Raw genomic sequence first — 57671 nt, 5'->3', positions numbered from 1 at the left:
CACGTAAAGAGGATATCGCGCTGATTTATGGTGCCGGGCCGATGGGGCTGACAACGCTACAGGCTTTAAAAAATGTTTACCAAGTCAAGCAAGTGATTGTGGTTGACCGAATTGATGAACGATTAGCGATGGCTGAAAAGAATGGTGCAGACTGGGTAATCAATAACAGTACGCTGTCATTGCCGTCGTTACTTGAAGAGAAGGGAATCAAGCCGACGCTGATCGTTGATGCCGCCTGCCATCCTTCAATTTTACAGGAGGCCATTACGCTGGCTTCACCCGCGGCACGGATTGTGCTCATGGGGTTTTCTAGCGAGCCATCCACCGTTGTTCAGCAGGGGATTACCGGGAAAGAGATCTCTATTTATACCTCAAGACTTAATGCCAATAAATTTCCTGTGGTACTGGAGTGGCTGGAAAAGGGACTCATTGACCCAGACAAATTAATTACTCACCGCTTTAATTACGCCCAGGTCATTGAGGCCATAGAGTTATTCGAGAAAGATCAAAAATCGTGCTGCAAGGTGTTATTAACCTTCAACTAATAACAATAATTAATATGCGATTAAGTTGTACGCATCCTAACGTTTAGAGATGAACGCTATGACTCAAATAAAACATGAAAGAACGACTTCTGACCTCGTAAGAGCCGCTCTGTCCGGATGGCTCGGTACTGCCCTGGAGTTTATGGATTTCCAGCTTTATTCATTGGGTGCGGCACTCGTGTTTCACGAGATATTTTTCCCTGAGCAATCGGCAGCCATGGCGTTGATTCTGGCGATGGGTACTTATGGCGCCGGATATATCGCGCGCATAGCAGGTGCTTTTATCTTTGGGAAAATGGGTGACAGGGTAGGCAGAAAGAAAGTCCTGTTTATAACTATCACAATGATGGGCATTTGTACGACGCTGATTGGTGTGCTGCCAACTTATGCGCAAATCGGTATTTTTGCACCAATATTATTGGTCACTCTGCGTATTATTCAGGGACTGGGAGCGGGCGCGGAGATTTCTGGCGCAGGAACGATGCTGGCCGAGTATGCGCCTAAAGGCAAACGCGGAATTATCTCTTCGCTGGTGGCGATGGGGACAAACTGTGGCACCTTAAGCGCGACGGCAATATGGGCATTTATGTTCTTTATCCTGGATCGTGAAGAACTGGTGGCATGGGGCTGGCGTATTCCGTTCCTCGCAAGCGTCGTCGTCATGATCTTTGCTATCTGGCTGAGACTCAATCTTAAAGAAAGCCCGGTATTCGAAAAGGTTAATGATGCAGAACTCACCCCTACCAAAGCCGTATCAGCTGAGAACACCGTAGGGGCAATGTTCCGCAGTAAATCATTTTGGCTGGCGACGGGACTGCGTTTCGGTCAGGCGGGAAATTCAGGGTTGATTCAGACCTTCCTTGCAGGGTATCTCGTACAAACGCTGTTATTTGATAAAGCCATTCCCACCGATGCGCTGATGATAAGTTCGGTTCTGGGATTTTTGACAATACCATTGTTGGGTTGGCTGTCCGATAAATATGGTCGGAGGATCCCGTACATGCTGCTGAGTCTATCTGCGATGATTCTGGCCTATCCTATGTTGGCGATCATTGTCGATAAAAGTTATAGCGTGAGTATGATTATGGCCTCCATCATCATTATTCATAATTTTGCAGTGCTGGGATTGTTTGCCCTTGAAAACATCACGATGGCAGAGATGTTTGGTTCGAAGAACCGGTTTACGCGAATGGCGATTTCAAAAGAGTTAGGGGGACTGGTTGCTGTTGGATTCGGTCCGCTTCTGGCGGGGATCTTCTGCAACATGACAGGATCATGGATGCCGATTGTGATTATGATTATTTGCTATTCGCTCATCGGCTTTATTTCTGCGCTACTCATGCCAGAAGTTCGCGACCGTGATTTAAGCATTCTGCATGATGCTGCTGATGTCACTCAGGCGGAGAAACAGCGAGCAGCCGGGCAGATGATCTGACAATAAAAGCACACTGCTTACGCGGTGTGCTTTTCTCAAAACCCTAATCCTGTCACACAACTTAAAAATCATGTCATACCAATCGCCAATAAGTTAACTCAAATCAAAAACACGCCAAATGAACTCGTTAATCTAGTATGGCAATCAACGTTCTCTACAGTGAGTCAAAAAGATGCAAAATAAGCTATTAACCGCTAAGGCAACTCTCCCGACCTTTGATCGCAGCAAACTCGTGCCGCGCATTGTCCATCTTGGCTTTGGTGCTTTTCACCGCGCCCATCAGGCTATCTATGCAGATATCCTTGCCACGGAGCACGGCAGTGATTGGGGTTACACCGAAGTTAACCTGATTGGCGGCGAGCAGCAGATTGCTGATCTGAAGAACCAGGACAATTTATACACCGTGGCAGAAATGTCTGCCGACGCGTGGACTGCGCGCGTAGTTGGCGTGGTCAAAGAAGCCCTGCACGCGCAGGTCGACGGTCTGGAAACCGTACTTGCGAAAATGTGTGAACCGCAGGTGGCGATTGTCTCTCTGACGATCACCGAAAAAGGCTACTGCCACTCTCCGGCGACCGGGCAATTGATGCTCGATCATCCATTTATCGCCGCAGATATCGAAAACCCACATCAGCCTAAGTCTGCGCCGGGCGTCATTGTTGAAGCACTGGCGCGTCGTAAAGCCGCGGGACTGCCAGCATTTAGCGTGATGTCTTGCGACAACATGCCGGAAAACGGCCACGTGATGCGCAATGTCGTTACCACCTATGCCCGCGCGGTGGATGCAGACCTGGCGGCGTGGATTGAACAAAACGTGACGTTCCCGTCTACGATGGTTGACCGTATCGTTCCGGCGGTCACTGCCGATACGCTGGATAAAATTGAACAACTGACCGGTGTACGCGATCCGGCTGGTGTGGCTTGTGAACCGTTCCGCCAGTGGGTGATTGAAGATAACTTCGTTGCGGGCCGCCCGGAGTGGGAAAAAGCAGGAGCGGAACTGGTTTCTGACGTTATTCCGTTCGAAGAGATGAAACTGCGCATGCTTAACGGCAGCCACTCCTTCCTGGCGTACCTGGGTTACCTGGCGGGCTATCAGCATATCAATGACTGCATGGGCGATGAGAATTATCGCCGCGCGGCACACGACCTGATGCTGAAAGAGCAGGCCCCGACGCTGAAAGTTCAGGGTGTGGATCTGTCTCGCTATGCCGATCTGCTGATTGAACGTTATACCAACCCGGCGCTGCGTCACCGTACCTGGCAAATCGCGATGGACGGCAGCCAGAAGTTGCCACAGCGTATGCTGGATTCCGTCCGTTGGCACCTGGTGCATAACAGCAGCTTTGCGCTGCTGGCGCTGGGTGTTGCTGGCTGGATGCGCTATGTTGGCGGCGTGGACGAGCAGGGCAACGCTATTGAAGTGTGCGATCCGCTGCTATCGGTGATTCAGGCGACCGTTGCGCAAAGCGAAGAGGGTGAAGCTCGCGTCAAAGCGTTGCTGGGTATCGAGGCTATTTTCGGTAAAGAACTGCCGCATGAAGCGAAATTTGTTGAGCAGGTAACGAAGGCATATCTGTCACTGCTGGCGAAAGGTGCGAAGGCGACGGTTGCGGAATTTGCCAACGCCTGATGCGGTAATTTGCCCGGTGGCGTGATGCTTACCGGGCCTACGGATAGGCACTTTCTTCATAGGCCGGATAAGCGCAGCGCCATCCGGCAAAATGCAGGCACAATATTTCAATTGGGGAATATAACGCAGGCAGGAACATCATTTCCGGGCGGCCTCAGAACAAGGCCACCCGAATTACACCACTAATTAGTGCATGCCGAGACGAATAAGCTCAATCGGCTCGAACTGTCCGTCACAACCATCAATCTCAACTGTTTTGCTGCGGCGCACCTGGGCAGGTGTCATACCGTCTGCTTTAATCGCCTTGATGGTGCCGGTTTTCCCGGTACCATTAATCATTACACGGCTGCCAGTAGTAATTGCATTGCGGTTACGATCGTAAGTCATCATGGTGTTCTCCTTTCTTTCATATCGAAGCCGGTTACAAAATGGGATGTGGCAACGACGGGTTCTATAAATACGCCTATCCATAAAAAATTAAATTGTTTTTGATCAATTACACGTTTTTTTTAGGGAAAGGGTGGGCTTATACATATCTACAGGTTAGTTAAGAGTAGCTGAAGTAATGGACGAACCTTTGCAAAGGTAAATAGTTTAACGCAGAAATCATTGTGGATTCGTTTAGTTTAAATATGGCATTGTTACCTTGCTGCAATAAAGTTCCTCTGGAATAAGGAGATTGGGCTATGTACAAAAAAATATTGATGCCTGTAGATGTATTTGAAATGGATTTGAGTGACAAAGCATTGCGCCACGCGGCCTGGTTGGCGGGTGAAGAGGGGGAAATCACGTTGGTTAATGTACTGCCCAACAGCAGTCGTTCGTTATTACGCGGATTTGCCTCTGATATCAAAAAGTTTAATGCGTTTATGTCGAACGAGTCGGAAATAAAAATGAAGCGTCTGATGAAGATGCTGGATATTCCCGCTTCGCGGCTGCGTACCGAAGTACGGTTTGGCAATATTCGTGATGAGATTATCGCGATGAGCAAAACGGAAGGTTACGACGCCATCGTTATCGGCTCTCGCAGCCCCGGCGGTACAACCCACTTGCTGGGTTCCAATGCCGAGTCGATTCTGCGTCATGCCGCGATACCGACCATGGTCGTCAGAGAGTCCTGAACAACATAAAAGCCTTCACCCCTGTGTGAAGGCTTTCTGTTACTCCTCGCTAAACCAGTCGAGTTTTTCCTGCCGAATTAACTGCACAGATTCACTAATTTCCTGCAAATGCTGTGTCATCGCTTTTTCCACTAAATCTGGATCGCGTTTTTCCAGTGCATGAAATATATCGTGGTGCTGCGCCAGCAGCATATCCGGGGAAGAAACGTGGTCGAGGCTCATATAGCGAACGCGGTCGATCGCCGCTTTAATATTCTCGATGGTATCCCATGCCAGCTGGCAGTCGGCAATCATCGACAGCAACTGGTGAAATTCATCATCAAGCTGGAAGAAATCATTGTGCTGGAGCCGGTCGATGGCAATTCGCTGCTGGTGAAGATTTTGTTCCAGCTGATAGAGCTGTTTGTCGGTGATCATGGTCGCCGCCCGACGCGCCACCGCACACTCAATCGCCTGACGTACAAAACAGCCGTTCCGCACCTGCGACAGTGAAATTTTATTCACATAGCTACCGCGCTGAGGGCGAATTTGAATCAGGCCATTTTCCGCCAGCTTAATAAACGCTTCGCGAACAGGCTGGCGTGAAACGTCAAAGCGCATCGACACCTCTTTTTCAGAAAGCGGCGTTCCTGGGGGAATCAAACAATGCACGATATCGCGGCGTAAAATGCGATAAATTTGCTGGTTGACGGGCTGTGTTGGGTTCAGTTGTGTTTCGGCGGCCATTGACTCATTCTTATTCGCTGATTTTGGCCTCTATTTTACGCTTTTTTTACTGCTGAGCCCATACCCGACGGGCGTCGGGCAGGGCTAAAAACATCAATTTTGACGGTGAACGCTCAGGCCTGCGTAAGTCTGGCTAACGGGCATCATTTCAACGGTATTGATGTTGACATGTTTTGGCAGGGTCGCCACCCACCAGACGGCTTCGGTCACATCTTCCGGGGTCAGTGCATTGGTGTTTTCATAGGTTTTACCTGCTTTGGCATCATCACCTTTGAAACGCACATTGGAGAACTCTGTACCGCCGACCAGGCCCGGTTCGATATCGGTTACACGAACGGCAGTGCCGTGCAGATCGGTGCGTAAATTTAGGCTGAACTGACGCACGAACGCCTTGGTTGCGCCATAGACGTTACCGCCTGCATACGGCCAGCTTCCGGCGGTGGAACCAATATTGATAATATGGCCGCGATTGCGCTCAACCATTCCCGGCAATACGGCGCGGGTCATGTACACCAGGCCTTTGTTATTGGTATCGATCATGTTTTCCCAGTCTTCTACGCTGGCTTTGTGCGCTGGCTCCATGCCCAGCGCCAGCCCGGCGTTGTTCACCAGAACATCAATCGCCTGCCACTCAGCGGGCAACTGGCTGAGCGCTTCTTCGATTGCGGCACGGTTGCGCACGTCCAGTTGCACAGTTAACACGCTATCGCCAAGTTCCTCTTTTAACACCTGCAGGCGCTCCTGGCGGCGTCCTGTAGCAATCACTTTGTGTCCATTGGCGACAAAACGACGCGTAATGCTTTCACCAAAACCTGCCGTTGCCCCGGTAACCAGTATGATCATCTCTCTGTTCCTCAACGCTTTTTGTGTGTTATTACGATAGCACGCTCTTTTCCATCGCGGGAAGTGATTGCGGTCTTTCCGGGGGTTGCCTACTCTAAGGGAAAGTCATCTCAAGGAGTCGAACATGTTGGCCACCAACCCATTCTTTGCCGCCAGTACGCTGCCGTATCAGGCCCCCCCGTTTAATTTGATCAGTGACAGCGACTATCGTCCGGCATTTAACGAGGCCGTGAAACGTAAACGCGAAGAGATTGGCCACATCGCACAAAACCCGGAACCAGCAAACTTTGAGAATACGTTCATTGCGCTGGAGAAAAGCGGCGAATTGCTGACCCGCGTGACCAGCGTTTTCTTTGCGATGGCTGCGGCACATACAAACGATGAAATTCAGCGTCTGGATGAGCAATTTTCGGCAGAGCTGGCTGAGCTTTCAAACGATATCTATCTTAATGATGCGCTGTTCAGCCGCGTAGAAGCGGTCTGGCAGTCACGCGATGAATTGTCTCTGGATGCGGAATCACGTCGTCTTGTTGAGGTCATCTATCAGCGCTTTATTCTGGCGGGCGCCACGCTGGGCGCGGATGAAAAATCGCAGTTAAAAGCGCTGAATACGCAGTCTGCCACGCTCAGTAGCCAGTTTCATCAGCGCCTGCTGACGGCCACAAAAGCGGGGGGACTGGTCATCGAGGAACCTATTCAGCTTGATGGCCTGAATGCGGAGGAGTTAGCCGCGGCGTCGGTCGCGGCACAGGATCGCGGGCTGCATAACAGCTGGTTGCTTCCTTTGTTGAATACGACTCAGCAGCCGTTTCTGGCGTCTTTGCGCGACAGACAAACACGCGAAAAGCTGTTTAAAGCCGCATGGTCACGTACGGAAAAGGGCGATGATAATGACACACGCGAGCTGGTATTAAAGTTGGTAGACATTCGCGCAAAACAGGCCGCATTGTTAGGTTTTGCGGATTACGCCAGCTGGAGTATGGCCGATCAGATGGCGAAAACGCCGGACGCGGCGCTGCATTTTATGCGCGAAATCGCTCCCGCAGCCAGGGCGCGCGCCGAGCGAGAACTGGCCGATATTCAGCAGGTTATTGATTCTCAGCCTGCGCCGTTTGCGGCGCAAGCCTGGGACTGGCTCTATTACGCTGAACAGGTTCGCCGCGAAAAATACGCGATTGATGAAGCGCAGATCAAACCCTATTTTGCACTCGATCATGTGCTGATTGAGGGTGTGTTCTGGGCGGCCAGCCAGCTGTTTGGTATTCGCTTTATCGAACGCTTCGATATTCCGGTTTATCATCCAGATGTACGCGTATGGGAGATTTTCGCCGAAAATGGTGAAGGTATTGCGCTGTTTTACGGCGATTTCTTCGCGCGCGACAGTAAAAGCGGTGGGGCGTGGATGGATAACTTCGTTCAGCAATCAACGCTGCTCAATACGCGTCCGGTAATTTACAACGTTTGTAACTATCCAAAACCGGCCGCCGGCAACAGTGCGCTGATCGCCTGGGATGACGTCATTACCCTGTTCCACGAATTTGGTCACGCGCTTCACGGTCTGTTTGCCAGCCAGCGTTATGCCACACTATCCGGCACCAGTACGCCGCGAGATTTTGTCGAGTTCCCGTCACAGATCAACGAACACTGGGCCAGCCATCCGCAGGTGTTTGCCCACTATGCCCGCCATCATCAAACCGGTGAGCCGATGCCGGAAGCCCTGCGCGACAGCATGTTCCGTGCCGCGAAGTTCAATAAAGGCTATGACATGACGGAACTGTTGAGCGCGGCGTTGCTGGATATGAACTGGCATACGGTGACAGCGCAGTCTATACCGCAGAACGTGGCGCAATTTGAAGCGCAGGCCTTACAGCAAGAAAATCTGAATCTCGCTGCGGTACCACCACGTTACCGTAGCAGCTATTTTGCCCATATCTTTGGCGGAGGTTACGCCGCTGGCTATTACGCCTATTTATGGACACAAATGCTGGCCGATGACGGCTATCTTTGGTTTGAAGAGCAGGGCGGTTTAAGCCGCGAGAACGGTGAACGCTTCCGTCAGGCGATATTGTCGCGCGGTAATAGTAGCGATTTAGAAGCGCTGTACCGCGACTGGCGCGGGCACGATCCGCTGATTGAGCCGATGTTGAGGAATCGTGGGTTGAGTGAGTAGTACGGCCCCTCACCCCGGCCTGAAGATTGGCACTATCGGTCCCCTCTCCCTGGGGGAGAGGGTTAGGGTGAGGGGGCAGTTTGCCTAAAGCGATATCCCCGAAAACGACATAAACCCCAGCGACATCAACCCGGCAGTAATAAACACGCTGCCCAGCCCGCGCAGGCCTTTTGGCATATTGGCGTATTTCAGCTTCTCGCGAATGCCCGCCAGAGCCACCAGCGCCAGCATCCAGCCGAGGCCGCATCCGGCGCCGTAAGTGATGGACTCGCCGAATGTGTACTCACGCTGCACCATAAAAATGGTCGCACCAAAGATGGCACAGTGAATGGTCAACAACGGCAGGAATGCGCCCAGGGTGTGATGCAAGGCGGGCAGAAAGCGATCCAGCACCATTTCCAGGATCTGTACCAGTGCCGCCAGTACGCCAATAAAGGTGATGAAATCGAGAAAACTCAGATCCACACCCTCGATCAGCGCGTTCTCCCTCAGCAGATGGGTATAAATCAGATTGTTGATGGGCGTCGCCACGGTAAGCAGGGCTGTAACCGTAAGACCAAGACGAAAGGCGATATCGATCTTTTTAGAGATCGCCAGAAACGTGCACATCCCTAAAAAGAAATTGAGCGCCATGTTTTCAACAAACACAGCTCTGATAAAAATATTTAAATGAGATTCAAACACGACAACCTCCCTGTAGTGTTATTCACCCGCATTATAATTTATCTGACTGTGTATCAAATGTTTTTTATTTTTGATGTCTGTTTTTGTGATGGAAACACAAAAAAAAGCCCGCACAGGGGAAGGCGGGCTAAATCTGACAATGAATTATGCATTCTCGTCATCAATCCTGAAGGAAGATAACGCTGGCTATCTTACGCAAGATGCATTTCACGACAACCCGACATATTCGGTAGGTGTCTGCTGTTGATATCTATGTCTTTAGCATTCGTGCATTTCCTCACACCGTCTTTACAAATAAGCGCATTTATTGAAGTAACTCGCCATTCAGACTGCTACTATTGCTTTGTAACTTGTTGAGTTAACGGATTAAATTTCGACAATCTGCCGGAGGGTAGTATGAAAAAAAGTATGCGTAAAATTCGCCGTGGAATCACCTGGTCAAACACGCCTGAAAATCAAAACTTGCAGGAATCACGGTCCGGCAGAATGTGGGCGGATCGCACAGCCTGCTGTAAAAGCAAAAAAGGCTGGAAAACAAATACGCTGAATGACGTATTTGTCGTTTAGCTTTCATTGAGGAAGCCAGTGCTAGGATGATTTTAGCAACAGTCGTCGTTATCACGGATGTCTACGAATGACTGTACTAACCAAAAACACAGATCTATCCATGCAAGCATTTTACCGTCAGTTATCTGACGGTTTTTTTTTGCCTGAAATAATATTATTCACCGCTGACCGTGAATTTTTTCCGCCAGGCAAGTGGGCTGCTTGCCAGATGCCGCTGGAAATGGCGACGCAGAGTCTTACCATTTACAAACCCTGCTTGCTCAGCCACGCTTTCCATACTGATGCGCGTCGTCACCAGATAATGCTGGGCCCGGCGAAGGCGTTCGTCTAACAGCCAGCGGGCCGGTGTTTTTCCGGTTGATTCCTGAAATCGGCGTAAAAACGTACGTTCACTCATACCCATACGTTGCGCCAGCGAGGTCACCGTATGGTTTTCAGCAATATTCTGGTGCAGATAATCAAACAGCGAGCCCAACCGCAGGCTTTCGCGATCGCGCGCGACCGGGCGCTCAATCTGTTGTTTTTGCGTGCCATCACGATGAGGCTGGACCACCAAACGACGCGCAACAACATTCGCGGCATCGAGGCCAAAATCGAGTCGCACGACGTGCAAACAGAGATCTATCCCCGCGGCGCTGCCAGCTGATGTCATGACGTTATCCTGTTCCAGATAAAGCACATCATCAACCACACTGATAGCGGGATAACGCTGCTGGAGCTTCTCAGTATAACGCCAGTGGGTTGTGGCCTTTTTACCGTCCAGCAAGCCAGCCGCCGCCAGTACAAAAACGCCGGAGCAAATAGACATAATTCGGCAACCACGGGCATGAGCCTGACGCAACGCCTCACAAAGCGCGTCGGGAACCGGCGTTTCCACGCCACGCCAACCCGGCACCACAATCGTGTCAGCATCCTTTAAGCATTCTAAACCGCCATCCGTCATCAAACGAATGCCGCCGAGGGCGCGCATTTCGCCGTCATCCACGGCGGCGACGGCAAAGCGATACCAGTTGTCGCCCATCTCCGGACGCGGAAGGCCAAAAATTTCGACCGCCACGCCAAATTCAAATGTACAGAGCCCATCGTAAGCCAGTACGACCACCAGGGGAGAATCAGAGATTGTCATATTCTGGCTGTTTTCTGTCAGAAATGCGGGCGGCTTAAGGGGTAATGCCATGTTTATACTCGCGTTAGTGGATACCGCAGACGCGGTGACAACACAGTGTTAACACAGACCAGGAGATGTGACTATGAGTTATGTAAGTGAATTTGCCGTGGCTCCGGCCGAAGACGTGATACGTCATTTTCGCCAGCGCTTAAGTATGGAAACAGACTGTGCCGATGTGCACGCCGCCATGCGTAATCAGGATGTGGATTTTGTGCTTTTGCATGCCGTTGGCAGCCCGGAAATGTTTGCTGCGCGGCATATTCCCGGCGCGCTTCATCTACCTCATCGACAGATGACGGCAGAGCGGATGGCTGCGTGGCCACAGGAGACGTTGTTTGTGGTCTATTGCGCGGGCCCGCACTGTAACGGCGCTGACCAGGCGGCGCTTAAACTGGCGTTACTGGGGCGTCCGGTGAAACTGATGATAGGCGGGATGACAGGTTGGCAGGATGAAGGATATGAGTTTGCCGGCACGCCTCAGCACGCGGAAATCACGTGCTGAGGATGACGCTTACAGCGCGGTGAGCGCTTTACGCCTGCCGCTGGCGTTCATGCCTTTCAGCACCAACGCCCAGGCGACGACGATCGCGGCGATTAAAATCAGGAACAACGAGGCGGGTGGCATGTGCGTGAGAATTTGCCCTGTGAGCATGGGGTTCATTGCCGCGCCCATCCAACCCAGCGCCTGTGCTGAGAAGTAGCTGGCTTTCATGCCCGGCGGGGCGATGTTATCAATCAACATGTATTCGCCGGGTGCATAGATAACCTCGCCAATCGTAAACACCGCCGCCGCGAGTCCCCAGTAAATCAGATTGTTGTCGGAATACATAAAGCCGACCAGCCCCAGCACAAAGCAAACGGTGCCCAGCGTCATGAGTGGGCGCAGGTTTCTGGTGCTGAGTCGGCGGCCCACCGCATACTGGAGTGAGACGACAATGGCGGCATTCACCGGCAGGATCACCGCGATCACTTTCTCTGCGAAGGTGCTGTCTGCCACCGCCAGAACATATTGCGACAGGCACGAGGCAAACGACCCGCCTACGAAGGAGGCAAGCAGGCCCGATAGCGTGAACCATAATAAGGCTTTGTCATGCAGTAATACCGACGGGTCCCACGCTACCGGCGTTTGTTCGCTTTCACTGGCGAGTAACCGTTGCACGTAGCGTTGAATCAGCACCAGCGGCAATGCTGCGCATGTGGCAGCCAGCAGGAAGGGCAGGTTGATGCTGTACATCACCAGTAGCGTGCCGAGCGGTGGGCCAACCGTCCAGCCGATATTGAGAATGGTGTAGTTGAGGGAGAAGATCCGCGCTTTTTCCGTTGATGACAGAGCGTCGGAGAACCAGGCTTTCAGGACAGTAGCGAACACGGAATAAGAGCAGTTGATCAGTGCAAAAAACAGTACCACCAGGGTGACGCTATTCACCAGCGGAATAGCAACAAACCCGGCGATAAACGCAACGATCGCCAGCAGCATGTAGCGTTTCTTGTCAAACTTATCCGCGAGGATGCCAAAGCCAAGGCTAAAGATGACGCCGATGGTCAGCGCGATGGTCATGGCATAGCCGATGGTATCGACCGTCATTGCATACTTGCGCGTGAGGTAGATAGTCATAAAAGGAAGTGTTGCGCCACGCCCGATGGTCAACAGGAGCGACGATGCCAGCAGCGCACCGGTGGAGCGCCGTAAAGTTGGATTCATTGTTCTGCCAGACGATTTGTTATGTTTTCGTTGTGATGTGCCTTTTCAGAAATATCATGCCAACGCGCACTTGTATACCAGCGCACAGAGGCCGTCTGCACATTTTACCCTGCCAAAAATAATGATCTGTTCGATCTTGCTATTTTTAGTTATGTTGAATCTGTTTACATAATTTTAATAAATAATTGAGGCAGGGTATGACACGTAAAGATGGGCTACTGGCATTGCTGGTGGTGGTGGCGTGGGGCATCAACTTTGTGGTGATCAAAGTGGGCCTGCACAATATGCCACCACTGTTGTTAGCGGGATTACGCTTCTTACTGGTGGCGTTTCCGGCCATCTTTTTTGTGGCAAGGCCGAAAGTTCCCCTTCACCTGCTGTTGGGTTATGGCCTGACGATAAGCTTTGGTCAGTTTGCCTTTCTGTTTTGCGCGATTAAATTTGGTATGCCTGCCGGGCTGGCCTCACTGGTGCTGCAGGCGCAGGCGTTCTTTACCATCATTCTCGGTGCGTTTGTGTTTGGCGAACGGTTACAGGGCAAGCAGGTAGCCGGGATTTCTCTGGCGGTATTTGGTGTACTGGTGCTGATTGAGGGGAGCCTGAATGGCCAGCATGTTGGCTTGTTAGGTTTTATGCTCACCCTGGCGGCGGCGCTAAGCTGGGCCTGTGGCAATATCTTTAATAAACGCATCATGCAACATGAATCAAAGCCGGCGGTGATGTCGCTGGTGGTGTGGAGTGCGCTGATCCCGATTATTCCGTTTATGCTCAGCTCGCTTATTTTTGACGGCCCGTCGCTAATGGCGCAAAGCCTGTTGGCTATCGATCTCACCACGATTTTGTCGCTGGTCTATCTGGCGTTTGTGGCGACGATAATCGGTTATGGCATCTGGGGAACGTTACTCGGGCGTTATGAAACCTGGCGCGTGGCACCGTTGTCGTTGTTGGTTCCGGTTGTGGGGCTGGCAAGCGCGGCGTTATTGCTCGATGAAACCTTATCGGCATTACAGCTTTTGGGGGCGGTGCTGATTATGGCGGGCTTGTTTATTAACGTCTTCGGGTTGCGTCTACCCGGTATGCGGGCGGCGAGGGGATAAAGCAACGCCCCGCATGTGCGGGGCGGACACAAATCAGAGGCCACGCTGGTTGTAGTACGGCACACCCAGTTCGTCTGATTTGTCGCTACCGGCATCCATATGATTAAAATCGAACGGCGACTGTTGGTTAGCCGACGGCATAATCATGGTGTCTCGGGCGTTGTGTTGCGTAGGTGTCAGGGTTTGCTCCGCATAACTCTGGCTGGAAACCAACGCCATAATAGCGAAGGCAGCGGAGGCGAACAGTTTCATGGTATTCCTCGATACGTCTTGTGCAGGCGATTAATAAGTACAGTGATTAAGCGGGAAGAGATAACGAGACTCTCCGTGCATATTGGTGACGCGATACTTGTGCGGCGGCACATCGAAATAGTTTTTAAAGGTTCGCGTCAACGTCTGCTGTGATTCAAAACCGTAGCGTTCTGCCAGGTAGAGTATCGGCTCATTGCTCTCTTTTAACTTCTGGGCAATCTCGGTCAGTTTGCGGGTGCGAATGTACTGACCTAAAGAGTGTCCGGTTTCCTTTTTAAACATCCGTTGCAGGTGCCATTTGGAGTAACCCGAGCGCTCTGACACTTTTTCCAGCGACAGGGGCGATTCAAGGTTATCTTCGATCCAGTCCAAAATGCTATGAATGGTGATAGCGTCAGTGTTGCGTCTGGACATCGTCTTACCTCTTTCTGTTTACGGCAAAATCTTTTTTAACAGAAGCTCAAGCGTTGCAACTTCGTTTGCCGTTAAGTTTTTTGTTAATTCCTGGTGCAGGTCCTGCCCAACAAGCTGATGACATTTCTCACAAATTTCAGCGCCTTCTGGCGTTAACTGGATAAGTACGCCACGTTTGTCATGCGGATTCGGCAAACGGGCAATCCAGCCCCGGCAAAGCAATCGGTCAAGCATTCTGGTAAGCGCGCCCAGATCGACCGAAAGGATTTTCTTCAGCTCTACCGGTGTAATGCTGCCTTTGCAGCGGATAGAGCAGAGGACCCTGAACTGTGAGGAAGTAATGTCTTCAGGCGATAGATGCTCGTTGAGTAAGCGATCTTTTTTCTGATTAACCATGTGAATCAAATGCCCAAGCGGGATGATTTCATTGAAGAGGTCGCTTGTGATGTTCACAATGGTTGCCCTGGCAAGTACTTTAGTTGCGGTGGATATTATTTCTCACGCAATCATAAGTCAACTGAATGGATTGAGGGATGCCACGATTTGCTAAAACGCTGAACAGAGACTATCCAACTACAATTAAGAGGAAATTCTGTACAACGGGGTGACATAGCAAGAGATGCTGCGAAAACGCTATACTGCATCGCGTAGACTGCGAACTTATTCGTAAAACAGAGAAGGCTAGTATCTCATATGATTGAACTTTTTCAGGCAATCGGGCTTGGTCTGGTGGTGCTTTTACCGCTGGCAAACCCGCTCACAACCGTGGCGCTTTTTCTCGGATTAGCGGGAAATATGAACGCGGCAGAACGTAACCATCAGGCACGTATGGCGTCTATTTATGTCTTCGCCATTATGATGGTCGCCTACTATGCTGGCCAACTGGTGATGAATACATTCGGTATTTCTATACCTGGACTGCGTATCGCCGGGGGATTGATCGTCGCGTTTATCGGTTTCCGCATGCTTTTCCCGCAGCAGAAAGCCCACGAATCACCGGAAGCGTCCAGCAAATCAGAAGAGCTGGAAGATGAGCCGACCGCTAATATTGCGTTTGTGCCGCTGGCGATGCCGAGCACAGCAGGGCCGGGTACCATCGCGATGATTATCAGTTCTGCATCGACGATTAAACATGGCGTCAGTTTTCCTGAATGGGTGGTATTGATTTCGCCGCCCATTATTTTTGCTCTGGTGGGGATTATTCTGTGGGGCAGCCTGCGCAGTTCCGGGGCGATTATGCGCTGGGTAGGGAAAGGCGGCATTGAAGCCATTTCGCGCCTGATGGGATTCCTACTGGTGTGTATGGGCGTGCAGTTTATTATTAACGGCGTGGTGGAAATCATTAACACCTGGCCGGGCGCGTAATGCAGGGAGCCGGGATTATCCCCGGCTCCAGAACCATCACGAGCGGTGCGCCTGCTCTTCTAATGACGCGGCAGGCCAGCGGCGGAATATTATTACAGCCCAAATCAACGCCGCAACGGCCGGAACCGCCCCGACGTAACCGATAGAGGCCATTGAAATGTGGCTGCTTATCTGACTTCCAAGTAACGCACCTGCGCCAATCCCAATATTAAAGATCCCGGAAAACAGCGACATCGCCACGTCGGTGGCATCCGGTGCCAGCGACAGCACTTTCACCTGCATTCCCAGGCCGATAATCATAATCGCAATTCCCCAGAACACGCTCAATACCGCCAGGTGGCTGGCCTGGTGAGAGGCGGGCAGCAGCAGCAGCAGGCAAACCAGCAGCAGACCAATGGCGCTGGTGATGAGGCCAGAAGCGTGCAAATTACCCAGTTTCCCGAACAGAATGCTGCCGATGATGCCCGCGCCGCCAAGGATCAGCAGCAACATGGTGGCGAAATTTCCACTCAGTTCGGCAACGTTTTGCACAAAGGGTTCGATATAGCTATACGCGGTGTAATGGGCGGTCACCACGACCACGGTCAGCAGATAAATGCTGACCAGCGCCGGGCAACGGAACAGCACAGGCAGACTTTTCAGAGAACCCGAATGCTCGCTCGGTAGTTTGGGCAGCAGTTTAATCAGCGCCACCATGGTCAGCAGCGCACCCATACCAATGGCAAGGAAGGTGGTTCGCCAGCCAAAATATTGCCCCACGATGCGGCCAATCGGAATGCCAAAAACCATTGCCAGCGCGGTACCGGTGGCAATCAGGCTCAGCGCCTGAGCCCGTTTACCGGCAGGTGCCATGCGGATGGCCAGAGACGCGGTGATCGACCAGAACACGGCATGGGCAAACGCGATACCGATACGACTGACGACCAGCACGGTAAAGTTCCAGGCAAAGAAAGAGAGAATATGGCTGGCGATAAACAGCACAAACAGGCCAATCAATAACTTACGGCGTTCCATCTGGCTGGTCAGCAGCATAAACGGCAGTGACATCAGCGCGACGACCCATGCGTAGATAGTCAGCATGATACCGACCTGCGCCGTCGTCATCCCAAAACTGTCGGCGATATCGGAAAGCAGGCCCACCGGCACAAACTCGGTGGTATTAAAGATGAAGGCCGCGATGGCGAGCGTCACCACCCGAAGCCATGCGATGTGGCGCGAGACTGTGTTCGTTGTCATAGAATTTTCTGGGGTAGTTTGGAAAGGATGAGACGTGCGATCTTAAAGCCATTGTTGGTTGAATGACAATCGTTTTGTGATTCAGATCTCATTTTGTATCTGTTCAATCAATGGTATTGCCCGTGATTTTTTTCTCATCAGACTGCCGCAGTCCGCAGATTTGTGTCATTTTAACGATTGAACAGCGACAGGAGATCACAATGCGGGAAATTGATATTTATCTGGTGGATGCGTTCAGTGAGCGTCCGTTTGAAGGAAATGCCGCAGCGGTGTGTGTTCTTGAGAGCTGGTTGCCCGATGCATTATTACTGAAAATGGCCCAGCAGCATAATCAGTCAGAAACCGCATTTGTGGTCCAGCAACCGAGTGGTTTTGAGCTGCGCTGGTTTACCACCCGCCAGGAAGTCAACCTGTGTGGGCACGCGACGCTTGCCACGGCGCACGTTATTTTTCAGCAACTGCATTACCCGGAACGCACAATTCGCTTTGAAACCGCATCAGGTCAACTGACGGTCACGCGCGATGGCGAATGGCTGACGCTTGATTTTCCGGTAGGCGAGACGCAACCCGCGACACCGCCTGCCGAGATGCTTGCCGCGCTGGGGATTACGGAGTATCTGAATGCACGTAAAGGCCGCGCCTGGGTTATTGAACTGGAGAGTCGTCAGCAGGTTGAGGCGGTGACGCCCAATATTAGCGCCATGAACCCCGGAGAACACAAAGTGGCGATTACTGCACGCGGCGACGGCGCGTATGATTTTGTCAGCCGATTCTTCTCGCCGGGTGAAGCGGTATGGGAAGATCCGGTAACCGGCTCATCGCATACTATGCTCATTCCCTACTGGGGCGAAAAACTGGGCAAAACGCAAATGCTGGCGCGTCAGGTTTCCGCACGCGGCGGCGATGTACGCTGCGAATGGCAAGGGAATCGGGTACTGATGGGCGGGAAAGCGTCCCTTTATTTGAAAGGAACGCTTTTTTTGCCTGAGGTTACATTGGGAAGATAAAGACAGCGCCTGCGCATAGCGCCAGAATGCGGATGAAGTACATGGGGATGGTGAAAATCCAAAATTCGGACATTTTGTATTTGCCCATTCCCATAATCATTGCTGGCATACCGTCGATAGGCATATAGCCGCCGTTCCAGCCTGATATCGTTATCGCAACAGCAGCTGCCATTGGGCTTATACCTAACCCTGTACAGGCGGCAATGGCAATAGGGCCGAAAATGAAAATAGAGCCTATTGTTGAGCCGGTGAAGGTAGAGCAAGTACTGGTTAATAACGCCAGAACAAGAATAAAGATGAACGGTGAAACGTTTGTTCCCAGAACCCCGGCTACAGCGTTACCGATCATCGCCGTCACACCTGTTCCCGCGAGCGCGTCAGCAACACCGATAACACATGCCGTCATGATAATAACGGGAGCGCCCATATTATCGCGTACTTCCTTAAAGTCGAGGACGCCGATAATCAGTAAAAAACCTCCCGCCAGGCCTGGAATAATATAAGCAATATCGCCTAATGTGCTGATAAGCATCATGCCAACGACGCTGACGAAAAAAGCGCCGACAGTGCATTTTTCCTTCCAGGCAGGAAGAACATCTGCTGCATTTTCTGATTGCGATCCATTATTCTCAACGGTGTCCGCAGTAGGGTGGGTTGGCAAAAAGCGGTAAGCAATTAAACTCCATGCAAAATATGCCACTGACATGATTAGGTTAACCAGGGCAAATTTGATCATCGAAATTTCCTGGTTGATACCTGATGACTGTAATACGGATACAGTGACACCAAAAAGTAACGCCACATTAATCGGAATTAGTGGGTGATTAGTGGCAAAACCCAGAGGCATAACAAGTTTTGAGGTCGGTAGCTTCTGGCTATAAGGCAGTGATGCGATAAGCGACAGGATTAGCACGTAATATCCCGTCGCACCCGTACCCGCAAGGCTCGCGCCAAGCATGACGATCATCAGCAACAGTATATAGCTTTTAAAACCCCCGCGATTCAGATGTGACATCATCGCGGTTTTAATGCCCATGATAAGTTGTGTTTTTTGCAGCCCGGCCATTACCACCATAAAACCAGCAAGCATAATAACGGTTGAGTTAACAAAACCGGCGAAGGCCTGTTGGATTGTGGATACCTTGCATAACACCAACAGTAAACAAGCAAGCAAAGGCGGCGCACCAAAGGGAAGTTTGTCCGACATGATCAGCACGATCATCAGAACCAGTATTCCTAGCGCCAACATCATTTCCATTGTCATTTTTTTCTCCTTTTAGGCTTCCAGCATGTCGCGCGGCACCTTAAAGACCGCTTTGCGTACTGATGTGGTCGTATCAATTGCGCACAGCGCCTGATGAGGTTCTTCTGGCATAAAGACGGCGAAATCACCGGCGTGTAGGGTAATGGCGACACTGTTTTCAGGGGATGGGGCGATAAACAGATCGGGCTTACGTTCTTCATCGCCTTCGCGAGCTACTGGCCGCGTTCCCGCATTAATGCCTTCACACCCAGCGATCACCACCTGAATATCGGCCCACAGATGGTGATATTCCGTATGACGAAGATCGGCCGGTTGCGTGTCTGAAGTACCCAGCATGCAGAACCACCGACATCCTTCGGGCTGCCAGCGACCATCCTCCCTGGCTGATAGCGCCAGCAGTGAACACTCCGGGCGAAGCAAAATGTGTCTCACCCCGGCGGGAAGCCCCGCCTGCGACAAATGGTTGAGATTACCAATAATCATGATGCCTGCCCCTTAACCCACTCAGGGGAGATGCGCACGTACTTGATAGCCTGTCGCCACCAGGTGTAAGCGATATGCAGAGAACCGTCCGGGCTTTGCTTGATGCTGGGGTAGGAGAACTCGCGATTTAGCTTTTCCAGCGAATTATTGGTCATGCAGTAGCCGTCGCCTTCATCGAGATTGCGCCGCCACGGCCAGCTTTTACCTCCATCGGCGGAAATCGCCACCGTCATTGGCGCGCGAGGTGCTCCCCAGAACGCGGAACGCCCGACGGCTGTTGGCTCTTTGCGGTTGTCGTCGCCGTCGTCGATTTCGTCATACAGCGATGCGCGACGTTCCACTGCGCCTGCCGCACTCATTGCGTTGTACACCAGCGCCAGTTCGCCGCTGGCAAGTGTTGTTACCTGAATAGACGAATTGTTGTTTGGCAGTTCAGTTGCTTGCGGCACCGACCAGCTCTCGCCCTGGTCCACAGAATGGCTGATGTAGATGTTGTCCGCCCAACGGCTGCGGAAGAGGGCAACCAGCTTACCGTTATGCAGCGGTGTAATATTCATATGAACGCAGCCAGGGCTTTGCGGTACCTCGACATCGCGCCAGGACTGGCCGCAGTCAGCGGAAATTTTTACCGCGCTGATATCATCATTACCAACCCATTTTTCGCCGGGCTGAGTCCGGCAATAAAAGATGGGCAGCAGCCAGTTGCCGTTATCAAGAACCGTGATCGGCTGGCGAATGAACGTGCCAGGTTTATCGAGCAGAGTAGCGATCTCGCCCCAGGTTTGCCCAAGGTCGTGAGACTGACGATAGCGGACAATGGCGGTATCCTGATTTCCTGAGAGTTGTGCCGTCCACAGCAGCCACAGCACGTTATCCGGCGCGAGAAACAGAACGGGGTTCTGCTCTGAACGTGTGTCATCATGGGAAAGTTTGACCGCATCACGCCACTGTGTTTCGCCAGCAGGCAACCTCGATCCCCAGACTGAAATATCGGCAATACCTTCCTGCGTCCCTCCAAACCAAACGCACATTAACGCGCCATCGGGCAGAGGAAGAATATTTGCCGCGTGATTTTGTGGGCAGGACGAAGGCAGCATAGCGGTATGAACATGCGTATCGGCCTCTGATGGGCGGATGACGCCATCACGAATAAGGGTTACAGACATAATTAGACTCCATCTTAAATAAAGTGATGTATTTATTAATGCGAGTGCGATTCATGGATTTCGGTCGATGCCGAAATCTTCTTGTTTTTTTTGTCACGAAAAATATTGAGTGTTTCGACGCTTAAAGAGAAAAATATCGCGAAGTAGAGATACTCTTTGGCAATATGTACGTTAACGCTATCCGCGACCAGCAATACGCCAACAAACAATAAAAAGGTTAATGCCAGTATTTTAATTGACGGTGTGGCGTTAACGAAATCACCAATGGTTTTCGCCGCAAACATCATGATGCCGACAGCAATCATGACGGCGGCAATCATGATGAAAATATGCTGTGACAGGCCGACAGCGGTGATCACCGAATCCAGGCTAAACACGATATCCAGCAGCATAATCTGCACAATGGCGCTGCACAGCGAGAGCTGCCGCGATCCGCTGCCATGCTCGTCTTCCTGCGCGGGCGACAGCTCTTCGCGGATCTCCTGTATCGCTTTATAAATCAGGAACAGCCCGCCCCCGAGCAGAATCAACGTGCGGAAGGAAACCTCCAGCGCGAACATCGTAAAAAGCGGCTGGGTAATATGTGAAAGCCACGCAATGGATATCAGTAATAATATCCGCATAATCATTGCGCAGCTTAACCCCAGTTTACGCGCCAGGTTTTGCTGCGATAACGGAAGTTTTGCCACCACCAGTGAAAGAAAAATAATATTATCCACCCCGAGAATAATTTCCAGAAAGGTGAGGGTAAGTAAAGTGAGCCAAATATCTGGCTGCAATAACCACAGGAGCATGTGTTAATCCCTTCGTCTCTTTAATCTAATCTTTATGGCAACAGGTTGGCGAGCTGGATAATATGATTATTTTATTTAATATTATAATTGCGAATAATTTGTTTAATCTCGCTGAGTTGTTCCGGTGTGAAATTAACCGCGTAGCGGCTATCACCCACCTCATGCCCCATGAGTTGCAACGCTTTTTTCACCGCTGCCGGAGAAAACGCCACGTTATAGAGATCGGTACGCAGGCCCGTCACGCTTTCCTGTGCCTGATAAGATCCTTCAATATCACCAGCATGGAAGCGAGACCAGATAGCATTGATTTCCCGCGGCGCGACGTTGGCGAGTCCGGAGATGCAGGCTGAGCACCCCTCGACAAAACCTTTATGGATTAGCGAATCAGGGCCGTTGAGCACATTAAAGCCGTCGATGTCGCGCACCGCATCGAGAAAACCCTTCAGACTTTCGTAGCTTCCGGCGCTGTCTTTAATCCCAATGATATTGGGATGCGATGCCAGAGCGCGCGCGGTTTCCGGTTGAATCGTATTGCCGGTGCGGGCCGGGATGTTATAGAGAAACATCGGAATGCTCAGAGCGTCGGCAATCGCGGTGTAATGCGCTATCAATTCTTCTTGTTTCAGCGGTACGAAGAACGGGGTAATGACCGATACCGCATCAACGCCCAGTTTCTCAATCTGCTGGCCCAGACGAATTGTTTCACGCGTCGAGATCTCACCAATGTGCGCCACGACCGGTGCGCGGCCAGATACTTCATCCACGCAGGTTTGCGTAACGCTGAGTTTTTCCTGCTCGTTCAGCACAAAAAACTCGCCGTTGGTGCCGCCGCAAAAAATCGCGTTACCGGCCTCCAGCTGGCGATTAACCTGTACTTTTAACGCCGAAAGATTCAGGTCACCCGACGCGGTAAACGGTGTGACGATGGCGGTTAATACACCTTCAATAGTTCTCGGCATGATTTACTCCTTAAAGTGATGTTGCGGAAACAGCGTTTGGTAAATGGCCTGCACGTCCTGCTGATTCAGCTGGCAGGGGGCATTGTTCATCAGGCGCTTCACGTCCAGTGCAGCCTCACTAAGAGACGCAATATCTTCGGGCGGTACGCCAAGATCCGCCAGATTGTTGGGCAGCTTGAGTTGAATGACTAATGCCTGTAGCCAGGCCACCAGGGCGTGAGATTTCTCTTCCGCGGTCAGAGAGATATCCGCATCGGGAATGCAATCCCAGACCTGGGCAAATTTCTCAACCGCGTAAGGGCGTACGACGGCCATGCATGGCGCCAGCAAGATGGCATTCGCCACGCCGTGCGGCAGGTGATATTTCCCACCTAACGGGTAGGAGAGCGCATGGACCAGGTGCGTGCCAGCATGAGTAATGGCGACACCGCCATAGTAAGACGCCCACAGCATCTCGAGCTTGGCGCGCAGATCATGAGGATCGTTCACGGCAGGCTGAATGTGCCGGAAAAGCTTATTCAACCCTGTCAGGGCGGCGTTATCGCTTATTGGGTTTGCCACAGTGGCGGTAAAACACTCCAGTAAGTGACAGAGTGCATCGATACCCGTGGACGCCGCGATATGCGCAGGCATGCTGGTGGTCAGCTCCGGGAAAAGGGCGACATAGTCCGGTAGCAGTACGGGGGAAATGATGCCCACCTTGGTGCTCTGCTCCGGAATGGCCACAATCGCGTTGGGCGTGGCTTCCGAGCCGGTTCCAGCGGTTGTAGGAATCAACCACGATTGCACCCGCTGCACGGGTTTTTCACCGGCAAGCAGCGCATCCAGTCCTGGGGATTGTGGATGACAAAGCACCGATAGTAGTTTTGCCACATCCAGCACGCTGCCGCCACCGACACCGACCACCACATCAAAAGACGCATTGCCGAGAGCGACCATTTGCTGGCGAACATCATGATGCGTGGGCTCTGCGGGTACATTATCGATAACGCTAACCTGCGGGCAGCTCTTTTCCATTAAGGCGCGGATCTGCTGCACGCCGTCGAGCTGCGCAATATTACGATCTGTGACCAGCAGCAGTTTCCTGATGCCGGGTAAGAGCGATGTCAGGGAAGGGATAGCGCCTGCGCCGCTCAGTATTGTGCTGTTGATGGTTACCACTTACTACCTCGCTTTCATGATTGAATTCAATCAAACAAAAATCAGTCATCTACGTATTATGGCCTAATTTTATAATTTATCCGGGTGGTTAATAACTTGAGCTTGCTCACATTTAATCAAATGTGATTGAATATAATCAAGCTCATCATAAACAACCCGGAGTGATGATGGAAAAGGGAATCAGTGAACCGCGCATTCTCGTTGTTGCCGATGATTTCACAGGGGCTAACGATGCAGGGGTGAGCCTGGCACTGGCGGGGCATACGGTCGATGTGGCCTTTGAAACGCCTTATCGCGGTGATGCCAGCGTATGGGTGATTAATAGCGACAGCCGGGCGATGGATCCTGAGCAGGCAGCGAAAAAAATGTCCTCACTGATGGGCAATATCCGCATACCGCAAAAAACACCGCTCATTATCAAGAAGATAGACTCCACGCTGCGTGGCAATATCGGTGCTGAAATTGATGCATTGATGAACGCCTGTGGCGTAAAAGGCGCAGTTGTCGCCCCGGCATACCCGCTGGCAGGGCGTACCACCGTTGACGGAGAGTGCCGGGTGAATGGCGTTCTGTTAACAGATACCGAATTTGCCAGCGACCCGAAAACGCCCGTTACGCGTGACCGTGTGGCAGACATTATTCAGATGCAGACGGCCATTTCGTGCCGCTCTGTCACGGTGTCTGACCTTGGTCATTTCGCCCGCGAGCAGTCCTGCATTGGCGTGGTGGATGCGCAGACCGATTGCGACCTGGATCATATTGTTGAGGCAGTGATGCAGGCCGAACAACCGCTATTGCTGGTGGGCTCCGCCGGAATTTGTGATGCCGTTGCCCGGCGTTTGTCTGTCACCCCGCCACGTCGCGTGCTGGCCATTATTGGTTCTATGAGTGAAATCGCTCAACGGCAGATCGCCACGCTTAACACGCATCCCCGCACCACGCGCATTCACGTCGATGTGGACAATATTCTGGCGGGAGACATTCAACGTTATGAAACACGCATTGTGCAGGCGTTGAGCCAGGGAGAGCACTGCATTGTTCACACCTGCAACGATTCTGTGGCGAGGCACCATATCGACGCGCTTTGCCTGCGCAGGCAGTTGGATCGTACTGCGCTTGGCGAAAAGATTTGCCAGTTTCTCGGCGAACTCACCCGGCAGGTACTGCTTCGCACAACGCCCGATGCGCTTTATCTCTCAGGTGGTGATGTTGCAATGGCAACGGCCAGCGCGTTAGGCGCGAGCGGGTTTCGTATTACGGGGAAGGTGGCGCAATGCGTTCCATATGGGCACTTTCTGGGCGGCGACTGGTCGCGTCCTGTGATGACAAAAGCAGGTGGATTTGGCGATGAGACTACATTGCGTCAGGTACTGAATTTTATCGAGGAGAGAATGAGTGAATAATATTATTGCAGTAACCATGGGTGACCCGGCAGGTATTGGCCCGGAGATCATTATTAAATCCCTGAGCGATGCCGGGCTTTCTGGTGCGCCGGTAGTGGTGGTTGGGTGCGTTCAAACGCTGCGGCGTATACTCGCCATGAATATTACTCCGCAGGCAGTGTTACGCGTTATCGATAGCATCAGTGACGCAATGTTTAAGCCCGGTGTTATCAACGTGATTGACGAGCCCCTGGAAAACCCGGACGCATTGATGCCTGGCGTTGTGCAGGCTGCTGCGGGAGATTTAGCCTACCGTTGCATTAAGCGTGCCACGGCACTGGCGTTAGCGGGGGAAGTGAAAGCGATCGCCACTGCGCCATTGAATAAAGAAGCCCTGCATCTTGGTGGCCACAACTATCCGGGCCATACGGAATTACTGGCGCATCTGACGGGTAGCAAAGAGTATGCGATGGTGCTCTATACCGATAAACTCAAGGTTATTCATATTTCGACCCACATCTCACTGCGCAGATTCCTGGATACGCTGAACGGTGACAGGGTGAAGACGGTCATTCGTGTTGCGAACCACTTCCTGAAACGCGTTGGCATTGAGCGTCCACGTATTGCTGTGGCTGGTGTGAATCCTCATGCAGGGGAACATGGTTTGTTTGGCTCTGAGGAAATTGAGATTATCGCGCCTGCGATTGAAGCAATGCAGGCCGAAGGTATCGATGTTATCGGCCCGTGTCCGCCGGATACTGTGTTTATGCAGTGCCACGATGGACTGTACGATATGGTGGTCGCGATGTATCACGATCAAGGGCATATTCCACTGAAATTGCTGGGTTTTTATGATGGTGTCAATATCACCGCTGGGCTGCCCTTTATTCGTACTTCTGCCGACCACGGCACTGCGTTTGATATTGCCTGGACAGGAAAAGCCAAGTCTGAGAGCATGGCTGTCTCCATCCAGTTAGCAATGCAGATTTCGCGGGAATAAAATGAAGGGATATAACCGGTTAGAGCAGATAATGGATTACCTGAAAAGCCACAATCTGGTCACAGTAGATGAGCTGGTGGCGGTAACCGATGCATCACCGGCCACGATTCGTCGAGACCTGATTAAACTCGATGAGCAAGGTGTTATCAGCCGCACCCACGGTGGTGTGACCCTCAACCGGTTTATTCCTGCCCAACCCACAACCCATGAGAAAATGCAGCGCAGCCTGGCAGAAAAACACGCTATCGCCAGTGCCGCTGCGTCGATGGTTAAAGCGGGGGATTCTGTCGTCCTTGATGCCGGTACGACGATGATTGAACTGGCTCGACAGATTACGCATCTACCGCTTCGCGTGATCACAAGCGATCTGCATATCGCCCTTTTTCTGGCAGAATTCAAGCAGATTGAAGTAACGATTATCGGTGGACGTATCGATGATTCGAGCCAGTCATGTATTGGAGAACATGGTCGTAAATTGCTGCAAAATACCTGGCCGGACGTGGCGTTTTTAAGCTGTAACGGCTGGGATCTTGAGAAGGGAATTACGGCACCCACGGAAGAGAAAGCTGCGCTGAAGCGCGATCTTATCGCACATGCTTCTCGCAAAATCCTGCTGGCCGACAGCTCTAAATACGGTGCATGGTCGCTGTTTAATATCGCGCATCTTAATGAACTGACGGAGATTATTACGGATAATCAACTTGATGGGCAGGTGCGTAGCGCGCTGACCTCTATGTCTACGCGACTAATCATCGCAGACTAGTCAGCTGACTCTGCGAACGGTTCATCCAGCAATTCAATAAACGCCTCTAACTGGCGGCTTTTCGCACCACGTCGCCAGACCAGCCATGTCGTCAGCCAGCGCCATTTCTCTGCCAGCGGCCAGGCCTCGACCTGATGATGTCCGGGCATACTTTCCAGCATACTGCGCGGCATCAACGCCAGACCGGCACCGGCTATCACGCAGGCCAGCATTCCATGATAGGACTCCATCTCATGAATTCTGCCGGGCGTTGCGTGATCCGCCTGAAACCAGCTCTCGAAATGGCGACGATAAGAGCAATTGGCCCGAAAAGCGTAAATACTCGTGCCGTTGACGTCGCTGGCGCGGGTAATTTTAGGGTGCCCATTCGCCGCGACGATCATCATCTCTTCCTGATAAACCGGCATGCCTTCCAGGCCTGGATGCATCACCGGACCGTCAACAAAGGCCGCACTCAGCGAGCCTTCTAAAACCCCGTCGATCATGGTGCCGGAAGGGCCGGTCGCCAGATCAAACTGAATTTTCGGGTAACGCTGGTTATAGCGCGCCAGCGTTTCCGGAATGCGAACGGCGGCGGTGCTTTCCAGCGCGCCAAGGGAAAATAAACCCTGCGGTTCATCTCCGGCGACCACCATACGGGCTTCATCGACCAGCGCGAGGATCTGCTGGCTGTAGCGCAGAAAACTGTGCCCGGCGGGGGAAAGACGCAGACGCTGGCTCTCGCGGATAAACAGTTCAACGCCCAGATCTGCTTCCAGTTGGCGAATACGGGTGGTGAGGTTCGAGGGAACGCGATGCACAACCTGCGCGGCCTGGGTAATACTGCCGGTTTGTGCGACGGCGTTGAACATCTCAAGCTGCGTCAGGTCCATGGTATTCTCAATTTGTGAATGGTGAGCTTAATATTATTCAGTTTTCATAAAGACAACAAGCGTCCAGAATGACAGCATCACATCACCGGATAAGAGAGAAGAGAATGACTTCACCTGCAACTCACGCGATTTCCATCAACCCGGCTAATGGCGAAACACTGTCGGCGTTGCCGTGGGCGACAACCGCACAGGTCGATGAATCTATCGCCCTTGCCGACGCTGGCTATCGCCAGTGGCGTAATACATCCGTCACTGCGCGCGCAGAGGCATTACGTGCTGTTGGCCGCGTTCTGCGTCAACGTGGCGAAGAGATGGCACAAATGATGTCACGCGAAATGGGCAAACCGATTGCTCAGGCTCGCGGAGAAGTCACGAAATCGGCCAGCCTTTGCGACTGGTATGCCGAGCATGGCCCGGCGATGCTGAACACCGAATCCACGCTGGTGGAGGATAACAAAGCCGTTATTGAATATCGTCCTCTGGGGCCGATTCTGGCAATTATGCCGTGGAACTTCCCGCTGTGGCAGGTGCTGCGCGGCGCGGTGCCGATTCTGCTGGCCGGGAATAGCTATCTGTTAAAACACGCGCCTAACGTTATGGGTAGTGCCGAATTGATCGGCAAGATCTTCAACGAAGCGGGACTTCCTGTGGGCGTTTTCGGCTGGGTGAATGCCACCAATGATGGCGTGACGCAGGCGATTAACGACGTACGAATCGCCGCTGTCACGGTTACGGGAAGCGTGCGTGCAGGCCGTGCGATTGGCGCTCAGGCCGGTGCCGCACTGAAAAAATGCGTTCTTGAGCTGGGCGGCTCCGATCCCTTTATTGTGCTGAACGATGCGGATCTCGATATCGCGGTGCAGGCGGCTGTTATCGGGCGTTATCAGAATACCGGGCAAGTTTGCGCTGCGGCGAAACGCTTTATCATCGAAGCCGGGATCGCGGATGCCTTTACGCGCCGATTTATCGCGGCAACCGAGCAACGGAAAATGGGCGATCCGCTGGATGAGCAAAACTATTTAGGCCCAATGGCGCGCTTTGACCTGCGTGATGAACTGCATCAACAGGTTCAGGCAACGCTTGCTGAAGGCGCGACCCTGCTGTTAGGCGGCGAAAAGATGGCCGGAAACGGTAACTTCTACGCGCCGACTGTACTGGGTAACGTCACGTCTGAGATGACGGCATTTCGTCAGGAGATGTTCGGCCCGGTCGCGGCAATTACCGTGGCGCGCGATGCCGACCATGCTCTTGAACTGGCAAACGACAGTGCGTTTGGTCTTTCCGCGACCGTTTTTACTGCCGATAACGCGCAGGCGCAACGCTTTGCCGAACAGCTCGAATGCGGCGGAGTATTTATCAACGGTTACAGCGCCAGTGACGCGCGCGTGGCTTTCGGCGGCGTGAAGAAAAGTGGATTTGGTCGAGAACTGTCGCATTTTGGTTTGCATGAGTTCTGCAACGTACAAACGGTGTGGAAAGACCGTCGATAATCTCGACAAAGGATTATTGATCAACGCGTAAACAGGGAAGGCGCGGCGTAAGATGGTTGTGGGTGCCTGAGGCTATCTGTCTCAGGCATTTGCAGGATGGCAGATAGAGAAAAGCCCCGAGTGATTTTTCAATCAACCCGAGGCCCCCTATATGTCAGCACATGTAGAGTGCCTCTTACAGACCGTAAGGTCAAGGAAAAGAGCGCTATGAAACAGTACAAAGGGATGTTACTGGCCCTGGTCATCATCTGTGTTTCCGCCAATGTGGCGGTGCTGGTAATGAGAAAAGATCTCTGTGAGGTCCACATCCGAACTGGCCAAACGGAGGTTGCTGTTTTCACAGCGTGCCGAACCATGTAAGAGCACCGGCGGGGAGCGATCCCCGCCACTCTTTGTGTGTCAGGCATATCCACAACGCACCCAATTTTTCCTCAGCCCGCTTCGTGCGGGCTTTCTTATGTTTCATCCATCATGCTCTGTTATACTTGCAGGCCGGAAATAGCCTGCGGGCAAGGAGTAGTAAGTGACTACGGTCATCGATAATGACATGCTGGCGTCGATTTTAGCCGACGTCAGGCCGCTGATTGGGCAAGGTAAAGTGGCGGACTATATTCCGGCACTGGCCCAGGTGAGCGGCAACAAGCTGGCGATTGCCATCAGCACGGTGGATGGCCAGCACTTCTCGGCGGGTGATGCCGACGAACGTTTCTCCATTCAATCCATCTCGAAAGTGCTCAGTCTGGTGGTGGCGATGAACCACTATTCGGAAGACGAAATCTGGCAGCGCGTTGGGAAAGATCCCTCCGGTCAGCCCTTTAATTCACTGTTACAGCTGGAAATCGAGCAGGGTATTCCGCGTAACCCGTTCATTAATGCGGGCGCCCTGGTTGTGTGCGATATGCTACAGGGGCGATTGAGCGCACCGCGCATGCGCATGCTGGAGATTATCCGCACCCTGTGCGGGGTGGCGGATATTACCTATGACACGGTAGTGGCTCGTTCTGAGTTTGAGCACTCTGCGCGTAACGCGGCGATCGCCTGGTTGATGAAATCCTTCGGTAATTTCCATAATGATGTGGCGACGGTGCTGCAAAACTATTTTCATTACTGCGCGCTGAAAATGAGCTGCAACGAACTGGCGCGGGCATTTTTGTTCCTGGCGAATCAGGGCCGGGCACCGCATATTCACCATCCGATTATTTCGCCGATGCAAGCTCGGCAGGTTAACGCCCTTATGGCGACCAGCGGCATGTATCAGAATGCCGGTGAATTTGCCTGGCGCGTTGGGTTGCCGGCAAAATCCGGCGTGGGTGGCGGTGTGGTGGCGATCGTGCCGCACGAGATGGCGATTGCTGTCTGGAGCCCGGAACTGGACGAAGCCGGTAATTCACTGGCGGGCGTCGCGGTTCTGGAAAAGTTAACGCAAAAGATTGGACGTTCAGTGTACTAATGGTTCCTCTCGATAATTTGTTTACACGTCTGGCGCGCTCGCCGTTTCGCAGCCGTTTTAAACTCGGCGTAAAAGAGCGGCAGTATTGCTATGACAAGGGGCCAGACGTTATCGACAGTCATGCGGCGGATTTTATCGCCTCCCGACTCGCCCCGGCGCAGCCAAAAAACGATGGCAAGCAAACGCCAATGCGTGGGCATCCGGTGTTTATCGCCCAGCACGCCACGGCAACCTGCTGTCGTGGCTGCCTGGAAAAATGGCACAATATTCCGGCGGGAACGCCGCTTGATGATGCTCAGCAACACTATATTGTCGGCGTCATTCACCACTGGCTGGTGATTCAAATGAATAAGCCGCAATCATAAGTAAATGCGATGACGGCACCTCTTGTGCCGTTACGCGCCGCCAGCGATAGTGACATGAAATTCACGAAGGAGAGTTTCATGAGCCCGTCTGTCACCCTGCGCACGCTATCGCGTGACGATATTCTGCTGTATCTCAACGATCTGACCGACATCCTGATTGACTGTGTAGAAGGTGGGGCGTCGGTGAGCTTTATGCTGCCTTTTAGCCGGGATAAAGCGCTGGCGTTCTGGCAGCGTACAGCGGCGAGCGTGGCGGCGAATGAGCGTATCTTACTTGCGGCGGTAGATGCGCAGCAGCGAATTGTCGGTACCGTCCAGCTTATTATCGATCAGCCTGAGAACCAGCCGCATCGTGCGGATGTTGCCAAACTGCTGGTTCATGAAGATGCCCGGCGTTTTGGTATAGCAAGTCAGTTGATGTTGCATCTGGAAACGGTGGCTCGTGATGCAGGCAAGAATGTGCTCGTGCTTGATACCGCCACGGGAAGCGGGGCGGAGACGTTCTACCAGCGTGCTGGCTGGCAAAAGGCGGGTGAAATCCCGCGTTATGCACTGATGCCAGCAGGGGAATTAACCGCGACCAGTGTGTTCTATAAATTCCTCTGAATTATGAATTAGTCCTCACATTTTGATCAAAACAGGGTTTCATTGTCTAAAAATCTGGTAAGTTATTACACCAATTCCACCAGGTTGTATGACTAATTAAAAAGGAAACGATTGTGAAGACTCTGAACCGCCAGGACTTCCCCGGTGCGCAGTACCCTGAACGTATCATTCAGTTTGGCGAAGGTAACTTCCTGCGCGCATTCGTTGACTGGCAGATCGACCTGCTGAACGAACACACCGATCTGAATGCCGGTGTGGTGATTGTTCGCCCGATTGCCAGTGATTTCCCGCCGTCACTCAGCACGCAGGATGGCCTGTACACGACCATCATTCGTGGTCTGAATGAGCAGGGCGAAGCCGTGAGCGATGCGCGTCTGATTCGTTCGGTTAATCGTGAAATCAGCGCTTATGCCGATTACGACGCTTTCCTGAAACTGGCACACAACCCGGATATGCGTTTTGTCTTCTCGAACACTACCGAAGCGGGTATCAGCTACCATGCAGGCGATAAGTTTGATGATGCGCCAGCCGTAAGCTATCCGGCTAAACTGACCCGTCTGCTGTTTGAACGCTACACGCATTTCAACGGTGCGGCAGATAAAGGCTGGGTTATCATTCCTTGCGAACTGATTGACTATAACGGTGACGCGCTGCATGAACTGGTGCTGCGTTACGCGCAGGAGTGGGCGCTGCCGGTGGAGTTCGTGACCTGGCTGAATGAGTCCAACACTTTCTGTTCCACCCTGGTTGACCGTATTGTTACTGGTTATCCGCGCGATGAAGCGGCAGCTATTGAAACGGAACTGGGTTACAAAGACGGCTTCCTCGATACCGCAGAGCACTTCTATCTGTTCGTTATTCAGGGCCCGAAATCGCTCGCCAGCGAACTGCGTCTCGACAAACTGTCGCTCAACGTGCTGATTGTTGATGACATCAAACCGTATAAAGAGCGTAAAGTCGCGATTCTGAACGGGGCGCACACGGCTCTGGTGCCGGTTGCCTACCAGGCAGGGCTCGATACGGTCGGCGAGGCGATGAATGACGCGGAAATTTGTGCATTCGTTGAGAAAGCGATTTATGACGAGATTATCCCGGTGCTCGATTTACCGCGCGATGAGCTGGAGTCCTTCGCCAGCGCGGTAACGGGGCGTTTCCGTAACCCGTATATCAAGCATCAGCTGCTTTCCATTGCCCTGAACGGGATGACGAAATTCCGTACCCGTATTCTGCCGCAACTGCTGGCAGGGCAGAAGGCGACTGGCAAACTGCCTGCACGTTTAACTTTCGCGCTGGCGGCCCTGATTGCGTTCTATCGCGCAGAGCGTAACGGTGAAACGTATCCGGTACAGGATGATGCGCACTGGATTGAACGTTATCAGCAACTGTGGGCGCAGCATCGCGATCAGCTGATTAGCACCAGTGATTTGGTGAAAGCCGTGCTTTCTGTGAGTGAACATTGGGAGCAGGACCTGACTCAGGTTGTCGGCCTTGTCGAACAGGTGTCACTGGATCTCGACGCGATTCTGCTTCAGGGAATGCGTAAAGCCGTTCAGCCTTTGTGCTAATGGCATGATAACCAGACCCGGCGATTGCCGGGTTTTTTATTCAGCACCATTAGTTACAACATACATATTTTATCTGTCTGTAATCCACACTGAAACATCGTGCGTCGTCATTTTTGGCAGGAATGAAAGGGGATTGATTATACGCGACAGCCGAGCAAACCGCTTGAATATGTGACCGCAATCACGTTTAATAAACAAGTTTTTAACTTAATCGATAACTCTATGATCGCGCGTCCTCATCAACACTGGCTGCCTCGCATTCTTGTCTGGCACGGCTCGGTGCTCCCCAAGATTTACTCTCGCTTGCTACTTAATTTCCTGCTCTCCATTGTGGTGATCGCGATTTTGCCGTGGTACACCTCGCTGGGTATCAAGCTCACCGTGGCGCCATTCAGTATTCTTGGTGTCGCCATTGCTATCTTCCTCGGCTTCAGAAATAACGCCTGCTACGCCCGTTATGTCGAAGCGCGTTTGCTGTGGGGGCAGTTGATGATTGCGTCACGCTCCTTGCTGCGGGAAGTCAAAAATACACTTCACGACGAACCCAATATTGCAGAGTTCACCCGGCTGCAAATCGCGTTTGTCCACAGCCTGAGGCTGTCATTACGTCGCCAGCCAGCGAAAGCGGTGCTGGCAAACTATCTTGATGACAACCAGCTGGCTCAGGTGCTGGCCGTTCAAACACCTGCAAACCGTATTCTTCTGATGATGGGAGAGTGGTTGGCCGTTCGTCGCCGTGAAGGTAAACTGTCGGACATTCTGTTTCACAGCCTGAATAACCGGCTTAATGATATGTCGGGTGTACTGGCCGGGTGTGAGCGTATCGCCAATACTCCCGTGCCTTTTGCCTATTCGCTGATCCTGCATCGCACCGTTTATCTGTTTTGCATCATGCTGCCGTTCGCGCTGGTTGTCGATTTGCATTATATGACGCCGTTTGTGTCGGTGCTGATCTCGTACACGTTTATCGCGCTGGATACGCTGGCGGAAGAGCTGGAAGAGCCGTTTGGCATGGAAGATAACGATTTGCCGCTGGACGCTATCTGCAACGCGATTGAGATAGAGCTACTGCAAATGAACGATGAAACCGTGATCCCAACAAAACTGACTGCAGATAAGCATTATCAGCTCACATAGTGCGCAAAAGTAAAAGAGGGGGACGCAGCCGTTTTTTATTGGCATACTCGTATTCATAACCTGCTGCGTTCGCCTTATGATGGTCACGCAGCATTAAGAAATCATTAAGGTTTTCCGTGTTAGATGGTCATAACCGGCATAAGGAGAATCAAAATGGAAAAAAGAATCGAAACCGCAGTGAACCTGATCATTTTCATTTCACTGTTTGCCACTGCCTGGGACTTATCGTTGGTCCAGGATTTCTCCTGGTAAAGCCTCCTGATTCACGCCCTCGTTCGTATCGAACGAGGGCAGCTCGCGACTTCCCCATCACGAAAATACCCAACAAACATTGCTGCCAATTTATTTAATTAAATAACTAAATAAATCTGTAATTATATAATAGTGCTAAAAATGTTATATGGATTTTAAAATATCGTAAAAATGCTTTACTATATTTATTCATGTTTCATCAATGCTATGTGATATTACTATTATGCCTGCAATTAAAAAGACAATTATCTCACTCACCTCTGTGGCGCTGTTTGTCAGTTCGGCAACCTGGGCTAATTCTGAAACCTCACAAAAAACCGATTTCCTGCTGATTGGCGGCGGTATTATGAGTGCTTCTCTGGGCACGTGGCTCCAGGAGCTGCAGCCAGACTGGAAGCAGGTCATGGTCGAGAAACTCGACGGCGTGGCGCTGGAATCCTCCAATGGCTGGAATAACGCCGGTACCGGTCACTCTGCGAATATGGAGCTGAACTATACGCCTGAACGTGCGGATGGTTCGATTGATGTCAGCAAAGCGCTGGATATTAACGAGCAGTTTATGATCTCGCGTCAATTCTGGACGGCGCAGGTGAAACGCGGCATTTTACGTGAACCGCACTCCTTTATTAATTCCACGCCGCATATGAGTTTTGTCTGGGGCGACACCAACGTTAATTATTTGCAAAAGCGCTATGATGCGCTGCAAAAAACCACTTTGTTCCAGGGGATGAAATTCTCCACCGATCACCAGCAAATTCAGCAATGGGCTCCGCTGGTTATGCAAGGCCGCGATCCGCAGCAGAAAGTGGCCGCGACCTGGACACCAGCCGGTACCGATGTGAACTACGGTGAAATTACCCGTCAGCTGATCGGCAGCCTGAAAAAAAGCCCGAATTTCTCTTTGCAAACCTCGTCTGAAGTGACGGAGTTTAAACGCAATGGCGATAACTCCTGGCACGTGACAATCAAAGATGTGAATAACGGTAAAGAGCACGCGATTGACGCAAAATATGTGTTTATCGGTGCTGGCGGCGGGGCGCTGAAATTACTGCAAAAAACCGGTATTCCTGAGGCTGATAATTATGCAGGCTTCCCGGTTGGCGGATCTTTCCTGATGACTGAGAACCCGGCTATCACCAAAGAGCATTTGCAGAAGGTCTATGGCCAGGCGTCCGTTGGCGCACCGCCGATGTCCGTACCGCACATTGATGCGCGTTTCATCGACGGTAAACGCGTGGTGCTGTTTGGGCCGTTTGCGACGTTCTCCACCAAATTCCTTAAAAATGGTTCGTTCTTCGATTTGCTGAGCACCACGACAACCAGCAACGTCATGCCGATGACGCACGTGGGGCTGGATAACTTTGATCTCGTCAAATACCTGATTAGTCAGGTTATGCTGAGTGATGATGACCGTTTTGCCGCGCTGAAAGAGTACTATCCGCAGGCGCGTAAAGAAGACTGGAAACTGATTCAGGCGGGGCAGCGCGTGCAGATCATCCGTAAAGATGAAGACAAAGGCGGCGTGCTGAAGCTGGGTACAGAAGTGGTTGTTGACCAACAGCGCACCATTTCTGCGTTGCTGGGCGCGTCTCCGGGCGCCTCTACCGCTGCGCCTATTACCCTGAACGTGATCAAGAAAATGTTCCCTGAACAGTTCGGTTCTGAGCAATGGCAGAGCAAAATCCGCGCGATCGTGCCGAGCTACGGCCAGAAGCTGAACGGTAACAGCGCGTTGACGCAACAGGTATGGGACGATACCGCTGCTACATTGCAACTGGTTAAGCCTCCGGTCATTCAAATGAATACCACCGAAAGTGACAATGTCACGCCTGAGGCAGTACAGCCGGAAGCGTCACCTCAGCATGATATGGCGCTGTAAAATTGCCTGATGCGCTGTGCTTATCAGGCCTACAACAATTCTGCAATATATTGAATTAGCGATATTTTGTAGGCCGGATAAGGCGTTTACGCCGCATCCGGCAATAACAAAGCGCACGTCGTTAGCAATCTGATGTACGGCTTACATAGCCCCGGTGGCATATTGCTCCACCGGGGTTATTTTTTTGATGAGCTTGTTATCAAATAAAAACTGCTCGTAATGCTCATAGCGGGCTTTATCCAGCTTTGCCGGATCTTGTGCAAAGAGCGGCAGCGTTTTCATCCATGCCTGCTGATTCAGTTCGGTATTAAGCTCAGGATGCAGGCTGGCGAACGTTTTCCAGCTTTCCTGCGGATGAGCATGCAGGTAGTCGCTGCCTTTTTTCAATGCCGCGAGGAATTTTTTAATCTTCGGTTCTCCAGCCGCGTCTTTATTTGCCACCAGAATCAATTCATCGTAGGCGGGTACGCCGTAATCCTCGACGTTAAACACCACCGGTTCTTTACCCTGAAGCTGGATCTCCAGCGCTTCGATGTTGCGATAGCCGCCAATCACCGCGTCCACTTTACCGGTCAGCAGGGCACTGGTTAGCTGGAAGTTAACGTTGATAAGCTTCACCGCATCCACTGGCGTATTGCTATGTTTCAGCATGGTATCCAGCGTCGCCTGCTCGATGCCACTGACGGAATAACCCACGCTCTTACCTTTTAAATCAGCCGGCGATTTAATGTTTTTATCCAGCGCAATTACCGTATTCAGCGGCGTATTGATGAGTGTACCCACCCGCATTAGCGGTAAGCCCTGGTCGGCAAAGAAGTGCAGCTGCGGTTGATAAGTAATTGCCAGATCGACCTGTTTTGCCGCCACCAGGCGCGGAGGAAGCGCCGGATCGGAAGGCGGGATAATCGTGACGTCGAGGCCTTCCTCTTTAAATGCGCCGATTTGCTGTGCCACCATCACGGGGGCGTGGTCCGGGTTGATATACCAGTCCAGCACCAGTGTGACTTTCTCAAGTGCCCAGGCGTTTGGCGAAAGGGTGCTGGCAATAATCAGCGCAGAGAGAGCAGGTTTTAGCATTTTTGTTGTCATCGTAGTTTTCTCAATGGTTATCCGGAACCCAATAAATCAGGCGATGTAACAGGGCATCGATGATCATCCACAGCGAGATGGTCATCAAAACGAGTATCAGAAGGGCGGCGAAGCAGATATCACTCTGCATGCGCGCGTTGGCGTTGAGCATCACGTAACCCAAACCTTCCGCCGAGCCAACCCATTCGCCAATAATGGCGCCGATGGGCGCAACGGCTGCCGCCATGCGCAGGCCGGAACCAAAGGCAGGTAGCGCGGCCATCAACTGCACATGACGAAGCAGTGTCCAGCGTGACGCCCCCATGGTGCGGGCCAGGTCGAGATAATCACCACTTACCCGGCGCAAACCGTCAAACAGAGCCGAGGTGACCGGGAAGAAGATAATCAGTACCGCCATGGTGACCTTGGCGCTCATGCCAAAACCAAACCACAGCACCAGCAGTGGGGCGAGGGCAAAGACCGGTATCGCCTGGCTGGTTAATACCACCGGCATCACCCAGCGCTGAAGACGGGGAGAAAAGACCATGCACAGCGCCAGAATCGCCCCGAGCAGTACGCCAATCACCAGGCCACTGCCGATTTCCGCCAGGGTAATCAACGTGTGCCAGCCGAGGTAACGACCATTATCGTGCAGGGCCTGAACTACCGCCGTGGGCGATGGCAGCAGGAATGCTGGAATAGAGCCGAGCGTCGCCAGCCACCATAACCCCACTAAGCCTGCAAACAGCGTCATCCCGCGCCAGATTCGTGATAAGAAAATCACTGTGCCCCCCGAATGAGCTGTTGCATAAGCTCACGTTGACTCTGGATAACCAGAGGATCGTCAAGTTCGCGTGGCGGCAGGCCAGCCATAACGTGGGAGTCATCGATGCCGCCAGGATGTTTCGCCAGAACCAGAATGTGATGACTCAGGCGGCAGGCCTCTACGGGGTCGTGTGTGATCAATAGCACGGTACGGTCAGCCAGCAGTTCCGCCGCCAGCGCCTGAATCGTGGCGCGGGTAATCGCGTCCAGCGCGGAAAACGGCTCATCCATCAGGACAATCGGCTGCTGTTCATAGAGGGTTCGGGCGATGGCGGCGCGCTGGCGCATTCCGCCGGATAACGTCTGCGGCAGGGCGTGGCCATAACTGCTTAGCCCCACACGCTCAAGCAGCTCTTGTGCCCATTGGCGATCGGCTTTTTCTCCGCGTAAACGCGCCCCCAGGCAAACATTCTGTTCAATGGTTAACCACGGATAGAGCAGATCGCGCTGCCCCATCCAGGCGATTCGGCCTGCGAGCGGGCGACCATGTTCATCCGCCACGCTACCCGATGTGGGTGCTGCCAGCCCGGCAACAATGCGCAGCAGGCTGGTTTTACCCGCACCGCTGGCACCCAGCAAGGAGACGAAATGCCCTGCCGGGATAGTCACGTTCAGGTTCTCGAATATTGTCTTATTGCCATAACGCAGCGTAAGGTCTGTTAGCCTGATCGCGGGGGATTCATTCACCGCCTTCATGATTTCGCGTTCAACCCCATCTGCCAGAACGCGCTTTCCAGCCGGGTGGCGGTGGTGAAGATAGATGAAAGTTCAGCGATACGGCCTTCACCACCGCGCTGAGCCGCCAGATTTTCAAATAGCGTCAGAGAGGCTTGTACGCCTGCCAGATAGCCCTCATCACCATAGTTGCGGATCCACGGCGCGTAAGGATTACCCTCAAAGACGGTTGCCGGATCGTTGAGCAGGCGCAGGCCGATTTCCGCATAGCCTGCCACGCACGGCATCAGTGCGGTGAGCAGATCAAGCACATCGCCTGAATGCCCCACATCCAGAACATAACGGGTGTAATTCACCGTTTCGGCGGCTTCTTCCACCTGCGTAACGTCGGATTCCGTTAATCCCCATTGCTGGCAGTAGCTGATATGCAGCGGCAGTTCGTTAAGAATCGCGTTCAGTGATGCCGTCGCCGCGCGCATTTCCGGCAGATTTTGCAGTTTGCTCACCAGCAGTGCGTAGGCGCGGGCGAAATGAACTAAAAACAGGTAATCCTGGGTGAGATATCGGCGGAACGCAGGTTCAGGCAGGGTGCCCGCACCTAACTGCTGGACAAATTCATGGGCGACATAATCGTGCCAGTGGTGACCCGCAAGCGTGCGAAGGCGTCCGTAAAGACCGGTTTCAAACAGGGGTAAAGACATGGGACCTCCAGTAATTAAGTGGAGATCCGGGCTCAATGAGGGAAGAACAGGAATTGGCTGTGTAAATAGATGGCTAACCCGTCCCTTCGCTGGCATGACCCAGATCAGGTTCTAAGGGTTCGGCTTGCGCCATCTCAGCCCATTTCTGGACACCCCTCGGACAGGAGGTTTTATACGATATTTTGTCTGTGAATACAACGAGGGGGGAACGCTTACCGGAATGACTTCCAGCAAGCGTGCGGTTATCAGGCTTTAGGAATACGTAAAGTCTGGCCGGGATAAATTTTATCCGGATGAGAAAGCATCGGGCGGTTGGCTTCAAAGATTTTATTGTACAGATTGGCGTTGCCGTATACGTTTTTGGAGATCGCGCTCAGCGTATCGCCGGATTTCACGGTGTAGTAGGTGGCTTCATCCGCACTATCGGCAGCGGTAATGTTATTCTCAACTTCACTGACTCCGGCAACGTTACCGACGGCGACCTGAATTTTCTCTTTCTCTTCCTGGGTTAGCCCATCGCCGGTGACGCTGGCTTTCCCGTCGACGACCGTCACCTGAACTTTATCCGCACCGGGAATATTGAGTTTCTTTAAATGCTCGGTGACTTTTTCGCCCTGGTCCTGATGCGAATCCGTCAGTTTATCCCACAGTTTTTCACCTGCTTCTTTCACGAAGTTAAACAGTCCCATATCCGTTCTCCAGTAAAGAATGTCAGGGTAAGCATAGCAGATGAGGTGCGCTACGCCGGGTTTGCGTAGCGCACAAAAGGCAGGATTAATGGCCCCAGCGGGTTTTCAGATAATTCACCGCCTGGCGGGTTTGCGGTTGATTGAGATTATCTTCGCGGAACAGGATCGTCCCGTTGATTTCCGGGATTGATTCATTGAGATCGATCTGCTTACTCAGCTCTGGTACGCCGCCATTCACCGCCCAGTCAGGTTCTTTTTTCGACGGTTCGCCCACTTTATACAGCGCCACGCCAATATAGAGTCGTGTTTTGGTCGGTTTCACCACATCCGCCCACCATTTTGCCAGCACATCATAACGCGCAGCGTCGCGGGCAAACGGCCAGTACAGCTGCGGGGCGATGTAGTCCAGCAAGCCTTGCTGCACCCAAAGGCGGGTATCAGCATAAGACTCATCGTAGGCGGCCGCACCGCGCGTATCCGACCCTAAAGGATCGTGCGAGCGGTTACGCCAGACGCCCGCCGGGCTTACGCCAAACTCGACGTCGGGCTTCAGCTGCTTAATGGTGCGTGAAACCTGCTCGATAAGCTGTTGCGTGTTATGGCGTCGCCAGTCGGCTTTTGACGCATATTGCTGGCCATACTGCCGCCAGGTCTGGTTATCGTTAAGCGTAGAGCCGGCAGTTTCGGTATAGAAGTAGTCATCAAACTGCACGCCATCGACCGGATATTTTGCCACCACTTCCGCCACAATACTGGTGATCCAGTCGCGCGCTTCCGGAATACCGGGGTCAAGCACAAAGCGATCGCTTGATGTGCGGATCCAGTCGCGATGCAGAACAAAAATACTGGCGGGTTGCTGTGAGAGCGTGCGATTAAGCTCGGCCACCGTTGACGGTTTGGTGTTGGTTGTTACCCGGTACGGGTTAAACCAGGCATGTACTTTCATGCCGCGTTTATGGGCTTCATCCAGCATAAACTGCAACGGATCGTACCCGGGGTTCTCGCCAATCTTGCCGGTTAAGGTATCGGACCACGGCAGAATTTTAGAATCCCACAGGGCGGTGCCATCGGGTTTTACCTGGAAAAATACGGTATTAATACCGAGTTGTTTCAGGTTATCGAGCTTTGCCGTCAGCGCTTCTTTCTGTTTATTGATACGAATGGCGGGGCTGCTGATATTGACCGAGTTAACTGGCGGCCAGTCGAGCCGCGAAACCGTGGCCAGCCAGATACCGCGCATTGGTTCATTACTCTGCTGCGTTTTACCGGCGGGCTTTGATGTGTTGCCTGGCGATGTAACAAGTGAACTCGGTGGCTTAGACGAACAACTGACAACAAGTAATGCCGCGGCAACCAGCGTGCCTAGTTTTTTAACCTGAGTGACCGGGGAGACGCCCCGCAAAGAGATGATCATAAACGCCCGTTTTCTACTAGTCCCTTGAGAGGCGATATTCTCTTACGATTTGCAGGGGAAGTGAATCAGATCTTATCGTCTCGCCCCTGCAACCACGGGTTAAATCCGCCATCCTGAGGTTCATCGTCTTCGAGGGAATCAAGATAGAGCGCTTCAACTTCCGCTCGGGCCCAAGGCGTGCGGCGTAAAAACTTGAGGCTGGATTTCACGCTAGGGTCATTCTTAAAACAGTTAATGTTCACCAGTTTGCCCAGTTTTTCCCAACCGTAGCGAGCCACCAGGGCATTAATTTGCATCTCCAGCGTAACGCCGTGCAAAGGATCTTTCGAATGTTGAGCGGTCATGGATATCCGATAAAGTGTGCGCAAAGAAGCGGGAAGGGTACAAGAAAGCGGGCACTGCGGCAATGAAATGAAAAGGGGCGTGAAACGCCCCTGATTACGCTTACTCGAACAGCCTGCGGTGTAATGCAACGACGGCGCTATCGGCAGTGTCGCCCGGCAACAGGAAGCTGAGATTATTATTGGATGCACCGTGGCAAATCATGCGTACCGCATGTTCGTCCAGTTCGGCGAAGGCATCACGACACACCCCCGTCCCCTGATGAAGCTGATTACCAATCAGCGTCACCAGCGCCAGCCCGGTTTCAATCTCAACCCGACAGTGGGAGGAGAGCGCCGTCAGCAGTGAGGTGGTTAAGGTGTGATCTTCCCCGGATGTCGCGCAGGTGGGATCGAGCGCAAGCGCAATGCTGCTTTCCGAGGTTGTGACCAGATCAATATCCACCTGATGCTGTGCCAGAATAGCGAACATCTCAGCAAAAAAGGCATAGGCTGGCTGCGCGTGCAGACTGTGCAATCTTAACAGGGTTTGCTTACGGCGAACGGCAATCGCACGATACAGCGGCGGATTCTCGGTCTCACGACGCACCAGCGTACCGCCGGCAGCGGTATTTTTACTGCAACCGACGAAGACCGGAATGTTTTTGCGCATCGCAGGCAACAGCGTTGCCGGGTGCAGCACTTTCGCCCCAAAGGCGGCCATGTCGCTGGCTTCGGCGAACGAGATATGGTCGATACGCTGGGCTTGCGGCACAACGCGAGGGTCAGTGGTGTAGATACCCGCAACATCCGTCCAGATATCGACGCGTGTTGCCTGTAGCGCTTCGCCCAGCAGGGATGCGGTGTAGTCGCTGCCGCCGCGCCCCAGCGTCGTGGTATGCCCGGCGCGATCGCTACCGATAAAGCCCTGGGTTATCACGATGGCCTGTTCGATACGCGAACGCAGGTGCATTTCCACCTGTTCGGCGACCTGACTGAGCTCCGGTTCCGCACAACCGTAAACGTCGTTGGTGCGAATCACTTTGCGCGCGTCAAACCATTCAGCCTGGGCCTCGTGTTCACGAAGCACTTCAGCAAACAGCAGGCTCGACATCAGTTCGCCGTGGCTCACCAATTCATCGCTTAATGCAGCCGATGGCGTTGCCTGCGCGGTTTCAGCAAGACGAGCAATATTTTCAAGCAGTTGATCTATTTCTTTACTGATAACCGTTGGCTGTTTCAGGCGGGAAATAATGTTGTACTGGATGGTGCGAAGAGTATCGATTTTATCCATACGGTCGCCGCTTTCCAGACCTTCAGAAAGCTCGACTAACAGATTAGTGACACCGGCGGAGGCAGACAATACGACCAGGCGTACCTGTTCGTCTGCAAGAACAATACTGGCACTGCGATTCATCGCGTCAAAGTCAGCAACGCTGGTACCGCCAAATTTGGCAACGACGAATTGTGGATAAATGCGTGTCATAACAATCTCATATCAGGGCGCCATAAAAGATGGCTAGAAAATTTTCATTCTCGGCATAAGGGAAGTGACTTCGCCTTACGAAATGTCCGCCCGCGAACATTTCTGGTGACAACCCAGGATAAACATCCCGTTGTCGATAACGTGTATGCCTCTTACGCGTTACCGGTGTGATGCGCATTAGTTCTTTTATTAGCGTGTAGTGCAAATAAGCGCGCCATAGTAAGTGATTTATCTTTTAGGGTCGATGTTTTTATTATATTTATCGATAAACTAGTTAAAAAGAATGTCTTATCAGCAATTCCTGAACGTTATTAATAGTAAAAGTGTGTAAAGAAAGCATAAACCCACGACAATGTGATGGTTTACATGACGTTGTGCGCGTTTTGTTCGTCAGTTACATTTTGCCTGAAATGGTAACGAATTTTAAAGTATGTGAACAACAGAACTCTTCATTACACACTGATTAAGAAGGGAAAAATCCTAATGAAAACATCGCTAAAATAAATGATTGAGTCCTACGCTAAAACCACTTATATTAGCCGCGTTTTTTTACAGGCAGTCCCTTTAACCTTAATTCAACCCGGCGTTATTAATACCCGAGGTTGTGGGAGTGATATGATGACGGATAAAGTCCGTATTGATACTTTAAGTGCTAATTCATTACCACAAAGCAATGATACCTTTTTAGCAAGACAAGCTGAGTTTGAATCCAACGTTCGAAGTTATCCACGTAAACTGCCGCTGGCGATTGCCAAAGCGCAGGGCGTTTGGATCACCGACGTTGAAAATAATCAATATCTTGATTGTCTGGCAGGCGCTGGCACCCTGGCGCTGGGTCATAATCATCCTGACGTGCTTCAAAGCATTCAAAGTGTCATCAGCAGCGGCTTACCGTTACATACGCTTGACCTTACCACACCTTTAAAAGATGAATTTTCATCTTATTTACTCTCTTTATTGCCGGGTCAGGGCAAAGAGTACTGCCTGCAATTTACCGGCCCGTCCGGCGCTGACGCAGTAGAAGCTGCGCTAAAACTGGCGAAAAAAGTGACCGGTCGTTCCAGCATTATCAGTTTCTCTGGCGGTTATCACGGGATGACGCATGGCGCGCTTTCCGTCACCGGTAACCTGTCACCGAAAGAAGCCGTTTCCAACATGATGCCGGAAGTGCAGTTCATGCCGTATCCGCATCAGTACCGCTGCCCACTGGGCATTGGCGGCGACGCGGGTGTTAAAGCGTTGACGTACTACTTCGAAAACCTGATTAACGACGTGGAAAGCGGCGTGCGTAAACCGGCTGCGGTGATCCTCGAAGCGGTACAGGGCGAGGGCGGTGTTAACCCGGCTCCGGTCGAGTGGCTGCAACGCATTCGTAAAGTTACCCAGGAACACGGCATTCTGCTGATTATCGATGAAGTACAGGCGGGCTTTGCACGTACCGGTAAACTGTTTGCCTTCGAACATGCGGGTATTGAGCCAGACATCATCGTGATGTCTAAAGCTGTCGGTGGCGGTCTGCCGCTGGCCGTGCTGGGTATCAAGAAACAGTTCGACGCCTGGGCACCGGGTCACCACACGGGTACCTTCCGTGGTAACCAGCTGGCAATGGCCACGGGCCTCACCACGCTGAAGATCCTGAAAGACGACAACATTGCTGACAAAGTCGCCGCTCAGGGCGAGTGGCTGAAAGGCAAACTGGCCGAGCTGCAAAAACGTTACCCGGTCATCGGCCACGTTCGCGGTCTGGGTCTGATGATCGGTCTGGAAATCGTGAAGCCGAACGAAGCGAAAGATCATATGGGTTGCTACCCGGCAGATGGCGAGCTCTCTGCACTGTTGCAGAAAAAATGCTTTGAGTCTGGCCTGATTCTGGAGCGTGGCGGTCGTAACGGTTGCGTACTGCGTCTGCTGCCGTCTCTGCTGATCACCAATGCTGAGCTGGAAATTTTCCTCGATAAATTTGAAAACGCCTTGCTGGGCGCTGGCGTGAAGCCGGTTTAATCGGAGTTAATGAACGTGTCAGATAATAACCCGATCCTGTCCGGTTCGGCGCAAAGCATCGCGGCCTACCAGGATGCCATCGAGCAAAGCAGCAAAGCGGTCATTGAATGGTTAAAACAGCCTGAGATGTATCAGGGTAAAACCGTTGACCAGCTGCGCGAGCGTATTCATCTGAACTTCACCGCAGAGGGCCTGGGTAACCAGGCCACCATTGCGCGTGCAGTTGAGTACTTCCTCAAAGATAGCCTTTCTGTGCACCATGCCCAGTGCGTGGCGCATCTGCACTGCCCGAGCCTGGTGATTAGCCAGGCCGCAGAAGTGCTGATCAACGCCACCAACCAGAGCATGGACTCCTGGGATCAAAGCCCGTCAGCCACCATCATCGAGATGAAGCTGATCGAATGGCTGCGCGACCAGGTAGGTTATCCGGCTGGCGATGCTGGCGTCTTCACCAGCGGCGGCACCCAGAGCAACCTGATGGGGCTGATGCTGGCGCGCGACGCTTTCTTTGCTCGTCAGGGGCATTCCATTCAGCAGAATGGTTTGACCGGCGATCTCAGTAAGATCAAAGTGTTCTGCTCTGAAAGCGCACACTTCTCTGTGCAGAAGAATATGGCGCTGATGGGCCTGGGCTATCGTTCTGTAACTCAGGTGAAAACCGATGCATTATCTCGCATGGACATGGCCGACCTGAAAGCCAAACTGGCGCAGGCGAAGGCCAATGGCGAGCAGGTAATGGCGATTGTCGCTACGGCGGGAACCACCGACGCCGGTGCTATCGATCCGCTGGTCGAGATCACGGAGCTGGCTGCGGCCGAGAATATCTGGGTCCACGTGGATGCCGCGTGGGGCGGGGCGCTGCTGCTCTCTGAGAAGTATCGTCACTACCTGGACGGCCTGGAATCCGCAGACTCTGTCACGCTGGATTTCCATAAGCAGTTCTTCCAGACTATCAGCTGCGGCGCATTCCTGCTGAAAGATGCGCGTCATTATGAACTGATGCGTTATCAGGCAGCGTACCTGAACTCTGACTTTGATGAAGAGCAGGGTGTGCCAAACCTGGTGTCTAAATCACTGCAAACCACCCGTCGTTTCGATGCGCTGAAACTGTGGATGGGCCTTGAAGCGCTGGGTAAAAAGCAGTACGCCGAAATCATTGATAACGGTGTAACCCTGGCGCAGCAGGTCGCAGAATTTGTTTCCGCACAGTCGCACCTGGAACTGGTCATGCAGCCACAGCTGGCAAGCGTGTTGTTCCGTTTCCGCCCGGAAGCGGGAGATGCTGCGTTTGTTGCGCTGCTCAACCAGCGTATCGGCGACGTGCTGCTGGCATCTGGCGCGGCTAACGTGGGCGTTACGGAAGCGGACGGTGTGACTTGCCTGAAACTGACGCTGCTGAACCCAACCGTTTGCCTGGAAGATGTCAAAGTTCTGTTGGCGAGCGTGAAAGAGACGGCTGAGACGCTGTTGAGCGCGTAAATTTAAGCGTGATTACTATAAAGCCTCTGTGTAAAAACAGAGGCTTTTTTATTATTACTGCGAAATACCGCAGCAGCATTTTATTCCTCGATCTAACCTTCACGATTTATTCCTCTCCGATCACACAATTTATTGAAATAAAGCGTAATGACCGATAATCGCACGTTATTTCGGCAATCGCCATTGACGACATTAAGCCTCAGCTCCTATTGTCAATATCCGTTATTAGAATTTCAACCATCAGAACAATGAGATAACTGAAGCTCTGGCTGTAGTTTCATTCTGGCGACGTTTAAAATTTAAAAGGAGCAACCGGTAAAACCGGTAAGAATCATGAGCAAAATCACCCATTTTTTCACCGAGTTGATGCGGCGTTATTTACCCGATCCCTTTGTTTTCGCCATCCTGCTAACACTATTAACGATGGTGCTTGCCTTTGTGGTGGAAGGGCGTACCCCCTTGCAAACCACCATGGATTGGGGAAATGGATTCTGGCAATTACTGAGTTTCACCACGCAAATGGCTGTCATTCTGGCAATGGGATATGTTTTAGCGGCGGCGCCACTTGTGGATCGTTCTCTTAACTGGCTTTTGCCAGCCCTGGCAATTTCCAGATTAAAATTGCAGAACATTATGGGTTACACCGTTGTCATGATGATTTGGGTAGGAGTCGTGTATATGGCGGCAATTCTGGCGTGGCCACACATGATTTGAGAACAATCGATGCGTGCGCTACGTGAAATCTGCAGATCTTCGTGGGTACTCCTGAGGCAGAATTTGCGTAGCGCACGCGGTAGATTCAACCGTTTGATTGTCGGAATGATGCGCTATGGCGTTATCGGATCACCATTCATGATAAATGCGTTGTTCGCAAAGGTCTGAGTCGAGAGTGTAGTACAGGGAATGATGGGCGACGCTGCGTGGATGAATGCCAAATGCCATTTAACTATTCTGGGTTTGAGGGAAATACATAATTTAATTTATAATAAAAAACCTTGCAACCAACTGTAATTAAATAATTTTTTCTCATCGAGCAATCAAAGCATGCACTTATGAACTAAGTTTTGGTTCATAACTGTGCAAGTAGCTGAACACAAATCATACGAATTTTCTACCATTGGTTCATGAACTGGTTTTTCTGATTTTGTGATGAACATCAGGTTTTAGTATTCAGTTATTATACCTTTTAGTTGGTAACCGAATGCGTACTGAAAAATCCAATAAAATTCCTTAAATATGCGAGCGTGATAATGGCACTGACCCCGGCTCAAATACGCTACCTCAATCAATGTGAACCAGGCGAACCTGTGTCACATGCATTGTCCGAGCTACTATTCAATGATCATGATCTACTCAGTATTGATGCTAACGAACGGTCCATTACCTTTCGCTTTGCGATGTACCTCCAGCTATCTTTCCCCGGTTGGAATGTAGATTGCGAATATAACCGGGATGGTGTAGAACCTAAACGGCTCAGACATTTGGAGCTTTATCCAGACAGCGAAGACGTTGAAGCAAAGACAGTATTTCCTGATGTGATCGTGCATCGGCGAGGTACACAACAGAATCATCTGGTCTTAGAATTTAAAAAATCAACGAGTCGCGTCGATAGACGAATCGATCTACTGAAACTTCAAGGTTATAAGCAGCAGCTTGGCTACGATCACGCTTTGTTTGTGGAGGTCGGTACTGAGGGACAATCGATTATCACGGCGCTCGAGTGGGTCTGAAAGGTGATAAAAAGGTAATTTATGATACGTATTCCATTATTCAACTCTCAGCACCTTGAGGCCGCTTGTCGCGTTCTTGCTGATACCGAACGTGGCTTGAGTGGGGCGCAGATCGAGCGACTCCTACAAGAAATCAAAGTTGCCGACACATCGCCAAGCATGACAAAATGGAAACGGCTGTATAATGCGCTCGTAGGTGCGCAGAACCAATATCAGGTCGGCAACCATCTCATAATGTTCATTAACCGTGCGATGAATCCGGTAAATTACGCTCGTGATCCAGCAGTATTTACCTGGAGGCGTGATGAACTCAATGTTGTCCTAGCTTTTTCCGGCTTTTATGTCCGCGAAGATGGTAAGGTCACGAACGCTACTAAAGCAACAACACTCGATTCAGCCAGAGCCCGCGCCTGGCGACTTAAGGCTGCACTCGAAAACCGTGCTGTGCATGCAGAAGTTTTGAACTATTGTCGTGCAGAACTTCTGGACGAAAACTATTTTCATGCCGTCTTCGAGGCGACGAAAGGGGTTGCGGAACGTATTCGTCAGTTGTCTGGGTTGAGCGGCGATGGTGCTGACTTGGTGAACAAGGCATTTACCGGACAACAACCAGTTCTGACCTTGGGACCGCTCACTACCGACTCAGAAAAGAGTGAACAAAAAGGTTTTGCGAACCTACTCATTGGTCTATTCGGCGCTGTGCGCAATCCACTGGCCCATTCGCCTAAGAAGAATTGGCCCATGTCTGAATTGGATGCGCTGGACATCCTTACGTTGGTTTCGCTTATTCATCGCAAGCTGGATGGCACACAGAAAAAAATATAGCCATATTATTGGGGAGTTGCATGAGCTACGCGGACTGGCGAGTTTATCAGGAGGCCACAGCTGAAGTATTTCGACGTCTTGGATGTAATGCTTTGGTTGATTATCGAGCCAAAGGTGTTCGAGCGACCCATGATATTGACGTCTACGCGACCTTCCTTCGATCGGGTATCCTCTGTACTTGGGTAATCGAATGCAAATTGTGGAAAACTCGCGTTCCTAAGGAAAAGGTGCTTGCTCTCAAGAGCCTCATTGATGACCTTGGTGCCGATCGAGGAATCATGGTCAGTGAGGTTGGTTTCCAACCTGGAGCACAGGATGCGGCACGAGGGTCGAACATCACTCTGGTCATATCCTTGGATGATTTTGCCAAGACTGCACAGGCAGCAACATCAGAAGCCTCTCTTATTCTAGACAGTAGTGATGATGGAGCCCCGATTTATAAATTTCCAAGCCGCTCTGAACCACATGACATTCTCCTGCATAACAACTTCCTGATAACTGCAAATTGGGCTGGATGCAGCATTTCAATCGTTAATCCATCATCCAAATCAATCATACGTACCATCGACCTGGATAAATATGAGTCGATCTCCCCGCAAAACGGTGAAAGAGAGATTTTGAGCCATCCTCCTGGTAGCTTAGTTATTGCAGATGGCCGTTTGTTTGTCGGCCAGGTTTTTTCGGACTTTGTGCTCGTTATTGATTTGGCTACGCATGCTATCGTTAAAAGAATAGTGTTACCTGGGGGCGGTAACGGACAATTAGCAGTGTCACAAAACGAAAAAGAAATCTATTTCGCAAGCAATCGAGTCAACCAGTTCTACATCATTGACAGTGCCACATACGTTGTAAAGACAGTAGCATATCCCGAAGGTGGCCGAGGCTGCATGTCGCTGCTACGACATCCGACACTGCCATTAATTTACATTGGCATTCAACGCGGCGGACGCAGCCACGGGCTGAGTTATCCACATGCTAACTGCTATTTAGCTATCTACGACTTGAGTCGTCAAAAATATACGGCGGATGTCCAGCTCGCCGAGATAAGCAATGGTCGTGCAGATGATTCAACCCCTGCATGTCTAACATATGACGATCTCTACAATCGCATCTATGTCGGCATGTTCCAGTCCAAGCGTGGCATCTGTGTAATAGAGCCGGAATCAGGGGAGCTAATTCAAGAAATTCGCTTTGCCTCAAATGATAATAATAATTTTTTCGCATGGGCAGACCCGTTATCGCAAACGGTGAGTGGAAACTTACTGTTATCGGTCAATCGAAACAATCATGAGCTTGTAGCGTTAGATCGTGCTTCACTTCAAATAAAAAAAATTCTATTTGTTGGTGAAGCGCTTAACGGCCCGAGAGCCGTTTTGGTGTGGGGAGATAATGCTGTTGTCAGCTACCCAAGTCGAAATGGATTACTTTTCATTCCACTTGGAACTCTGAAATAATAAAATCTACTCCTGATGCTTGACTAGTCACGTTCTTGAGGATGTGGTTAAAGCGAAGGCGATGACTGTTCCTTAAAATACTTACAAAGTGGCTTGTGCAATGGACTTTATTGACAAACAGATTCTCCCGCCAAAGTCGTGGGAGAAATTCGAAGATTTGACTCGTGCATTGTTTGCCGCAGTGTGGAGGTCTCCCCTTACGCAAAAAAATGGTCGGTCTGGGCAAAAACAGCACGGTGTTGATGTCTATGGAACGCCACAGGCAACACCCGGCATAAATTTTGGTGTGCAATGCAAAGGGAAGAACGAAGGTTATGGGGCCAAGGCGACTATCGTGGAGTTCGATACGGAACTCATCAAGGCCGAAAATTTTAAACCACAGCTTGGACACTGGACATTTGCTACTACAGCGCCTAATGATGCGCGACTTCAAGAACATGCCCGACTAGTGTCAGAACAACGCGTGAAGGAAGGAAAATTTCCCGTAGTTGCTATTGGATGGGACACGATTCAAGCGCTGCTATCCACTCATCAGGAAGTGATTGAAGAAATCTATCCCGAACATGCAAGCGATCTGCATAAAATCATGGCAGCTCTGCGCGCGTTACCAAGTTCCGAGGAGCTCGATCAGATCCGGCGGAGCCTCATTGTGTTCGCACCAAGATCATCAGTACTCAATATTGAAGCATCAGTTTGGTCTGAGGTTAAGTTCGAAAAGCCTCGTGATCTTGGACCTGCTCTAATGGGTCGTCCACTCGGGCCTGCAGATGTCGCTGCTTGTCCCATTCTTCCGGAGGTAGCTCTACTGACTGCAGACCTGGAGCGCGCAGGAACAGCTCGACTTGCGGGGGTACCGGGAGCTGGGAAATCAATCTCAATTCTTCAAGTGGCGCTTCAAATGTATTGTCGCGGCTGGCGTGTCCTAAGATTAGCCGACCCAATTGGAGAGATACCTTCTTTTGATGAGAGTCTGAAACCGACACTCTACATCGTTGATGATGCTCACCTGACTCGCCCAGCATTTCTTCGTGAGTTGGAAGAACAGGCCACTGCATCGCGATGGGTATTAAGTGCGTACACGATTTCCGAAGATAAGAGCGGCTTTCCAGGCGCCATCCATCTTGATGCTAAGCGAGCGGTTCGGGTTATTGCGAATGGTTTTCTGGCTTCCCGCGAAGCAACACTTGCCGCTGTTCGTCAAGCCGATGATCGCATCGGCGATCGGCCTGGAGATGAGCAGTTCGATCTACGCCTTGAGCATGCAGCGGAGAAAGCGCTTTATCCCTGGCAATTCTGTTTCATCCTTGGAGGAGGATGGCGGCGAGCGAATGCAATGGCAAGTTCTGCGCGCGCAGCAGGCGCTGACGTGGTTCTTGCAGCTGCTGCAATTCGACAGCTGGCATCACGTGATGCGCACTGTTCACGCGAAATGTTGTTGCGGTTAGTCGGGGACGAGTTGTCGAATTCTGATGGAAATGCTGCGATTGATTGGCTTGTAGCGCAACGATTTTTACTGAGTTTCAACGACCTTCGCTGTCCACACCAGCGTCTTGCTATTGTACTCCTGGCACGTATTCTCGACGGACAGACAGCCGAAGAGCGTCAGAAAATTGCAGTTATGCTCAGAACAGTTCTGACCGACATTCAGATGCCTCTCAGTGGCCTAAGTGTTCTACTTAGCGAACTTTCGTTAGCTGGCGAATTTGGGATGTGGCGAAGGCTTGTACAGCCGGCATGGCTTACTCCCGCTTTAGAACGCTGCTGGGTAGCGACAGAACCACTTGATATTCGGCATGCTTGCTGGTTACTGAATAATTTGCATAGCTATCTGCCCGATGAGATGGAAACAATTGCCGATCATAGTGAGACTCTTGCAGAGTGGATACAGGCGGCGCCGGAAGGTGCATGCTATGCGATTGGCCGCGTGCTTAATCATGTACTTAATACTAATCGGGCACTTGGTGAAAACATCGTCATGCTAGTTGAGCCACGCGCATTAGCAAAGACGATCAGTGCTGCTGCCCCGTTGCATGCGGGTGAGATTGCCGAACTGCTTTCGATGATAGGTGCTTGTAAAGATGATATGTGGAAGGCACGCTATCTCGAACACATTGATCACGATGCGTGCCTTCGCATTGTGTCACAGTGGCCGCAGGATGCCTACCTATCGGTCGTTGCCGATTTTTGCGAACATTTCTGCTACGTCGAATCAGAGTTCGGGTTCACTTTGATCGAAGCACTTATCCCGGCCATCGCCGATCGACTGCGTGCCGCTCCGCAAGAGTCTTTCCACGAACTAAACGATATCGTGTGGAACGCGTTGCGGCTCTACGATCCGCTTAACATCTATGTTGGCAAGTTGGCACCGTCCCGAAGAATGCGGCAGGTGGGGCGAAAAATCTGCCGTTGCTGGTCGCCTAAGGATCTCGCGATCTCTTTGTCGCGCAGTACGCAACGAAACTTCCAAGCTGCCGCAGGGCTTCTTAGCTTCATGCATAAGGCCTCGCCAAAGCAGTTCGAGGAGACGGTATTAGCACTCAATTGGAGCGAGATCGACCAAGCGATAGGCTCGGATTGGGCGGAAAATATCGGCGATGCGAGAATGCTGCTCGGAGTTGCGCACATCGTACCAGCAGCGAGACTCGCAATTCAGGAGATGATTGCGCGCAATGAGCCGCGTATCGTCAACATGTCGACGCATCTCGCAGCCATCGCGCCGGCTAGCGCGTTACGTCATATAGCCGCGGGCAGACGCATTGCACTCAGCCATTGGGGTCATGTCGATTGGCAACTGGGAGCATTAGTTTTGGCGAGGATTGCTCAGTCGGAGCCAACACTGGTTTCTACATTTCTTGAACCGCACTACAGTGGGCTAGCAGAGGCGTTATCTCAGCCCAGCCCCACTTTTTACAATGAGGCTCTGATGTTTCTTTGTCTCCTCGTGCAAGTCCAGCCTTCAGGCTTAATTCGAGTGCTGGATCAAATTGATGTAAACAGGGCAACACTGGGGTGGCGTAATGCACTTCGCGGGCAGGATAATAGTCGTGAGCCTGGCGCAAAGGCTCAGGTTCGGCAGGTAGCGTCTTTGCTAGTCCATCATGCGATGGATCGTAGTGATGCATTGGGAGAGTTAGCCCGCCGACTGCGACGTGACTTTCCCCGTCAATCTATACCTTTAGCAAAGACTATTGAGTTCATTGATTTAAGCGAGCCGATTGAATGAACATGCATTAGCAGCTGCCGGATCGTATTGGTGTAATCAGGCAAACTGGAAGAAGGTAGCGAGGTGATTACCTTACTTAACGCTATTCTCAAAAAGATAAGACTCGAATTTGAGTTCACTATGATTTACTGATAAAACGAAGATATTATAAAACCATTGCATTTAAGGATGAAGTAAATGAAAGAGACTTACATTTTTAGGTTCCGTGATCTAGGAAAAAGTGAAGGATTTACCATCGAACAGCATAACCAAATTGCTCGTGAGGAAGGGGATGTTTGGTGGGGATGGTGGGCAAAATCTGGTGAGGTGTTTCCATCACAAGAACTAAGAATTGCTGCCGAAAATCTCACCAAAATATATTTTTTTGATTCAGGGCGACTAAAGTTCTATAGGGCCGAATTAAAAGAAGTCTGCTCCTCAGCTGCTGGGGATAGCAAGAAGAAGGCTCCTGATAATGGTAGAAAAACACCAAGGTATTATAATGAAGATGAGTTGTTAGGTTGGTTAAAAGTTTCTGAAATTTGTGAAATTCATGATAATGATGATGTTCTCAAAACCTTATCCTATATTCCATTAGATTCATTATTCACCACCTCAAAGGATTTAGATGAACAGCTTTTCAATAAAGTTGTTTTTTCAGTAACTGAATTAAAAGAACAAGATAGAACAATTTGGAAGGTGAGACCTGCTATTGATTCTGATCTTCAGCATGAATTATTAGCATCCCATTATATTCCTTATAATTTCAACCAAAAATATAGCCAAAAAAAAGGGGAGTTTATAATTTGGCTTTCAGATATTCATTTCGATAACGGAAAAGGCAAGCATGCGTTTCCAGCGCAAGATAATGATCAACAGAAATGTTTATCTTCTCGTGTAGTAGAGTTGGCAGACAAATATAGCAATGGAAATAAATGTGCCGGATTGGCTATTTCAGGTGATTTGACTTGGCAATCACAGGTTGAGGGATTTGAGCTGGCTTCGAAATTCATCAAAGATGTTAGTTCTTCTCTTAGCCTTACACCGGATGATATAATTATTTGCCCAGGGAATCATGATGTTGGTTTGGTTTCTAAAGAACAATATTTTGAAATAATGGGAAAGCCTACTACTGATACTCCATGGGCAACTCTAGCAGAAAACTATCATAAAGGAAGCAAAGAAAACTATATAAAATTTTATAAAGATGTTTTCCAAAGAAAACCTGAAGAAGATCTCTCGCAAGGAAGAAAATTTTTATTGGGAGGGCACAAAGTAGTTGAAGTGGCGGCCTTGAACTCATGTGTTTTACAACAAGTTAAAGATTCATTTTTGGGTATGGGGTTTATCGGTGAGAAACAACTCAGTAACGTTGCGGAATCTATGGGATGGATGAACAAAAGTGGGGAGTATATATCTAAAAAAAGGGGGGTCACAAGAATTGCTATGCTCCATCATCACCTAACTTCAATTAATGAGGCCGAAGATGCCTATTTGGATTCAAAATATAGTGTTACACTAGATGCGGAGAGATTGTTGCGTTGGGTGGTGAAACATAAAGTTGACTATATTCTTCATGGGCATATGCATAGAAGTAGTTGTATTACAATAAAAAAAATACTATCTCCATTAGAACCAGTCTCGGCTTCAAATCCTGAACATACTTTTCAAATTATTTCTTTGGGAAGTTCAGGGGTTGCTAGTTCAGAATTGCCAAATCAAGATTGTGCTAACTATGCATGTATAATGGATTTTTCTGGTGAAAAGCTAGCGTTCAAATTTTTCAAGCTCGATAGACAGAACGGAGCAAATGAAACGGCAACCTATGCTATTGAAGGTTTATCATGAAATTACTTATCACCGATTTGGATAATACACTGTACGATTGGGTAAGTTTTTATTCCCAATCATTTAGTGCTATGGCTGAGGAACTATCAAAGGAGATAAATGTTCCTTTAGATATACTTTTGTCCGAGTATAAGGTCATTCATCAGAGGTTTGGTAATTCTGAAAAACCGTTTGCTACTCTAGAGTTGCCATCTGTTATTTCTTATTTTGGGACCAATGATAAGATTTTATTACAAAAAAAACTCACGCGAGTATTTTCTGCTTTTAGCTCAAAGCGCAATCATACATTGAAATTATACCCTACTGTCAGGGATACTTTAAATATTTTAAGGGAGCGTGGTGTTAAGATTGTCGGTCATACTGAATCTTTAGAATATAATTCTTTGTATCGCCTTTATAAGCTTGATGTCATTGATTTTTTTGATCACCTTTACACAATTGAAGACAATCACAATCTCCACCCCAATCCTAAAAACGCAAAAGTTATTTCAGTAAAAGATGATTTTATTATAAGGTTATCTAGTGCTGAATCTAAGCCTAACCCAAAACTCTTGGAGCACATTTGTCTCACTGAAAATGTAGATATTAAAGATGCGGTATATGTTGGTGACTCTATTACTAAAGATATATCAATGGCAAAGTCTATTGGAATGAAAGCTGTTTGGGCTCGCTATGGTCGTCAGTTTGCTCCCGAGCTATGGGAAATTTTAGTGAAAATAACACACTGGACTGATAAAGATGTTGAAAGAGAAGAGCAACTGAAGGAATCATTTTCAAGAGTTAAACCGGATTATTCAATTAATAGTTTTGCAGAAATTTTGGATCTGATGTGATTTTCATTATGGTTCCAAGATCTTAAAGGATTTTGGAACCACTTTATACTGGCTTTATTATCACAAAAGTGATTGGCCTGGCCCCCATTTTATAAGATATCTCAATTTTCGAAAGGCACCATAATCTGAATCGACACTTCTTAGTTTCAGGAGTATCTCCTACCAGTAAAATCGCAGCAAGGATTGATAGGGGCCTGAGAGATATTCATCCCTGATTTTGTGTAGCTCAACAGCCAGTCCAATGTATGGCACAGTTTAATTCACGTCACCGATTCTATATGTATAGGATTTCCTTACGATGAAAGTGTATCTTGTACAAGTTTCAGCTAGTTTCATCTACGGACACGGGGGTACCCAAAACAGAGGGAGGAGCAAAAAACGCATAAGACAATGATTTTTTTCGACAATCGTAAAAGTATTGGGAGATCACTGCCTATTAGGGGCTTTGTTGAATAAATCGAACTTTTGCTGAGTTGAAGGATCAGATCACGTATCTTCCCGACAACGCAGACCGTTCCGTGGCAAAGCAAAAGTTCAAAATCACCAACTGGCCCACCTACAATAAAGC

Annotated in this window: 55 protein-coding genes and 1 riboswitch (1 of these 56 running past the window's edge); of the genes, 30 read left to right on the top strand and 25 right to left on the bottom strand. The window is 50.9% G+C overall.

Features of this window, described 5'->3' with window-relative positions:
- From ACWWFX_RS21715 to ACWWFX_RS21705, 3 genes are all read left to right on the top strand, one after another.
- Positions 1–545, top strand: partial view of a Zn-dependent oxidoreductase gene (locus tag ACWWFX_RS21715; RefSeq protein WP_473224762.1) — the 3' portion only. The gene continues 472 nt to the left of window position 1, outside the view; only the last 545 of its 1017 coding nucleotides appear in the window; its start codon lies beyond the left edge, outside the window; the stop codon is at positions 543–545.
- Positions 546–603: 58 nt separating this feature from the next.
- The gene (locus ACWWFX_RS21710) at positions 604–1980 is read left to right on the top strand and encodes an MFS transporter (RefSeq protein WP_473224761.1); all 1377 of its coding nucleotides are present in this window, start codon (positions 604–606) and stop codon (positions 1978–1980) included.
- Positions 1981–2152: 172 nt separating this feature from the next.
- A complete protein-coding gene (locus tag ACWWFX_RS21705) occupies positions 2153–3613 on the top strand; it encodes a mannitol dehydrogenase family protein (RefSeq protein ID WP_473224760.1) in 1461 nt (486 codons plus the stop codon).
- 186 nt (positions 3614–3799) lie between these two features.
- On the opposite strand, the gene ydfZ is transcribed toward ACWWFX_RS21705, so the two are convergent.
- Positions 3800–4003 (bottom strand): putative selenium delivery protein YdfZ, encoded by a 204-nt coding sequence (ydfZ, locus tag ACWWFX_RS21700; protein WP_276224078.1) that lies wholly within the window; start codon positions 4001–4003, stop codon positions 3800–3802.
- Positions 4004–4299: 296 nt separating this feature from the next.
- Here ydfZ and ACWWFX_RS21695 point away from each other — a divergent pair, with 296 nt between their 5' ends.
- Positions 4300–4734: a universal stress protein gene (locus ACWWFX_RS21695; protein WP_015964446.1), complete on the top strand. Its 435-nt coding sequence runs from the start codon at positions 4300–4302 to the stop codon at positions 4732–4734.
- A 39-nt stretch (positions 4735–4773) separates the two neighbouring features.
- Here the strand turns inward: ACWWFX_RS21695 and ACWWFX_RS21690 are convergent, their stop codons facing one another.
- The gene (locus ACWWFX_RS21690; protein ID WP_231827291.1) at positions 4774–5460 is read right to left on the bottom strand and encodes a GntR family transcriptional regulator; all 687 of its coding nucleotides are present in this window, start codon (positions 5458–5460) and stop codon (positions 4774–4776) included.
- 93 nt (positions 5461–5553) lie between these two features.
- Positions 5554–6303 carry a bifunctional NADP-dependent 3-hydroxy acid dehydrogenase/3-hydroxypropionate dehydrogenase YdfG gene (ydfG, locus tag ACWWFX_RS21685; protein ID WP_276224082.1) on the bottom strand — a complete coding sequence of 250 codons (750 nt, stop codon included), beginning with the start codon at positions 6301–6303 and terminating at the stop codon, positions 5554–5556.
- 124 nt (positions 6304–6427) lie between these two features.
- Between ydfG and dcp the strand changes: the two genes are divergently transcribed.
- Positions 6428–8473 carry a peptidyl-dipeptidase Dcp gene (gene dcp / locus ACWWFX_RS21680; RefSeq protein WP_473224759.1) on the top strand — a complete coding sequence of 682 codons (2046 nt, stop codon included), beginning with the start codon at positions 6428–6430 and terminating at the stop codon, positions 8471–8473.
- An 84-nt stretch (positions 8474–8557) separates the two neighbouring features.
- On the opposite strand, the gene nqrE is transcribed toward dcp, so the two are convergent.
- Positions 8558–9157 carry an NADH:ubiquinone reductase (Na(+)-transporting) subunit E gene (gene nqrE, locus ACWWFX_RS21675; RefSeq protein WP_231827289.1) on the bottom strand — a complete coding sequence of 200 codons (600 nt, stop codon included), beginning with the start codon at positions 9155–9157 and terminating at the stop codon, positions 8558–8560.
- Between the two features lie 396 nt (positions 9158–9553).
- Here nqrE and ACWWFX_RS21670 point away from each other — a divergent pair, with 396 nt between their 5' ends.
- The gene (locus tag ACWWFX_RS21670) at positions 9554–9724 is read left to right on the top strand and encodes a hypothetical protein (RefSeq protein WP_015964441.1); all 171 of its coding nucleotides are present in this window, start codon (positions 9554–9556) and stop codon (positions 9722–9724) included.
- 154 nt (positions 9725–9878) lie between these two features.
- Here the strand turns inward: ACWWFX_RS21670 and ftrA are convergent, their stop codons facing one another.
- Positions 9879–10871 carry a transcriptional regulator FtrA gene (gene ftrA / locus ACWWFX_RS21665; protein ID WP_473224777.1) on the bottom strand — a complete coding sequence of 331 codons (993 nt, stop codon included), beginning with the start codon at positions 10869–10871 and terminating at the stop codon, positions 9879–9881.
- A gap of 103 nt (positions 10872–10974) precedes the next feature.
- Here ftrA and ACWWFX_RS21660 point away from each other — a divergent pair, with 103 nt between their 5' ends.
- Complete coding sequence (locus ACWWFX_RS21660) at positions 10975–11394, top strand: rhodanese-like domain-containing protein (protein WP_473224758.1); 420 nt, start codon at positions 10975–10977, stop codon at positions 11392–11394.
- A 9-nt stretch (positions 11395–11403) separates the two neighbouring features.
- Here ACWWFX_RS21660 and ydeE read toward each other — a convergent pair whose 3' ends face one another.
- A complete protein-coding gene (ydeE, locus tag ACWWFX_RS21655) occupies positions 11404–12594 on the bottom strand; it encodes an efflux MFS transporter YdeE (RefSeq protein ID WP_473224757.1) in 1191 nt (396 codons plus the stop codon).
- A 197-nt stretch (positions 12595–12791) separates the two neighbouring features.
- Here ydeE and eamA point away from each other — a divergent pair, with 197 nt between their 5' ends.
- A complete protein-coding gene (gene eamA / locus ACWWFX_RS21650) occupies positions 12792–13691 on the top strand; it encodes an O-acetylserine/cysteine exporter (RefSeq protein WP_473224756.1) in 900 nt (299 codons plus the stop codon).
- 33 nt (positions 13692–13724) lie between these two features.
- Here eamA and marB read toward each other — a convergent pair whose 3' ends face one another.
- The 3 genes from marB to marR are packed head-to-tail and all read right to left on the bottom strand — an operon-like array spanning position 13725 to position 14810.
- Positions 13725–13943: a multiple antibiotic resistance protein MarB gene (gene marB / locus ACWWFX_RS21645; protein ID WP_015964436.1), complete on the bottom strand. Its 219-nt coding sequence runs from the start codon at positions 13941–13943 to the stop codon at positions 13725–13727.
- A 30-nt stretch (positions 13944–13973) separates the two neighbouring features.
- The gene (gene marA, locus ACWWFX_RS21640; RefSeq protein WP_108474241.1) at positions 13974–14357 is read right to left on the bottom strand and encodes an MDR efflux pump AcrAB transcriptional activator MarA; all 384 of its coding nucleotides are present in this window, start codon (positions 14355–14357) and stop codon (positions 13974–13976) included.
- Positions 14358–14375: 18 nt separating this feature from the next.
- Complete coding sequence (gene marR, locus ACWWFX_RS21635) at positions 14376–14810, bottom strand: multiple antibiotic resistance transcriptional regulator MarR (protein WP_149463491.1); 435 nt, start codon at positions 14808–14810, stop codon at positions 14376–14378.
- 240 nt (positions 14811–15050) lie between these two features.
- Between marR and ACWWFX_RS21630 the strand changes: the two genes are divergently transcribed.
- Entirely contained in the window at positions 15051–15722 is a 672-nt protein-coding gene (locus tag ACWWFX_RS21630) for a MarC family NAAT transporter (protein ID WP_276224099.1), read from the top strand.
- A gap of 36 nt (positions 15723–15758) precedes the next feature.
- Here the strand turns inward: ACWWFX_RS21630 and ACWWFX_RS21625 are convergent, their stop codons facing one another.
- Complete coding sequence (locus ACWWFX_RS21625) at positions 15759–16958, bottom strand: sugar transporter (RefSeq protein WP_473224755.1); 1200 nt, start codon at positions 16956–16958, stop codon at positions 15759–15761.
- 200 nt (positions 16959–17158) lie between these two features.
- Here ACWWFX_RS21625 and ACWWFX_RS21620 point away from each other — a divergent pair, with 200 nt between their 5' ends.
- On the top strand, positions 17159–17965 hold the full coding sequence (locus tag ACWWFX_RS21620; RefSeq protein WP_473224754.1) for a PhzF family phenazine biosynthesis protein: 807 nt from the start codon (positions 17159–17161) through the stop codon (positions 17963–17965).
- On the opposite strand, the gene ACWWFX_RS21615 is transcribed toward ACWWFX_RS21620, so the two are convergent.
- The 6 genes from ACWWFX_RS21615 to ACWWFX_RS21590 form a co-directional block, all read right to left on the bottom strand.
- Positions 17949–19229 (bottom strand): SLC13 family permease, encoded by a 1281-nt coding sequence (locus ACWWFX_RS21615; protein WP_473224753.1) that lies wholly within the window; start codon positions 19227–19229, stop codon positions 17949–17951. The two genes, ACWWFX_RS21620 and ACWWFX_RS21615, sit on opposite strands and share 17 nt — an antisense overlap.
- A 12-nt stretch (positions 19230–19241) precedes the next feature.
- Entirely contained in the window at positions 19242–19712 is a 471-nt protein-coding gene (locus ACWWFX_RS21610) for a NanQ anomerase/TabA/YiaL family protein (RefSeq protein ID WP_473224752.1), read from the bottom strand.
- The gene (locus ACWWFX_RS21605; protein ID WP_473224751.1) at positions 19709–20878 is read right to left on the bottom strand and encodes a sialidase family protein; all 1170 of its coding nucleotides are present in this window, start codon (positions 20876–20878) and stop codon (positions 19709–19711) included. The genes ACWWFX_RS21610 and ACWWFX_RS21605 overlap by 4 nt, the downstream gene beginning before the upstream one ends.
- 35 nt (positions 20879–20913) lie before the next feature.
- Complete coding sequence (locus tag ACWWFX_RS21600; RefSeq protein WP_473224750.1) at positions 20914–21672, bottom strand: TerC family protein; 759 nt, start codon at positions 21670–21672, stop codon at positions 20914–20916.
- A gap of 71 nt (positions 21673–21743) precedes the next feature.
- Positions 21744–22631, bottom strand: coding sequence for a dihydrodipicolinate synthase family protein (locus ACWWFX_RS21595; protein WP_473224749.1), 888 nt, complete (start codon positions 22629–22631; stop codon positions 21744–21746).
- A 3-nt stretch (positions 22632–22634) separates the two neighbouring features.
- On the bottom strand, positions 22635–23792 hold the full coding sequence (locus tag ACWWFX_RS21590; RefSeq protein WP_473224748.1) for an iron-containing alcohol dehydrogenase: 1158 nt from the start codon (positions 23790–23792) through the stop codon (positions 22635–22637).
- 167 nt (positions 23793–23959) lie between these two features.
- Here ACWWFX_RS21590 and dtnK point away from each other — a divergent pair, with 167 nt between their 5' ends.
- Genes dtnK through ACWWFX_RS21575 form a run of 3 tightly spaced genes read left to right on the top strand, consistent with a single transcriptional unit; the run spans position 23960 to position 26937 of the window.
- Complete coding sequence (dtnK, locus tag ACWWFX_RS21585; RefSeq protein ID WP_473224776.1) at positions 23960–25195, top strand: D-threonate kinase; 1236 nt, start codon at positions 23960–23962, stop codon at positions 25193–25195.
- On the top strand, positions 25188–26174 hold the full coding sequence (locus ACWWFX_RS21580; protein ID WP_473224747.1) for a D-threonate 4-phosphate dehydrogenase: 987 nt from the start codon (positions 25188–25190) through the stop codon (positions 26172–26174). Before dtnK ends, ACWWFX_RS21580 begins: the two co-directional genes overlap by 8 nt.
- Position 26175: 1 nt before the next feature.
- Positions 26176–26937 carry a DeoR/GlpR family DNA-binding transcription regulator gene (locus ACWWFX_RS21575; protein WP_473224746.1) on the top strand — a complete coding sequence of 254 codons (762 nt, stop codon included), beginning with the start codon at positions 26176–26178 and terminating at the stop codon, positions 26935–26937.
- On the opposite strand, the gene ptrR is transcribed toward ACWWFX_RS21575, so the two are convergent.
- The gene (gene ptrR, locus ACWWFX_RS21570; RefSeq protein WP_473224745.1) at positions 26934–27809 is read right to left on the bottom strand and encodes a putrescine utilization regulator PtrR; all 876 of its coding nucleotides are present in this window, start codon (positions 27807–27809) and stop codon (positions 26934–26936) included. The two genes, ACWWFX_RS21575 and ptrR, sit on opposite strands and share 4 nt — an antisense overlap.
- A 104-nt stretch (positions 27810–27913) precedes the next feature.
- Here ptrR and sad point away from each other — a divergent pair, with 104 nt between their 5' ends.
- From sad to mqo, 8 genes are all read left to right on the top strand, one after another.
- Complete coding sequence (gene sad, locus ACWWFX_RS21565) at positions 27914–29299, top strand: succinate-semialdehyde dehydrogenase (RefSeq protein WP_473224744.1); 1386 nt, start codon at positions 27914–27916, stop codon at positions 29297–29299.
- Between the two features lie 207 nt (positions 29300–29506).
- A complete protein-coding gene (locus tag ACWWFX_RS21560; protein ID WP_253897738.1) occupies positions 29507–29659 on the top strand; it encodes a Hok/Gef family protein in 153 nt (50 codons plus the stop codon).
- A gap of 163 nt (positions 29660–29822) precedes the next feature.
- Positions 29823–30749: a glutaminase B gene (gene glsB / locus ACWWFX_RS21555; RefSeq protein WP_456145543.1), complete on the top strand. Its 927-nt coding sequence runs from the start codon at positions 29823–29825 to the stop codon at positions 30747–30749.
- Positions 30749–31114, top strand: coding sequence for a DUF4186 domain-containing protein (locus tag ACWWFX_RS21550; protein WP_276224112.1), 366 nt, complete (start codon positions 30749–30751; stop codon positions 31112–31114). The genes glsB and ACWWFX_RS21550 overlap by 1 nt, the downstream gene beginning before the upstream one ends.
- Before the next feature lie 78 nt (positions 31115–31192).
- Complete coding sequence (locus ACWWFX_RS21545) at positions 31193–31720, top strand: GNAT family N-acetyltransferase (protein WP_473224743.1); 528 nt, start codon at positions 31193–31195, stop codon at positions 31718–31720.
- A gap of 113 nt (positions 31721–31833) precedes the next feature.
- Complete coding sequence (locus ACWWFX_RS21540; RefSeq protein ID WP_473224742.1) at positions 31834–33285, top strand: tagaturonate reductase; 1452 nt, start codon at positions 31834–31836, stop codon at positions 33283–33285.
- Between the two features lie 222 nt (positions 33286–33507).
- Positions 33508–34422, top strand: coding sequence for a bestrophin family protein (locus ACWWFX_RS21535; RefSeq protein WP_276224120.1), 915 nt, complete (start codon positions 33508–33510; stop codon positions 34420–34422).
- A 475-nt stretch (positions 34423–34897) separates the two neighbouring features.
- Positions 34898–36553, top strand: a complete 1656-nt coding sequence (gene mqo, locus ACWWFX_RS21530) for a malate dehydrogenase (quinone) (protein WP_473224741.1) — start codon at positions 34898–34900, stop codon at positions 36551–36553.
- 141 nt (positions 36554–36694) lie between these two features.
- Here mqo and ACWWFX_RS21525 read toward each other — a convergent pair whose 3' ends face one another.
- The 8 genes from ACWWFX_RS21525 to lysC form a co-directional block, all read right to left on the bottom strand.
- A complete protein-coding gene (locus ACWWFX_RS21525; protein WP_473224740.1) occupies positions 36695–37630 on the bottom strand; it encodes an ABC transporter substrate-binding protein in 936 nt (311 codons plus the stop codon).
- A 22-nt stretch (positions 37631–37652) separates the two neighbouring features.
- Positions 37653–38375 (bottom strand): ABC transporter permease, encoded by a 723-nt coding sequence (locus ACWWFX_RS21520; protein ID WP_473224775.1) that lies wholly within the window; start codon positions 38373–38375, stop codon positions 37653–37655.
- A 26-nt stretch (positions 38376–38401) separates the two neighbouring features.
- Positions 38402–39142, bottom strand: a complete 741-nt coding sequence (locus ACWWFX_RS21515) for an ABC transporter ATP-binding protein (protein WP_473224739.1) — start codon at positions 39140–39142, stop codon at positions 38402–38404.
- A complete protein-coding gene (tenA, locus tag ACWWFX_RS21510) occupies positions 39139–39822 on the bottom strand; it encodes a thiaminase II (RefSeq protein WP_473224738.1) in 684 nt (227 codons plus the stop codon). The genes ACWWFX_RS21515 and tenA overlap by 4 nt, the downstream gene beginning before the upstream one ends.
- Before the next feature lie 64 nt (positions 39823–39886).
- Positions 39887–39989: riboswitch (TPP riboswitch) on the bottom strand.
- A 78-nt stretch (positions 39990–40067) separates the two neighbouring features.
- Positions 40068–40511 carry a peptidoglycan-binding protein LysM gene (gene lysM, locus ACWWFX_RS21505; protein WP_015964406.1) on the bottom strand — a complete coding sequence of 148 codons (444 nt, stop codon included), beginning with the start codon at positions 40509–40511 and terminating at the stop codon, positions 40068–40070.
- Between the two features lie 85 nt (positions 40512–40596).
- Complete coding sequence (locus ACWWFX_RS21500) at positions 40597–41925, bottom strand: glycoside hydrolase family 10-like protein (protein ID WP_327622010.1); 1329 nt, start codon at positions 41923–41925, stop codon at positions 40597–40599.
- A gap of 65 nt (positions 41926–41990) precedes the next feature.
- On the bottom strand, positions 41991–42269 hold the full coding sequence (locus ACWWFX_RS21495) for a VF530 family protein (protein ID WP_015964404.1): 279 nt from the start codon (positions 42267–42269) through the stop codon (positions 41991–41993).
- Between the two features lie 100 nt (positions 42270–42369).
- Entirely contained in the window at positions 42370–43731 is a 1362-nt protein-coding gene (lysC, locus tag ACWWFX_RS21490) for a lysine-sensitive aspartokinase 3 (protein WP_473224737.1), read from the bottom strand.
- Positions 43732–44346: 615 nt separating this feature from the next.
- On the opposite strand from lysC, the gene ACWWFX_RS21485 reads away from it, so the two are divergent.
- The 9 genes from ACWWFX_RS21485 (at position 44347) to ACWWFX_RS21445 (ending at position 57103) form a co-directional block, all read left to right on the top strand.
- On the top strand, positions 44347–45732 hold the full coding sequence (locus ACWWFX_RS21485) for a diaminobutyrate--2-oxoglutarate transaminase (RefSeq protein WP_041686241.1): 1386 nt from the start codon (positions 44347–44349) through the stop codon (positions 45730–45732).
- 15 nt (positions 45733–45747) lie between these two features.
- On the top strand, positions 45748–47211 hold the full coding sequence (locus ACWWFX_RS21480; protein ID WP_473224774.1) for a pyridoxal phosphate-dependent decarboxylase family protein: 1464 nt from the start codon (positions 45748–45750) through the stop codon (positions 47209–47211).
- Between the two features lie 333 nt (positions 47212–47544).
- The gene (locus ACWWFX_RS21475; RefSeq protein WP_473224736.1) at positions 47545–47925 is read left to right on the top strand and encodes a TIGR00366 family protein; all 381 of its coding nucleotides are present in this window, start codon (positions 47545–47547) and stop codon (positions 47923–47925) included.
- Positions 47926–48461: 536 nt separating this feature from the next.
- Positions 48462–48941 (top strand): hypothetical protein, encoded by a 480-nt coding sequence (locus tag ACWWFX_RS21470; protein ID WP_001542736.1) that lies wholly within the window; start codon positions 48462–48464, stop codon positions 48939–48941.
- A 21-nt stretch (positions 48942–48962) separates the two neighbouring features.
- Entirely contained in the window at positions 48963–49766 is an 804-nt protein-coding gene (locus ACWWFX_RS21465) for a TIGR02391 family protein (protein ID WP_473224735.1), read from the top strand.
- 20 nt (positions 49767–49786) lie between these two features.
- Positions 49787–51220 carry a restriction endonuclease gene (locus tag ACWWFX_RS21460; protein ID WP_000119282.1) on the top strand — a complete coding sequence of 478 codons (1434 nt, stop codon included), beginning with the start codon at positions 49787–49789 and terminating at the stop codon, positions 51218–51220.
- Positions 51221–51320: 100 nt separating this feature from the next.
- Positions 51321–54443: a hypothetical protein gene (locus tag ACWWFX_RS21455; protein ID WP_473224734.1), complete on the top strand. Its 3123-nt coding sequence runs from the start codon at positions 51321–51323 to the stop codon at positions 54441–54443.
- A 177-nt stretch (positions 54444–54620) separates the two neighbouring features.
- Entirely contained in the window at positions 54621–56270 is a 1650-nt protein-coding gene (locus ACWWFX_RS21450; protein ID WP_000665639.1) for a metallophosphoesterase family protein, read from the top strand.
- The gene (locus tag ACWWFX_RS21445; protein ID WP_000770925.1) at positions 56267–57103 is read left to right on the top strand and encodes an HAD family hydrolase; all 837 of its coding nucleotides are present in this window, start codon (positions 56267–56269) and stop codon (positions 57101–57103) included. The genes ACWWFX_RS21450 and ACWWFX_RS21445 overlap by 4 nt, the downstream gene beginning before the upstream one ends.
- Positions 57104–57671 lie beyond the last annotated feature (568 nt).

Source organism: Pseudocitrobacter sp. 2023LY-00077, from assembly GCF_055796175.1.
Note: the sequence above shows the minus strand (reverse complement) of the source record. Positions and strands in the feature narration are given on the sequence as shown.

Excerpts from the sequence above, each read along its gene's own strand:
- ACWWFX_RS21710 (WP_473224761.1), top strand. The coding sequence starts at position 604 with ATGACTCAAATAAAACATGAAAGAACGACTTCTGACCTCGTAAGAGCC.
- ACWWFX_RS21705 (WP_473224760.1), top strand. The coding sequence starts at position 2,153 with ATGCAAAATAAGCTATTAACCGCTAAGGCAACTCTCCCGACCTTTGAT.
- ydfZ (WP_276224078.1), bottom strand. The coding sequence starts at position 4,003 with ATGATGACTTACGATCGTAACCGCAATGCAATTACTACTGGCAGCCGT.
- ACWWFX_RS21695 (WP_015964446.1), top strand. The coding sequence starts at position 4,300 with ATGTACAAAAAAATATTGATGCCTGTAGATGTATTTGAAATGGATTTG.
- ACWWFX_RS21690 (WP_231827291.1), bottom strand. The coding sequence starts at position 5,460 with ATGGCCGCCGAAACACAACTGAACCCAACACAGCCCGTCAACCAGCAA.
- ydfG (WP_276224082.1), bottom strand. The coding sequence starts at position 6,303 with ATGATCATACTGGTTACCGGGGCAACGGCAGGTTTTGGTGAAAGCATT.
- dcp (WP_473224759.1), top strand. The coding sequence starts at position 6,428 with ATGTTGGCCACCAACCCATTCTTTGCCGCCAGTACGCTGCCGTATCAG.
- ACWWFX_RS21670 (WP_015964441.1), top strand. The coding sequence starts at position 9,554 with ATGAAAAAAAGTATGCGTAAAATTCGCCGTGGAATCACCTGGTCAAAC.
- ACWWFX_RS21660 (WP_473224758.1), top strand. The coding sequence starts at position 10,975 with ATGAGTTATGTAAGTGAATTTGCCGTGGCTCCGGCCGAAGACGTGATA.
- ydeE (WP_473224757.1), bottom strand. The coding sequence starts at position 12,594 with ATGAATCCAACTTTACGGCGCTCCACCGGTGCGCTGCTGGCATCGTCG.
- eamA (WP_473224756.1), top strand. The coding sequence starts at position 12,792 with ATGACACGTAAAGATGGGCTACTGGCATTGCTGGTGGTGGTGGCGTGG.
- marB (WP_015964436.1), bottom strand. The coding sequence starts at position 13,943 with ATGAAACTGTTCGCCTCCGCTGCCTTCGCTATTATGGCGTTGGTTTCC.
- marA (WP_108474241.1), bottom strand. The coding sequence starts at position 14,357 with ATGTCCAGACGCAACACTGACGCTATCACCATTCATAGCATTTTGGAC.
- ACWWFX_RS21630 (WP_276224099.1), top strand. The coding sequence starts at position 15,051 with ATGATTGAACTTTTTCAGGCAATCGGGCTTGGTCTGGTGGTGCTTTTA.
- ACWWFX_RS21625 (WP_473224755.1), bottom strand. The coding sequence starts at position 16,958 with ATGACAACGAACACAGTCTCGCGCCACATCGCATGGCTTCGGGTGGTG.
- ACWWFX_RS21620 (WP_473224754.1), top strand. The coding sequence starts at position 17,159 with ATGCGGGAAATTGATATTTATCTGGTGGATGCGTTCAGTGAGCGTCCG.
- ACWWFX_RS21615 (WP_473224753.1), bottom strand. The coding sequence starts at position 19,229 with ATGACAATGGAAATGATGTTGGCGCTAGGAATACTGGTTCTGATGATC.
- ACWWFX_RS21610 (WP_473224752.1), bottom strand. The coding sequence starts at position 19,712 with ATGATTATTGGTAATCTCAACCATTTGTCGCAGGCGGGGCTTCCCGCC.
- ACWWFX_RS21605 (WP_473224751.1), bottom strand. The coding sequence starts at position 20,878 with ATGTCTGTAACCCTTATTCGTGATGGCGTCATCCGCCCATCAGAGGCC.
- ACWWFX_RS21600 (WP_473224750.1), bottom strand. The coding sequence starts at position 21,672 with ATGCTCCTGTGGTTATTGCAGCCAGATATTTGGCTCACTTTACTTACC.
- ACWWFX_RS21595 (WP_473224749.1), bottom strand. The coding sequence starts at position 22,631 with ATGCCGAGAACTATTGAAGGTGTATTAACCGCCATCGTCACACCGTTT.
- dtnK (WP_473224776.1), top strand. The coding sequence starts at position 23,960 with ATGGAAAAGGGAATCAGTGAACCGCGCATTCTCGTTGTTGCCGATGAT.
- ACWWFX_RS21575 (WP_473224746.1), top strand. The coding sequence starts at position 26,176 with ATGAAGGGATATAACCGGTTAGAGCAGATAATGGATTACCTGAAAAGC.
- ptrR (WP_473224745.1), bottom strand. The coding sequence starts at position 27,809 with ATGGACCTGACGCAGCTTGAGATGTTCAACGCCGTCGCACAAACCGGC.
- sad (WP_473224744.1), top strand. The coding sequence starts at position 27,914 with ATGACTTCACCTGCAACTCACGCGATTTCCATCAACCCGGCTAATGGC.
- ACWWFX_RS21560 (WP_253897738.1), top strand. The coding sequence starts at position 29,507 with ATGAAACAGTACAAAGGGATGTTACTGGCCCTGGTCATCATCTGTGTT.
- ACWWFX_RS21550 (WP_276224112.1), top strand. The coding sequence starts at position 30,749 with ATGGTTCCTCTCGATAATTTGTTTACACGTCTGGCGCGCTCGCCGTTT.
- ACWWFX_RS21545 (WP_473224743.1), top strand. The coding sequence starts at position 31,193 with ATGAGCCCGTCTGTCACCCTGCGCACGCTATCGCGTGACGATATTCTG.
- ACWWFX_RS21535 (WP_276224120.1), top strand. The coding sequence starts at position 33,508 with ATGATCGCGCGTCCTCATCAACACTGGCTGCCTCGCATTCTTGTCTGG.
- mqo (WP_473224741.1), top strand. The coding sequence starts at position 34,898 with ATGCCTGCAATTAAAAAGACAATTATCTCACTCACCTCTGTGGCGCTG.
- ACWWFX_RS21525 (WP_473224740.1), bottom strand. The coding sequence starts at position 37,630 with ATGCTAAAACCTGCTCTCTCTGCGCTGATTATTGCCAGCACCCTTTCG.
- ACWWFX_RS21520 (WP_473224775.1), bottom strand. The coding sequence starts at position 38,375 with ATGACGCTGTTTGCAGGCTTAGTGGGGTTATGGTGGCTGGCGACGCTC.
- ACWWFX_RS21515 (WP_473224739.1), bottom strand. The coding sequence starts at position 39,142 with ATGAAGGCGGTGAATGAATCCCCCGCGATCAGGCTAACAGACCTTACG.
- tenA (WP_473224738.1), bottom strand. The coding sequence starts at position 39,822 with ATGTCTTTACCCCTGTTTGAAACCGGTCTTTACGGACGCCTTCGCACG.
- lysM (WP_015964406.1), bottom strand. The coding sequence starts at position 40,511 with ATGGGACTGTTTAACTTCGTGAAAGAAGCAGGTGAAAAACTGTGGGAT.
- ACWWFX_RS21500 (WP_327622010.1), bottom strand. The coding sequence starts at position 41,925 with ATGATCATCTCTTTGCGGGGCGTCTCCCCGGTCACTCAGGTTAAAAAA.
- ACWWFX_RS21495 (WP_015964404.1), bottom strand. The coding sequence starts at position 42,269 with ATGACCGCTCAACATTCGAAAGATCCTTTGCACGGCGTTACGCTGGAG.
- lysC (WP_473224737.1), bottom strand. The coding sequence starts at position 43,731 with ATGACACGCATTTATCCACAATTCGTCGTTGCCAAATTTGGCGGTACC.
- ACWWFX_RS21485 (WP_041686241.1), top strand. The coding sequence starts at position 44,347 with ATGATGACGGATAAAGTCCGTATTGATACTTTAAGTGCTAATTCATTA.
- ACWWFX_RS21475 (WP_473224736.1), top strand. The coding sequence starts at position 47,545 with ATGAGCAAAATCACCCATTTTTTCACCGAGTTGATGCGGCGTTATTTA.
- ACWWFX_RS21470 (WP_001542736.1), top strand. The coding sequence starts at position 48,462 with ATGGCACTGACCCCGGCTCAAATACGCTACCTCAATCAATGTGAACCA.
- ACWWFX_RS21465 (WP_473224735.1), top strand. The coding sequence starts at position 48,963 with ATGATACGTATTCCATTATTCAACTCTCAGCACCTTGAGGCCGCTTGT.
- ACWWFX_RS21460 (WP_000119282.1), top strand. The coding sequence starts at position 49,787 with ATGAGCTACGCGGACTGGCGAGTTTATCAGGAGGCCACAGCTGAAGTA.
- ACWWFX_RS21455 (WP_473224734.1), top strand. The coding sequence starts at position 51,321 with ATGGACTTTATTGACAAACAGATTCTCCCGCCAAAGTCGTGGGAGAAA.
- ACWWFX_RS21450 (WP_000665639.1), top strand. The coding sequence starts at position 54,621 with ATGAAAGAGACTTACATTTTTAGGTTCCGTGATCTAGGAAAAAGTGAA.
- ACWWFX_RS21445 (WP_000770925.1), top strand. The coding sequence starts at position 56,267 with ATGAAATTACTTATCACCGATTTGGATAATACACTGTACGATTGGGTA.